Genomic DNA, 55,436 nt, shown 5'->3' on the forward strand with positions numbered 1-55,436 from the left:
CTAGGCGACGCCGGCGAGCCAGCCGCCGAGCTGCGCCCGGGAGCGTAGGCCGAGCTTGGCCCGCACGTGCTCCAGGTGCGACTCGACCGTGCGCACCGAGACGGTCAGCCGCGCGGCCACCTCGCGGTTGGTCAGGCCGTCGGCCACCATCCGGGCGATCTGGAGCTCGCGGGGGGTGAGCGGCGGGTGGCGGCGGGCCAGGAAATCGCGGACGGAGCCGAGCATCCGGAACCGGGACCGCGCCGGCTCCCCCGGCACGGGCAGGACGAACGACTTGTCGACCAGCGCCGCCAGCAGCCGCAGGCTCCCGCCGGCCGTCTCCCGGTCAAAGGCTGTCTCGTGTACGGCGAGACGACCGGCCAGGTGCTGCTCCGCGACGGTGAGCCGGCGGTAGTCGCGCTCGATGACCTGCCGGAGTCCGTCCAGCAGGGCGAACCGGTCGCGGCACACCTCGGCCAGGATCTCGGCCGGCGTCAGCATCCGGGCCCAGCGCGCGGCCAGCTCGATCGCCAGCGGCAGGCCGTCGAGCCGCGCGCCGATCGCCGCGACCTCCGGTCCGGCGACGATCCGGCGGCCGGCCGCGCGGGCCCGGTCGGTGAACAGCTGGACGGCCGCCGCCTCGTCCAGCCCGCTCACCGGGTGGACGACCTCGCCGGGCAGGCCCAGCGGTCCCGGCGCGGTGGCCACCACCCGGGCGCCCGACCGCAGCAGCTCCGCCGCCCCGGCGCCGTCGTCGGCCACCCGGACGCCCGGGGACGAGGCGGCGACCCGCCACGCCAGCGTGGACTTGCCGGCCCCGCCCGGCCCGGTCAGTGTCACCAGCGGCGCCGTGCCGAGGCTCCGCACGACGGCGGCCAGGTCGGCCTCGCGGCCCACGAAACGGCCCGTGAAGCTCATGCGGACCACTCTGCGTGCGCGGGCACCTCGCGAGCATGGGCCATTTGACCTGGGTGCGGGAGGTCACGCGTAAAATTCCTCGGTGACGTTGGTGGGGCGGGACAGCGAGGTGGCGCGGATCTCCGCCATGATCCGTGCCGTCCGCGACCGCGGCGCCGCCCTCGTGGTGCACGGCGACGCCGGGATCGGCAAGTCGGCACTGCTCGCGCAGGCCGCCGACACCGCCCGGGTGGCGGGACTGCGGGTGCTGACCATGGCCGGCACCGAGGCCGAGGCCCATCTTCCCTTCGGCGGCCTGCACCAGATGCTCTATCCGGTCCACGGCGCCTTCGGCCTGCTGCCGCCGGGCCAGCGGGCCGCCCTGCGCGCCGCCCTGGGCCTCAGCGACGAGACCGTGCCGGACGCCTTCCTGGTCGGCTTCGCCGTGCTCAACCTGCTGGCCGAGCTGGCCGACAGCGCGCCCACCCTGATCGTCGCCGAGGACGCGCACTGGCTCGACGCCGCCACCGCCGGTGTGCTGACCTTCCTCGCCCGCCGGCTCGAGTCCGAGCCGATCCTGCTGCTGGCCGCGGTGCGCACCGGCGCGGGCGTCACCCGCTGGACCGGCTCCGGCCTGCCCGAGCTGGCGGTGCGGCCGCTGCCGGAGACCGCCGCGACGGCCCTGCTCGGCCGGTCGGCCGTCGCGCTGACCGGACCCGAGCGGCAGCGGCTGCTCGCCGAGGCGGCCGGCAACCCGCTCGCCCTGATCGAGCTGCCGGACGCGGTCGCCGCCACCCGGGGGAGCAGCACGCTGGCCGCGCCCTGGCTGCCGCTGACCGCCCGGCTCGAGCGTGCCTTCGTCGAGCGCGCCACCGCCCTGCCGCCGGACACGATCATGGCGCTGCAGGTCGCCGCCCTCAACGACGGCGGCGCTCTGGCCGAGATCGAGGACGCCACCGCGGCGCTGACCGGCCGCCGGATCGGCGCCGAACGGCTGCGCCCGGCCGTGGACGCCCGCCTCGTCGAGCTCGGCGAGGACCGGCTGACGTTCCGGCACCCCCTGATCCGATCGGCCATCCATCAGAACGCCGGGCCGGACCGCCGCCGCGACGTGCACCGTGCCCTGGCCTCGGTGCTCGCCGCCGACCCGGACCGGCAGACCTGGCATCTCGCCTCGGCCGCCGACCGGCCGGACGAGACCGTCGCCGCCGCGCTCGAAGCGGTGGCCGCCCGGGCCCAGCGGCGGGGCAGCGCGGCCACGGTGGTCGCGGCGCTCGACCGGGCGGCTCGGCTCAGCCCCGACCCGCACCGCCGTGCCGACCGGCTGCTGCGGGCCGCCGACGCGGGCGTCGACCTGGGCCGCACCGAGGTGGTCGAGCGGCTGCTCGGCGCGGCCGGCTCGCTCGACCTCACCGCCGGGCAGCGGGCGCGGGCCGCGTGGATCGGTGCCGCCTTCGACGACGGCATGCGCGACCGGGACACCGACGCCACCACCCTGGCGGAGCTCGCGGGCGAGACCGCCGCCGCGGGCGACCTCGATCTGGGCGTCCGCATCCTGTGGAGCGCGGCCCTGCGGTGCTTCTGGTCCGAGCCCGGCCCGGACGCCCGCCGGCGCATCGTGGCGGTGGCCGAGGGCCTGCCCCTCGACCCGCACGACGCCCGGCTGCTGGCCGTCCTGGCCTACGCGGCGCCGATCGACCGGGGCGCCGTCGTGATCGAACGGTCCCGGCAGGTGCTCGCCCAGCCGGTGCCCGACCCGCGGGCGGTACGGCTGATCGGCAGCGCCGCGGTGCTGGTCGGCTCGTTCGACGTCGCCGTCGCCCAGTCGGCCGCCTCGCTCACCGGACTGCGCGCGCAGGGCCGCCTTCAGTTGCTTGCCCGCGCACTCGCCGCGCAGGCCTGGAGCGCCGTGCACCTGGTCGATCTCGCGGTCGCCATCCCGGCCGCCCAGGAGGCGAGCGACCTGGCCGAGGAGACCGGTCAGCCCTACCTGCTCGGCCTCATCCGGGCCAGTCAGGCCAAGCTGGCCGCCCTGCGCGGCGACTTCGACGGCGCCCGGCGGCTGGCCACCGAGGCCGAGCAGCGGGGTCTGCCGGTCGGCGCCCGGCCGGTGCTCGCCACCGCCCAGCACGCCCGGGCGCTGGCCGCCCTCGGCGCCGGCGACCATGCCGAGGCGCTGGAACGGCTGCTGCGCCTGCACGATCCGGGCGATCCGTCCTATCAGCTGGCGCTGCGCTGTCACACGATCGGCGACCTGGCCGACGCGGCCGCGCACGCCGGGCGCACCGAGGCGATCGGCGCGATCATCGCCGAGATGGAGGAGGCGGCCACCCGCACCCTGTCGCCGTCGCTGCACGACGGGCTGCGGCTGGCCCGGGCCCTGCTGGCCGACGACGAGGCCCTGTTCCGGGACGCGCTGGCACAGGACCTCAGCCGGCGGCCGTTCGTGCGGGCGCGGACCGCGCTCGCGTACGGCGAATGGCTGCGCCGCCGCCGGCGGGTGGCCGAGTCGCGTCAGCCGCTGCGGGCCGCCCGCGACGCCTTCGACGCGCTGGGCGCGGTGCCGTGGGGCGACCGGGCCCGGCGCGAGCTGCGGGCCGCGGGCGAGCGCAGCGGTCAGCGGGCCGCCGCCGCGACCGACCGGCTCACCGCGCACGAGTTCCAGATCGCCCAGCTGGCCGCGCAGGGCCTGACCAACCGGGACATCGGCAAGCGGCTCTACATCTCGCACCGGACCGTCGGCGCCCACCTGGCCAAGATCTTCCCGAAGATCGGCGTGACCTCGCGCGTGCAGCTGCGGGACGCCCTCGAGGGTTGATCTCCCCCACTTCCGCCGCCGCTCGGTGGTGACATCACCCGATGCCTCGCATCGGGGCCGATCGCATCATGGGCGCATGATCAACAACATCGACCGGCTTCGTGAGCAGGTGTCCGTCCTGCTGCCCGGCGAGCCCGGATACGCCGCCGCGTGCGCCACCTTCAACGTGCTCACCCCGATGACGCCGGCGGTCGTCGTCGACGCCGCGGGGCCCGCCGACGTGCAGGCGGCCGTCCGGTTCGCGGCGGCGAACGGCCTCGCCGTGGCGGTCAAGGGCGGCGGGCACCTCCAGCCGCTGCCCGGCGACGGCGCCGTCCTCATCGTCATGGACCGGATGGCCGGCGTCACCGTCGACCCCGCCGCGGCGACCGCCCGGGTCACCGGCTCGGCGCGCTGGGGCCAGGTCCTCGACGCGGCGGCCGAGCACGGCCTGGCCCCGCTCAACGGCTCCACACCCACGGTCGGCGCCATCGGCTACGTGCTGGGCGGCGGCCAGAGCCCCACCCTCGGCCGCCGGTACGGCTACGCCGGCGACCACGTGACCGAGTTCGAGGTGGTCACCGCCGACGGGCAGCTCCGGGTCGTCGACGAGATCCGGGAGCCCGAGCTGTTCCACGCGCTCAAGGGCACGCGGGGCAACCTCGGTGTGGTCACCCGCATGGACATCGGGCTGCTGCCGATCCCCACGATCTACGCGGGCGGCCTGTTCTTCCCCGGCGAGCAGATGACCACGCTGCTCCCGCTGTGGCGGGACTGGGCGGCCACCCTGCCGGAGAACGCGAGCACCTCGGTCGCCGTCGACCGGCTCCCTCCGGCGCCCGACCTGCCGCCGCACCTGCGCGGCGCGTTCCTGCTGCACGTGCGCTTCGCCTTCATCGGCCCGGCCGAGCAGGGCGCGGCGCTGCTCGCCCCGATCCGGGCCGCCGGCACCGCCGTCGACGACTCGGTGGCCGAGGTGCCGTACCGCGACTCGGCGACGATGCACGCCGACCCGCTGACGCCGCTGCCCTATGTGGACAAGGGCCTCGGCCTGAGCGCCCTCACCGACGAGACGCTGGCGGCGTTCCTCGGCGCGGTCGGCCCCGACTCCGGCTGCCCGCTCACCACGGTCGAGATCCGCGCTCTCGGCGGCGCCCTCGACCGGGCTCCCGCGGTGCCCGACGCGGTGCCGAGCCGGGGCCTGCCGTTCCAGGTCTTCGGCGTCGGCGCGGGCGGCCCGGACGACCTGCCGCGCCTGACCGCCGCGCTCGACCGGCTCGTCGAGGCCCTGCGGCCCTGGCAGTACGACCACCAGATGGCCAACTTCATGACCGTGGGCGGGGACGGGCTTCGCCGGGTGTACGGGCCGGAGCTCTACGACCGCATCCTGGCCGTCAAGCACAAGTACGACCCGGACAACCTGTTCCGCGTCAACTTCACCTTCGTCTAGCGCGACCCGGCGGGAACGAGCCGCGGGTGGACGGGTAGGTGGCCGTACGCCCGTGGTGAACCTGCTGGTCCAGGTGGCCGCCCGCCGGCACGGAGGCGCGGCGGTGCTGCGGGCGTGCACCGGCCGGGGGTGAGTCGCGCCGTCTCAGTGCGTCTTAAACGTTTTAGAAAGCCGTCCGAAAAGGGCCTTCATCGCCTCTTGCTCGGGGGGAGGAGAGCGGGTAGCTTCGCCGGGAAGTAAACGTTTTACATGAGGTGACAGGGGCGCTATGGCGGGCCGGGTGCGGATTCAGGACGTCGCTGCGGCGGCCGGGGTCTCGGTGGCGACCGTGTCTAACGCGCTCAACCGGCCCGAGCGGGTCAACGCCGGCACCGCCGCGCGCATTCAGCGGATCGCGCGGGAGCTCGACTACGTGCCGCATCACGGGGCCGTCGATCTGCGCCACGGCCGGCGCTCGGCGATCGCGCTGGTGATCCCGGACGTCACGAACTCGTTCTACGCGCGCATCACGCGCGGGGCGGCCGACGCCGCGTACGGGCACGGCTTCTCGCTCGTGCTCTGCGACAGCAACGACGACGCCGAGCGGGAGCGCGACTTCTTCACCATGCTCGCCGACCAGCGGGCCGCCGGGGCCGTCGTGGTGCCCCGCGGCGCCGACCGGCAGCGGCTGGACGGGTTGCGGCGCCGCGGCATCCCGCTGGTGCTCACCGACCGGGCGGTGCCGGTGCAGGAGGGGTGCTCGGTGGCCGTCGACGACGTCGCCGGTGGGCGGCTCGCCGTCGAGCACCTGCTCGCCGGTGGGGCCCGGCGCATCCTGGTGGTCAACGGTGACCGGGCGATCCGGCAGTGCGCCGACCGGTGGCAGGGCGCCCGGCAGGCGGTCCGCGAGCACCGGGGCGCGGCCGTGCGGCAGGTGTCCGTACCGCAGATGGATGTCGCTTGCGGCGCCGCGGCGGTCCGGGAGCTCGCCGAGCTGCCCGACGCCGTCTTCTGCACCAATGACTTCCTTGCCGTGGGTGTGGTGCAGGCCCTGCTGGCCCGTGGCGTGCGCGTCCCGGGTGACATCACGGTCGCCGGGTTCGGGGACCTCGACGTCGCCACGGTGTCCGCCGTGCCGCTGACCACGGTCCGGCAGCCGGTCGAGGAGCTCGGCCGCGCCGGCGTCGGCCTGCTGCTCGACGAGGTCGAGGCGGTGGACGACCACACCCACGAAGCCCGCCAGTTCCCCCCGCGACTCGTGGTGCGCGAGTCCGCGCCCCGCCAGGAGGTTCTCGTATGACTGTCGTAGCCGAGCTGCTGCCCGCCGCGGTGCGGCGCAAGACCCGGATCGGTCTCGTGGCCGGCGGTCTGGGCGCCTACTGGCCGCAATTTCCCGGGCTGCTGCCGCAGCTGAAGGAGTCCGCCGCGTACGTCTCGTCGCGGTTCCAGCGGATGGACGCCGAGGTCGTCGACGTCGGGTTCATCTCCGACGCCCGCGAGGGAGCGGTCGCCGCGGAGACCCTGCGCCGCGCCGACTGCGACCTGATCGTGCTGTTCCTGACGACCTACCTGACCTCCGACATGGTGCTGCCGATCGCGCAGCGCGCGCACACGCCGGTCCTCGTGATCGACCTGCAGCCGACCGAGCGCATGGACCACGCGCAGTTCGACACGGGGGCGTGGCTGGCGTACTGCGGCCAGTGCCCGGTCCCCGAGGTCGGCAACGTGTTCCGCCGGGCCGGCATCCCGTTCCGCTCGGTCTCCGGCCATCTGCGCCAGGAGGCGGCCTGGCAGCGGATCGACCGGTGGATCGAGGCGGCGGGGGTGCGGGCCGCGCTGCGGCACGCCCGGCACGGCCTGATGGGCCATCTCTATCCCGGCATGCTCGACGTCTCGACCGATCTGACGCTGCTGCCCGCCACCTTCGGCTCGCACGTCGAGGTGCTCGAGTTCGACGACCTCCGAGTACGCGTGGAGCAGGTCACCGACGCGCAGGTCGCCGAGCGGGTGGCCCTCGCCCGGGAGCTGTTCACGGTCGACGAGTCCGTCGCCGAGGACGATCTGGCGTGGGGCGCCAAGGTGTCGGTGGGGCTCGATCGTCTCGCCGGCGACTTCGCGCTGGACTCGCTCGCCTACTACCACCGCGGGCTCGACGGCGAGCAGCACGAGCGGCTGGGCGCCGGCATGATCCTCGGCGCGTCGCTGCTCACCGCCCGGGGCATTCCGGCGGCCGGTGAGTACGAGCTGCGTACCTCGGTGGCTCAGCTCGTCACCCAGGCGGCGGGTGCCGGCGGTTCGTTCTGCGAGATCCAGGCCCTCAACTTCACCGACAACGTGGTCGAGATGGGCCATGACGGCCCGGCGCACCTCGCCGTCTCGGCCGGCGATCCGCTGCTGCGCGGCCTCGGCGTCTACCACGGCAAGCGCGGCTGGGGCGTCAGCGTCGAGTTCGACGTACGGCACGGCCCGGTCACCCTGCTCGGCCTCGGCCAGGACCAGGACGGCACGCTCGCGTTCGTGGCGTCGGAGGGCACCGTGGTGCCCGGCCCGCTGCTCGAGATCGGCAACACCACGTCCCGGGTGGACTTCGGCCGCGACCCGGGCGAGTGGGTCGACGACTGGAGCGCCACCGGCATCGGTCACCACTGGTCGCTGTCGGTCGGGCACCGCGCCGGCACCTACGCGGCCGCCGCGAGCCTGCTGGGCATCCCGTTCCGCAAGGTGTAGGGGAAGCGGTGCGTCAGCGGGCCAGCCAGCGGTCGAGCTCGGTGAGGACGTTCTCGATCTGTGGCCGGAGCGCGTCGGCCGTCTCGGCCGGGCTTCGCCCTTCGCGGGTGAGGCGGCCGGTCTCGCCGATGACGATGCGGACGACGCCGGCCAGGGCGATGCCCTGCAGGCGGGCCACCTCGGGTGTGACGTCGCTGGTGGCGGCGATGGCCGCGGCCAGGGCGGTGGCCAGGCGATCGGTCACCTCCAGGGCGAGCCGGTTGACCGCCGGGCTGATCGAGGCCAGGTAGCCGAGGTTGCCGCGGGCGTTCTCGGCGGGCATGCCGCGGATCGCCGCCACCGTCTCGAGGAGGAGGCCGCGCACCGCGGCGGCGGGGGTGGTGCCGGCCGGGCGCGAGCGGATCAGCTCGGTCAGCCGCTGCTGCATCTCGTCCTCGCGGTCGGTGACCAGATGCTCCTTGGCCGGGAAGTAGTTGTAGAGCGTCTGCTCGGCCACCTCCGCCGCGCGCGCCACCTCGCTCACCGTCACCTGCTCGTAGCCGCGCTCGGCGAACAACCGCGCCGCGGTGTCGGCGATCAGCCGGCGAGTGCGCGCCTTCTTGAGCTCCCGAAGTCCCCGTTCAGCCACGTCGGAAGTGTATCAAGCCACAAACTTGGGGTGCGCTCTAAAATTCGCGTACGCTCTAATCGGCGATGTACGCGACGAGAGGAAGCACGCCATGACAACAGACAGCCCGCCACGTTCCCTGCGGCAGGCCTGGATCGCGCTGGCCGGCCTGTCGGCGGTGTTCCTGTTCGAGATGCTCGACAACTCGGTGCTGAACGTCGCCCTGCCCACGATCGGCCGTGACCTGCACGCCTCGACGGTGGCCCTGCAGTGGGTCACCGGCTCGTACGCGGTCGTGTTCGGCGGGCTGATGCTGGTCTTCGGCGCCATCGCCGACCGGTTCGGCCGCCGGCGGATCATGCTGCTGGGGCTGGTCCTGCTCGGTGCGGCGAGCCTGGCGACCGCCTTCGTCACCACGGCGGAGCAGCTCATCGCCGTCCGGGCGCTGATGGGCGTCGCGGCCGCCATGACGACGCCCGGCTCGATCGCGCTCGCGTTCCGCCTGTTCACCGCCGACGGGCTGCGCGTGCGGGCGATGACCCTCATCTCCACCGTCGGGCTGGCCGGGCTGGCTATCGGGCCGACCGCGGGCGGCTTCGTCCTGGCGGTCGCCCCGTGGCAGGTCCTGCTGCTGGTCAACGTGCCGATCGCCGCGCTGGCGTACGCGGGCATCCGCTCCGGCATCGCCGCCGACCGGTCCGCCGAGCTCCACCGGGACCCGATCGACGTCCCCGGCGCGGTGCTGGGCACGGCGACCATCGTGCTCGCGCTCGTCGCGCCCACCCTGTTCGTCGACGAGGGCACCGGTTCGTGGGCGCCGTGGGCGGCGACCGCCGCGGCCGTCGTGGCCGTGGTGCTCTTCGTGCGGCGCGAGCGCTCCGCCGCGTACCCGCTGCTCGATCTGAAGCTCGTCGCCCGGCCGCTGGTCGCCGCCGGACTCGCCTACAAGGCCGCGACCGGTCTGGCCGTGGCCGGCATGGGCTACATGGTGACCCTGCAACTGCAACTCGACTGGGGCTGGCCGCCCGCGCTCGCCGCCGCCGGCATGCTGCCGCAGGTGGTCGTCCTGATCGCCGCCGGGCCCTTCGTCAACCGGTTCGTCGATCGGGTGGGCCTGGACCGGGCGGCCGGTCTCAGCTCGTTCGCGGTCGTGGCCGGGCTCGCCGTCTACGCGCTGCTGGGCCACTACGGCTACGTCTGGGTCGCGCTCTCGCTCGCCCTGGTCGCCGCCGCGATCCGCGTGGTCGGCGTCGTCGCCGGCGTCAACGTGCTGCGCGGCCTGCCCGAGAACCGCACCTCGATCGGCGCGGCCCTGGTCGACACGGCCTCCGAGATCACCTCCGGCGCGGGCGTCGCGGTCACCGGCACGATCCTGGCCGCGCTGTTCACCGGCGCGATCGCGGCGTCGCACTGGACCGGCCGGCAGACCGCGCAGTTCGAGCACGCGGTCACCTTCGCGGGCCTGGCTCTCACCGTCGTCGCCGCCGCCCTGGCCGGCTGGGCGCTCCATCGCACCCGCGCACGGGCGCGCGGGTGACGCGCCGGGGACTCTCAGCGGCCGGCGTCGTCGCCGGCGGGCAGGGTGTGCCAGATCTGGAACGCCACGGTCGCGGCGCCCTGCTCGTCGCCGGCCGCGATCATGTCGATCAGCTGGGTGTGCAGCTCGACCGAGGTGTGCCCGTCCGTGCTGAAGCGCAGCCGCTCCGCGCGGCGGACGAGGGGGCCGAACTGGTCCAGCACGGTCGCGAGGGCGTGATTGCCCAGGGCGTCGACCGGGATTCGGTGGATCTCGTCGTCGGCGTCCAGGGCCGCGCCGATGTCGCCCGCGGTCACCGCGTCGGCGAAGCGGCGATTGGCGTTGCGCATGCGCTCGATGTCGTCGTCGCTCAGCCGGCCGGTGGCCTGGCGCACGGCCAGTTGGTGCATGGCGGCGATGACGTCGCGAGCGTCCCGCACCGCGCCGGCCTCGATGGTGCTGACCCTCGTCGACCGGCCCGGCAGCGCCACCACCAGTCCGCTTCCGCCGAGACGCAGCAGTGCCTCGCGCACCGGGGTGCGGCTGACCCCGAGCCACTCGGCGAGCTCGCCGTCCTTGAGCTGCTCGCCGGGCCGGAACGTGCCGTCGACGATGGCGTCCCGAAGGCGCCGGTAGACGTCGTCGCGCAGGAGCGAGCGGTCCACGGCCGGGCTGTCCAGGGGGATCGGCATGCAACATATTGCACACAATGTTCGTCCTCGCACAAATTGACATCGGCCTTGGTGTCGCGCCCGATGTGCAATATATTGCATGTCGGAGATCGGCGACGGAGGGACGAGACCCATGAGCATCAAGAACATCGTGCTGGTGCACGGCGCGTTCGCTGACGGTTCGGGCTGGCGCGGCGTGTACGACGATCTGACGGCGCGCGGTTACCGCGTCACGATCGTGCAGAACCCGCTCACGTCGCTGGCGGACGACGTCGCCGCGACCACGAGAGTGCTCGACCGGCAGGACGGCCCGGCAATCCTGGTCGGCCACTCGTGGGGCGGCACGGTCATCACCGAGGCGGGAGTCCACCCCAGGGTCGCCGGCCTGGTGTACGTGTCGGCGCTGGCTCCCGACGCCGGTGAGACCACCGCCCAGCAGTACGAGGGGTTCGCCCCGACGCCCGACTTCGTCATCGATGTCGCCGAGGACGGCTACGGCTTCCTCAACTCCGAGAAGTTCCAGGCCGGGTTCGCCGCGGACGCCGATGACGCCGACGCGGCCTTCCTGCGCGACTCCCAGGTGCCCGTCAACATGGCGGCCTTCGCGACGCCGGTGCGCAACGCCGCCTGGCGGGACAAGCCCAGCTGGGCCGTCATCGCGACCGCGGACAGGGCGTTCGACCAGGCGATGCTGCAGCACATGGCCAAGCGCATCGGCGCCGAGGTCACCACCGTGCCGGCCAGTCACGCCCTGTTCCTGACACAGCCCGTCGCCGTCGCCGACGTCATCGTGACCGCCGCGCGGAACGCCGCCGCCGCTCGCTGACAGCCGGCTTACCCGTCCGGGCCCCGGCCCGCGATCGTGCGCAGGGTGTCGAGCACGGCGCGGACCGAGGCGCGGTGCAATGTCTCCGGCCTGGTGAGCACGTCGATGTGGCGGCCGGCCGGCAGGTCGGCGAGGGGACGCAGCACCAGCCGCGGATCCGGTGCGGTCGTGTGGCCCGGCAGCAGGGCGAGCGCGTCCCCGGCCGCGACCACCGACGCGGCGACCGTGAACTCGTTGATGCGGTGCCGGATGTCGAGGGGGCGCCCGGCCGCCGCGGCGATCGCGGTCAGCACGCCGGTCAGCGGGAAGCCCTCGTGCACGCTGATCCACGGCCAGGTGCTCACGTCGGCCGCGGTGAGCCGGCCGCGGGCGGTGAGCGGGTGGCGGGCCGACATCGCGACGTACAGCGGCTCGTGGATCAGCGGGATCACCGTGAGCCGGTCGGCGGGCCAGGGCGGGCTGTGCGCCAGCCGGTGCGCGAGCACCAGGTCGTAGTCGCCGACCAGCGCGGGAAACTCGGCCTCCGGCACATCGCGGTCGGCGCACCGCACCGCCGGGAACCGGGCGATCAGCGGCGCGAACCAGGTCACGCCGGCGCTGTGGAACGCGGCCACGGTGACCGGCGTGCCGGGCGCGTCCAGGTAGTCGCCGACCGCGCGGGACGCCCGGTCGAGCGCGGTCATCACCTCGACCGAGGCCGCGGCCAGGGCGCGGCCCGCGTCGGTCAGCACCAGGCGCCGGCCGCGGCGCTCGGTCAGCGGCACCGGCGCCGACCGTTGCAGGACGTTGAGCTGCTGCGACACGGCCGACGGGGTGATGTGCAGGGCGCGGGCCACGGCGGCGACACTGCCTCGCTCGCCCAGCTCGCGCAGCAGCCTCAAGTGGTGCGGATCCATTAGCCCTACTACATCGTCGATTCAGAGGTTGGCGTCTTGTCTACCGTATCGGTGGGCAGCAGGCTTCCCGTGTGACAGGGGATCTTCTGCTGCTCGCCGTGGCCGTGATCTGGGGCAGCAGCTATCTGGCCACCAAGACGCTGGTCGTGGCCGGTGGGGTGCTGGTGGTGCTCGCGCTGCGCTACCTGGTGTCGATGGCCGCCATGCTGCCGCTGATGATCCGCCGGCGTCCGGCGCGGGGCGAGATCGGCGTCGGGCTCCTGCTCGGGTGCACGCAGGCGGCGGTGCTCGCGCTGGAGACGTACGGGGTGTCGCTCACCAGCGCCACCAACGCCGGCGTGCTGATCAGCCTCACGATCCTGCTCACCCCGCTGTTCCAGGGCGGCCTGCCGCCGCGGTTCTTCCTGGCCGCCGGGGTCGCGACCGGCGGGGTGGTGCTCCTGGTGGCAGGACCCGGCCTGCGTACGCCGTCGGCGGGCGACGCCCTGATGCTGGCCGCCGCCGTGGTCCGCGCCGCGCACGTCACGCTCTCCGGGCGGCTCAGCCGGCCGTCCTACGACACCGTCACCCTGACCACCTTGCAGACCGTGGTGGGCGCTGTCGTGTTCACCGTCGCGGCCGGTCCGGCGCTGCTTCCGGCGGCCACCGGCTTCGGCGCCGGCGATTGGCTGGGCGTGCTGTACGTGGCGCTGGGCTGCAGCGTGTTCGCGTTCGTGGTGCAGTTGTGGGCCGTACGCCGCACCTCACCCGCCCGGGCGAGCCTGCTGCTCGGCACCGAGCCGGTGTGGGCCGTCCTGATCGGCCTCGGCCTCGGCGGCGACCACCTCACCGTCCTCGCGGCGGCCGGCATCGCCCTGGTGCTCGCCGGCACGTTCTGGGGCCAGCGGGTGGAGCGTGCCCACCGCACCGGTTCGGTTTCGGCCGCCGTGCCGGTGGGCCGACAGCGGCCGGAGCACGATCAGCGCGAGCACGGCGGCGACGGCATAGGTGGTGGCCTGGACCTCGAGGAGCGGCAGCGTGCCGGCCGTGCCTTGCAGTGCTCCGGCGGCGAGCAGGCCCAATGCTTGCCCGGCGGCCTGGGCGAGGCCGAACGCCGCGAACGCGCTGCCACGCCGGTCGTCGTCCGACGCCTGTTGCAAGAGGCTGGTCAGGCCCGCACCCAGGAGGACGCCCGGCGCGCCGATGACGGCGAACAGGGTTAGGTAGACCGGCATCGCGTGGGTCACGAACGACAGATTCCACGTCACCGCGGTGAGGACGGTGAAGATGACGCTGCCGGCGACAGTGAGCCGCAGGACGCTCAGGCGAGCGCCCAGCACGCCGAGGACGACACCGGCGGCGATGGCCCCGATCGCCTGGACGCCGCGGAGCACCCCGACGTCCGCCTCGGCGCCGCCGAGGATGTCGGTGACGAAGAAGACGAACAGCAGGAGGAACAGGCCCTGGGCAACGGCCGCGACGAAGGCCACCACGATGGGTGCCCGGCTCGCCGGGTCGGCCAGGACGGCGAGCGGGCCACCGTGCGAAGGGCCGGCCGGCCTCGCCGTTCGCGGGACGCGTTCCCGAGGCAGGGTCGCGACGAGTGCGGCGGCGACCAGGTAGGTCGCGATGTCCACCAGCACGACGGCGCTGAGCCCGGCCACGGCGAGCAGTGCGCCGCCGAGCGGGCCGCCCACGATGCGCCCCAGGTCGTTGTTGAGCCCGACCAGGGCGTTCGCGGACATGGCCCGGTCGGGTCCCACGAGCGCCGGCAGCACGGCGTTCTTGGCGGGCTCGAAGAACGCGGCGAAGGTCGCGTGGGCGACGATCACGCCGTAGAGCAGTGGCAGGTCGGCTCTGTCGCGCACCGCGAGCAGCGGCAGCAGCGAGCCTGCCTGGGCGAGCATCGCGACGACCATGACGAGGCGCCTCGGCAGCCGGTCGGCGACGCGGCCCGTGACCGGGGCGAGCAGCACGGGCGGCGCCAACTCGAGCAGGAACGCGACCGAGGTGCCCAGGGCCGAGCCGGTCAGCTCGAGCACGACCAGCGGCAGGGCGATGAACATCAGCCAGTCGCCGGCGTCGGACACCAGTCCGGCGATCCACAGCCGGCGGAAGGCGGGCACCGTCAGCGCTGAAGATCGCCGCGGGCGCGCCACAGTGGTCACTGCGGCCCGAATCCCGGCCGGGGGAAGGCCATAAGCGAGAGGTGTACGTGTTCTGCGTCCTCGGGGGCGCCGGTGCGCGTGGCCGCGATGTAGGGGCGCACCACGGCGTCGATGCGGCGCAGCACTGTGGCGAGCTCGTCCGGTGACAGGGCGAGGCCGAAGCTGGCATGCGAGTCGACCTCGCGCCAGCGCTCGGGCAGATCCTGTTGCCGGCGCAGGAACTCGCGGGCAAGGTGGTGGTCCAGCTCCACGGCGGCGGCCAGCACGCGGCCGGCGCCCGCGTCGGCGTCGGCGGTGTCGGTGCCGACCGTGAAACCGGTGAGCGTGGCGCGCCACGGGCGGGAGCGCCCGTCGCCGGAGTCGTCCGGCTCGACGAGGCCGTGCGCCGCCAGCACCCGCAGGTGGTAGCTGCAGTTGGACGGCGTGTCCCCGACGGCACGCGCACAGGCGGAGGCCGTCGCGGGCCCGGACGACATGAGATAGCCGAGCACGTCGAGCCGCACCGGATGGGCCAGCGCGTCGACGACGGCGGGATCGGTGAGCTGAGGGCGGCGTTCCCGCATGGCGGTGCTCCAATCTGAAAGACTCTTTCAGATCCTAGCGCCCCACCTTCCCGCGGGCTCACGGCACCGGTTCGGACAGCTGCCGCATCGGGTCAGGAACACGCGCGCAGTGGCCGATTCGGCGACCACCAGCGCGTAGGAGAACGAGTTCGGCGCCCCCTGGCTGAACGCCGCCATGCCGGTGACCTTGCTGTCGTCCGCCGCCGGCCGGCCGTCCTCGCGCATGCGGCGGTGAACCAGTTGCACGGGAACGTGACGGTCTGGCCGAGCGCGCTGCACACCAGGAACCAGTCGGACGAGCGTCATCGCCGGCCACTCCCCAGAAATCCGCCGCACACGCCCGGTCAGATCTGGGACAGAGTGGGTCCTTTCTTCTTGTCCGTATAGGCGATATTTTGGCGAGTTTCGCGGCGATATGGTCGGGCGTCTTTTTCAGGATCTTGCGTGAGGTGCCCATGTCCCGCCTGTCTCGGCCCGCGTTGCTGACGGCTTCCGTAGCGATGACCGCTGGTCTCATCGCCGTCCCGAGTGCCGCGTCCGCCGCCGGCACCACGACCTCCCTGTCCGCGGCGCAGATGTCCGCGGCGCTCAAGGCGGTGGCGGCCACGTCGACCGCCGCGACGGCGAAGGGCTGGAAGGCCACGATCAGCCTGACCGGCGCGCTGTCCGCCGCCGGCCTGTACGTCGTCGACCCGGCCGCCGGCGTGGTGTTCGACCGCACCGTCATCGCCGGGCAGCTCACGGCCGACTACGCGGTGGCGGGCAAGGGCCTGTACGGATACCTGGCCGACCCGTCGTCCCGCTCGGCGGTGAAGATGATGGGCCGCCCCTCGGTCCGGTACGTCTTCGCGGCGAACAAGGCGCTCAAGCTCGACACCTACGTCCAGGACAGCGGCGTGTCACCGGCGACGGTCCTGACCGAGGACGTCGACCACGCCGGCACCAGGACCGTGCACGACGACGCGTCCGTCGACTACCAGTACCGCGACGGCGACGGCGCGACCGTGAAGATGCACGTCAGCGAGGCCGGGCTGCTGACGACGGCGCAGGCGAGCGGCGACGGCCTGGGCGTGACCCTCGCCTACGCGTACGCCCCGCAGCGCGTGACGGTGCCGCCGGCGTCGGCGACGATCGGCTCCGCGGCGCTGGCCCAGGGCGTCGCCTACCTGGACATGCCGGCGCTGGTCAAGAAGGTCGCCCGGCAGGGCGCCGCCGACGCGCGCCGGGCGGCGCACGGCCACAAGGTCAAGGTCACGTCCCTGCGCAAGGTGGTACGGCGTGACGTGGCCGCGCTCAACGCCTCCATCCAGGTGCCGATGGTGAAGACCAGGAACGTCGCCAAGGGCGTCCGCGTCTCCGCGACGAACCCGTGGACGCGCAAGACCATCTCGTACACGCTCAAGGCCTCCGGCACGAAGGTCGTCCTGACCAAGAGCTGATCGAGTCAGAGCTGCGTGGGCCGGTTCCCGGCCGGGTCCGGCTCGGCTTCGGGCGGGCGGGGCCCGGGCACGGCACCGGCCGCGCGCCGGTCGACGGTGATCTGGGCCCACCAGCCGCGCACCGTGCGGTCCGCGGCGCCCTCGCGGAGCACTGCCACCCCGAGCACGGCCCCCGCGGTGCCGAGCCCGATGGCCGCGACGCCGAACAGGACGTCGCCGCTGCGCAGAGCCGCCACACCGAACATGGCGAACGAGAATCCGCCGCCGATGGCCGCGGCGCCGAAGAGCACCCCGCCGCGGCGCAGCGCGGCCACGCCGACCACGGCGAATGCGAGTCCACTTCCCACGGCCGCGGCGCCGAGCAGGACGTCGCCGCCGCGCATCACTCCCACGCCGACCACGGCGAACGCGAGTCCGCTGCCGATGGCCGCGGCGCCGAGCAGCACGTCGCCGCCGCGTACCACCGCCACCCCGCCCGCGACGAGCGCGATCCCGAGCCCGGCGATGGCCGTGCCGAGCAGCAGGTCGCCGTTTCGCAGCATCGTCGCCCCGGCCCCGGCCAGCATGACTCCGCTCCCGGCGATGGCGGCGCCGAGCAAGGTGGCGCTGTCGCGCAGGACCGCCGCTCCGGCCACGACGAGCGCGATCCCGAGCCCGGTGACGGCCGCGCCGAGCAGCCCGCCGCCGTTCCCCAGCATCGTCGTCCCCGCCACGGCCAGCGCGACCCCGCATCCGACGCCCGCGGCGCCGCTCAGCAGGCGGCCGGCGGTTTCGAGCGCGGTGGCGAGCAGGACGGTGATCGACAGCAGGGCGGCGGCGGACGCGGTGAGCCATGTCGTCCACGCCGGCACGGCCAGGGTGAGCAGGACGGCAGCGGCGGCGAGGGACCACAGCGTGACGCGGGCGCCGCGTTGCAGGGTGGAGCCGGGGTAGCGGCGCAGCCAGCCGGCGCTCGCGGCGACGGCGCCGAGCCCGGTGACGGCGGCGAGGGCCGGGCCGGCGCGGTCGTCGTCGCTGAGGATGTTGACCAGGATGCCGGCGGCCATCGTGCCGAGCAGGAACCCGGCGATGACACCGGGCCAGCCCAGCCGCGACCCGCCCGGCGCGGGGCCGGGTGCCGAGCCTGGCTCGCGGGCGGATGCCGGGCCCGGCTCGTGGGTGGTCATGCCGTCGAGCATGGCGGGCCGGCGCCGGCCGGGGAAGATGCCGCGCGGCGCCCGGTGCCGGGCACGGGCCGGCGAGGCGGGTTCGGGACGGGCGGCCGATCAATCGTGGCGGAAGACGGTGACCAGGACGCGCAGCACGAGGACCGCCGAGACGATCAGGAGGCCGTAGCCCAGCAGCGGGAACAGGGCGACGCCCGTGCTGACCCGGGGGCCGCCGTCGGTGCCCAGCAGCAGGGTGGCCATCACGCCCGCTGTCGCGCCGATGACCGTGAGCAGGACCTGGTGGAGCAGGCCGGTGACCAGGCGCCGGTCCTGGTCGTCGGCGAACAGCCGGACGTTGAACCGCAGCCGGCCGTGTTCGAGCGCGTCGCCGATGCGGTCGATGCGGCGGGGGAGGCCGCGCAGCATCGGCAGGATGGTGCTGAGCTCCTGTTCGAGGGCGTCGCGCAGGTTGTCCGGGGTGAGGCCGCCGGCGATCCGGCGGCCGGCCGAGGCGCGGGCCTGGCCGACCAGGTCGAAGCCGGGGTGGACGAGCGCGAGCGTGCCCTCGAGCGTGGTGACGGCCCGGAAGACGGCCGCGACCGACGGGGGCACGCCGAGGCCGTGCGCGGTGAAGGTGTCCAGCAGCGCGGTGACCGCCGCGACGCCGACCGTGCTCGCCGGTGACGCGTAGCGCACGATGAGCGCGCCGACCATCCGCTGCAGTTCGCGCTCGTCCACGTCGTCGGGGCGGTCGAGCAGTTGCAGCAGCGCGTCGGTGACCGCCACGGAGTCGCCGCGGCCGGCCGCCAGCAGGAGCCGGCCGATCGCGGTGCGGGTCACCGCGTCGATCCGCCCGACCGAGCCCAGGTCGAGCATGCCGAGCGAGCCGTCGTCGTCGAGCAGCAAGTTGCCGGGGTGCAGGTCGACGTGGAAGAGGCCGTGCACCAGAATCTGGTCGAGCATGCTGTCGAGCAGGCCGGACGCGATCTCCGCACGCCGCTCGTCGTCGAGGCGCGCGAGGAGCGGGGCGGCCGCGCCGAGCGGGGTGCCGGGCAGGCGGTCCATCACCAGGACCCGTTCGGAGCCGAGCCCCGGGTGCGGGGCGGGCACCCGGACGCCGCGCCCGGGCGACGCGGCCAGGGCGGCGGCCATGGCGCGCAGGTTGTCGCGTTCGACGGTGAAGTCGAGCTCCTCGCGCAGGGCGGCGGCGAATCCGGTGGCGAGGCCGCGCACGCCGAAGGCCCGTCCCCAGGCCGTGCGGTCCTCGAGCATGTCGGCGAGCCGGAGCAGGATGTCCAGGTCGCGTTCCACGATCCGGGCGATGCCGGGCCGCTGCACCTTCACCACCACCTCGGTGCCGTCGAGCAGCCGGGCCGCGTGCACCTGGGCCACCGACGCCGCGGCCAGGGGCTCGCGGTCGATGTCGCGGAAGACCTCGCCGGCCGGGTGGCCCAGCTCGGCGGTGAGGACCGCGTCGATCTCGGGCCACGCCACCGGGGTGGCCCGGTCCTGCAGCGCGGTCAGCTCGTCGGCGAACTCGGCGGGCAGCAGGTCACGCCGGGTGGACAGCAGCTGGCCGATCTTGACGAAGGTCACGCCGCCCTCGTCGAGGGCGGCGCGCAGCGATCGGGCCAGCCGCCGCCGCGCCGCCGCCGACGTCGGTCCCGGCAGCGGCCGGCCGCGCAGGAACCGGCCCAGGCCGTGCCGCAGCGCGATCCGGAGGATCGTGGAATAGCGGCGGGTGCGCTCGATGCGGCGCCGGGCTCCCTTCCACGCCTCCACCGGGCCGGGCAGCGACCCGGTCGGCAGCAGGACCTCGAGGACGACCAGCGCGGCCATGGCGAGCAGCGCGGCGACGACGATCGAGGCCGCGCCCAGCAGGAAAGCCTCACCGCCGCCGACCGTCGTGGGGTCGTCCGGCGCGAACGCCGACAGGATCGGCGCCGTCACCAGCAGGGCCAGCACGGCGGCCAGCAGGGCACGGACCAGGCCGACCCGCACGCCGAGCAGCCGCCGGATGACCGCGGCGAAGGCCAGCACCGTCACGATGACGGTGGGGACGAACAGCACTATCGAAAGGGCTCGCTGCACGAGGAGTGACGATATCGTCGCCTGTCACTCCAGGCTGACCGCCGCGGTGGTGCGCCGGACGGCGAGGGTGGGTGACAGCTGCACCTGGACCGGGCGGCGGTCGCGGTCGGCGATGCGGTCGACGAGCAGGCGGGCCGCGTCGGCGCCCATCTGGCGGCCGTCCTGGTCGACGCTGGTCAGCGAGATCGGGCCGAAGGATGCCAGGGCGCTGTTGTCGTAGCCGGCCACCGAGATGTCGCCGGGCACGGACAGGCCCGCCTCGGCGATCGCCTCCAGCGCCCCGAGCGCGACGACGTCGGCGCCCGCGAAGATGGCGGTGGGGCGCGGCGCGCGGCTCAGCAGCTCCTTCGCGCCGCGGTAGCCGCCGTCGTGGGTGTAGCTGGTCGACGCGATGTCGATGAAGCCGGCGAGGCCGCGCCGGCGCATCGCCTCCCGGTAGCCGTCGGCGCGCCGGGCGTTGGGCATCTCGGCCAGGCGCACCCGGTCGGTCTCGTGGTGTTCGATGTGCGCGATGCGGCGGTGGCCGAGGTCGGCGAGGTGGTCGACGACCAGGGCGGCGCCGGCGACGTCGTCGTCGGCGACCGAGTCGTAGGCGGGGGAGGAGCCGTGCCGGCCGACGACCACGGTCGGCACCCGGCGGGCGACCTCGATGAGCCGCGTCTTCGCCGACACCGGGGCGATGAGCACGAGCCCGTCCATGCTGCGGTCGATCATCGCGTCGATCACACGGGCCTCGGCCTTCTCGCCGTTGCAGCCGGGCGCGATCAGCACCTGGTAGTCGGTGCCGGCGAGCTGGGCGGTGATGCCGTCGAGGATGTCGGCGAAGAACAGGTTGCGCAGTTCCGGGATCATCACCCCGATCGTGTACGTCTGCCCGCGCAGCCCGCGCGCGGCGGCGGAGGGCCGGTAGCCGAGCTCGGCGATCGCCTGCTGCACCTTGGCCCGCATGGCCGGGCTGGCCCCGTACGCGTTGCGCAGGACCTTGGACACGGCGGTCGTGGAGACCTGGGCGTGCCGGGCCACGTCGATGATCGTGACGCGCCGGGGCGCGGGCTTGTCCACCACCAGCTCAGCGTACTGATCAGGGGCCGGCCCCTGGCGCCGCGGTCGTGCCGCGCGTGACCAGCGCGGGCGAGAGCCGCACCTGCGAGGTGGGACGGCCCCGGTCGCCGATGCGCTCCAGCAGCAGGCGCGCCGCCTGCCCGCCCATCTGATGCCCGGCCTGGTCGACCGTGGTCAGCGAGATCGGGCCGAACGAGGCGAACGTGGTGTCGTCGTATCCGGCCAGCGACACGTCGGCGGGCGCCGACAGGCCGGCCTCGGCCAGGGCGTCGAACACCCCCATGGCGACGATGTCGGCGCCCGCGAAGATGGCCGTCGGGCGCGGCTCGCGGGACAGCAGCTCCCGGGCGCCGGCGTAGCCGCCCTCCCGCGTGTAGGACGTGGCCGCGATGTCGATCTGGTCGCCGAGGCCGTGGGCGCGCATCGCGTGGCGGTATCCGTCGGCCCGCCGCGCGTTGGGCATCTCGCGCAGCCGTACGGCATCGGTCTCGAGATGCTCGATGTGCGCGATGCGGCGGTGGCCGAGCCCGACCAGGTGGTCGACGACGAGGGCAGCGCCGGAGAAGTCGTCGTCGGTCACGGTGTCGTAGTCGGGGGAGTGCCCGTGGCGGCCCACCACGACCGTCGGCACGGTGCGGGCGACGCTCTGCAGCCGGCGTGGCGAGGCGACCGGCGCGATCAGCACGACGCCGTCCATGCTGCGATCGATCATGGCCTCGGTCAGCCGGGCCTCGCCTTGCTGGTCGTTGCCGGACGAGGCCATCAGCACCTGGTAGTCCGTGCCGCCCAGGCGTTCGGCGATGCCGTCGAGGATGTCGGCGAAGAACGGGTTGCGCAGGTCGGGCAGAAGCACGCCGATCGTGTACGTCTGCCCGCGCAGTCCCCGCGCCGCCGCCGACGGGCGGTAGCCGAGCTCTTGGATGGCCGCGCGCACCTTGGCCTGCATCTCCGGGCTGGCCCCGTACGCGTTGCGCAGCACTTTGGACACCGCCGTGGTCGAGACGCCCGCGTGCCGCGCCACGTCGACGATCGTGATCCGCCGACTGACCATCCGCGCTCCTAGCTGTGCGAACGAGTATGGAAAACGTTGCTCAGCATAGACCCTTGACTCGGCTTGGCATGCGCTCGTAAGGTCGGCGAAACATTGAGAAAACGTTACCCATGCCGCACCCGGCGTGGCGTCCTGATCGGCTCCTGATCCGCTGAAACGATTCAAAACCGAAGTGGGTTGCCGTGTCTCTCGATCTCCAATCCCGCACCACCGAGCGGGTGGTCCGCCCGCCCCGGTCGCGGCGGCCACGGGTGACTCCACCGTGGTGGTTCACGTTGCCGGCTCTGCTGCTCTTCGCGTTCGTCGTGCTGATCCCGAGCGGCCGCGGCGTCTACTACGCCTTCACCGACTGGGACGGCCTCGACCCGGACTTCGCCTTCATCGGCCTGCGCAACTTCACCGACATGCTCGGCGACGAGGACGCGGTGCAGGCCATCTGGCACACGGTGCTCATCGCGGTGGCCATCACGGTGATCCAGAACGGCATCGGCCTGCTGCTCGCCCTCGGCGTCAACAGCATGATCAAGACGCGGAACCTCCTGCGCGTCCTGCTCTTCGCGCCGGCCGTGGTGACGCCGATCGTCACCGCCTACCTGTGGCGCAACCTGCTCGGCCCGGACGGCGCGGTCAACGCGGTCCTCGGCCCCTGGGGCCGGGACTGGCTCGGCGACCCCGGCCTCGCCCTCTGGATGATCGTCGTGGTCGTGGTCTGGCAGTTCGCCGGCTACTCGATGGTCATCTTCCTGGCCGGTCTCCAGTCGATCCCGCGCGAGATCTACGAGGCGGCCGCCATCGACGGCACCGGCGCGCTCCGCCGCTTCTGGTCCATCGTGCGCCCGCTGCTCGCACCGGCCATCACGATCAACCTGATGCTCTCGATCATCGGCGGCATCAAGCTCTTCGACCAGGTGTACGCCCTGACGGGCGGCGGACCGGGGCACGCCACCGACACCATCTCCACGCTCATCTACAAGGACGCCTTCACGCTCGGCGAGTTCGGCTACAGCATCGCGCTCGCCGTCGTCCTGACGATCATCGTGGCCATCGCCTCCGCCGCCCAGTACACGTTCCTGTCCCGCAACGAGAAGGCGGCGTCGTGAACCGCTACACCAAACGCACCTTCGCGCTCGAAACACTGATGATCGCCGTCGGGATCGTCTTCGCCTTCCCGGTCTACGTGCTGGTCAACCTGGCGATCCGGCAGCCGTCGGACACGTCCTCGCCGATCCGGCCCACCATGTCGCCGACCTTCGCCAACTTCACCGGAGCCTGGCGCGAGGCCGGCCTCGGCGGCGCCCTGATCAACAGCGTGCTGGTGACGGTCGTCAGTGTCACCATCGTGCTGGCCGTCTCGGCCCTCGCGGCCTACCCGCTCGCCCGCAGCGCCGCCCGCTGGTCGCGCACCACGTTCCTGGTCATCATGCTCGGCCTCGTCCTGCCGTTCCAGCTGGCCTCGCTGCCGCTCTACCAGACGGTCCGCGACCTGGGCCTGCTCGGCTCGGTGTGGTCGCTGGTGCTGTTCTACTCGGGTCTGCAGGTCCCGTTCACGACCTTCCTGTACGTGGGCTTCCTGCGCGCGCTGCCCCGCGACTTCGAGGAGGCCGCGTCGATCGACGGCGCCACCCCGTTCACCACCTTCCGGTACGTCGTGCTGCCCATGCTGAAACCGATCACCGTGACCGCGCTGGTGCTCAACGCGGTCGCCGTCTGGAACGACTTCTTCACCCCGCTGCTCTACCTCAGCGGCAGCGACCAGCAGACCGTCCCGGTCGCCGTCGCCGGCTTCGTCGGCCAGTTCGTCTCCGACTGGAACCTCATCTTCGCCGCCCTGATCATCAGCATCATCCCGGTCCTGGCGGTCTACCTGGCGCTGCAGCGCTCCATCATCAACGGCTTCGCCGGAGGACTCAAGGGATGACACCGTACGGCCTGACGACCGAACAAATGACAGAGCCGCTCGGCCTCGGGGAACCGCGTCCGCGGCTGTCGTGGAGACTGCGCTCCGGGCGGCACGCAGCGGCGCAGACCGCCTACCGCATCACGGCCACTGTGGACGGAAGCGACCGCCTCGTGCGGGACAGCGTCCGGCGCGAGCTGCTGCTGCGGCCCACCCGGGCGGCACGCTCACCTGGGCCCGCGCCGAGCAGGAAACGGCGCGCGGCCGGGTCGCCTGCGGCTGGTCGCTCGACGGCGACCGGCTCACCGTGACCGTCACCGTGCCGCCGGGATGCACAGCGATCCTCGAAGTTCCCACTCCCGACCCGGGCAGCGTGCGCTGCGTCCCGGTCGCGCCGTCGGCCGGCGGAGCCACCCTCCGCCTGGTCTCCGGCAGCCACACCGTCACCGCCACCTCTTGTTGATCTCCAATGTGGGAGAGCTCATGAAGAAAAGTCTCAGCCTCGCCCTTACCGCCGTCCTGCTCACCGCCGCGTGCAGCAGCGGCACGAATGCCAACTCCGGCAGCGACGCCGAGAACAAGACCCTGACGCTGGCCTCGGTCGACCAAGGGTCCGTCGAGGACGTCATCAAGGCGTTCGAGGCGGCCAACCCGGGCGTGAAGGTCACCTTCACCACCAGCGGCGCCGACCAGTACCAGGCCCAGATCCGCACCCAGCTGTCGTCGGGCACCGCGCCGGACGTGATGACGGTGTGGCCGGGCAACGGCAACCCCGGCGCCACGTACGTGCTCGCCAAGCCGGGCTATCTGATGGACCTCTCCGACCAGCCGTGGGCCGGGCAGTTGCCGGACGCGTTCAAGACCGTCGCCCAGTACGAGGGCAAGACCTACAACGCCGTCTTCGGGCTCAACGGCATCGGCGCCGTCTACAACGACGAGGCCCTGGCCAAGTCCGGCCTGAAGGCCCCGGAGACCTGGACGCAGCTGCTGAAGTTCTGCGGCGATGCGGCCGCCAAGGGCACGCCCGCCTTCGCCCTGGGCATCCAGGACAACTGGGTGACCCAGCTGGTGCTGTACGCGCTCGCGGCCACCACGGTCTTCGGCGCCGACAGGGACTTCGACGCCAAGCTGCAGAGCGGGCAGGCCACTTTCGCCACCTCGCAGTGGACCACGGCCATGGCCAAGTACCAGGAGATGTCCTCGGCCGGGTGTTTCCAGAAGAACCCGCTCGGCACGAGTTACGAGGCCAGCCAGGCGCTCGCCGCGACCGGCAAGACGCTCGGCATCGTGCAGGGCAACTGGATCATCGGGCTGCTCAAGCAGAAGAACCCGAAGGGCAAGTTCACGATGAAGGCGCTGCCGGCCACCGACGACCCGGCCTCGTTCCTCATGCCCGCCGCCGCGGGGGCCGGCTACGGCATCAACGCCAAGGCCAAGAACAAGGAGCTGGCGCTGAGGTTCGTCACCTTCATCATGTCGCCCGAGGGCATGAAGCTGTTCAACGAGAAGCAAGGCAGCCTGCCCACCCTGGCGGGCGCCGGCACCACTGTGGACCCGGGCCTGTCCGAGCTGACCACCTTTGTCAAGGACAACCGCACCGTCCCGTTCATGGATCAGCTGTGGCCCAACGCCAAGGTGCAGCAGACCATGCTCAGCGGCCTCCAGGAGGTCTTCAGCAAGCAGACCACCCCGGACAAGGTTCTGGCCGACATGGACGCCGAATACCAGAAGGGCGCCTAGCCCCAGCGCACACGCCCTTGCCCGCGTCGCCCGCTCCGGACGACTGGACTCCCTGGAGGAAGTCTGATGCCACCGATCAGAAGACCCGCCACCCTCATGACGACGGCCCTCCTGCTCACCCTCGGCGCCGCCGTGCCGGCCTCCGCCCGCTCCGGCTCGACCGGAGATGTGCGGGTCGAGCGGCTCAGCGTCGACGGCCGCTACGACAACCCGCTCGGCCTCGACAGCCAACGGCCCACGCTCGCCTGGCAGATGGACGAGGTCCGCTGCCGCCCCGGTGCGCGCGTCTGCCCGGGTGACCGCCAAACGGCGTACGAGATTCAAGCCGCCGCAACCCCGTCGGACCTGAAGGCGGGACGCCTGATCTGGCGCAGCGGCCGCGTCAGCGGCAGCCGGCAGCAGGCACAGTTCGGCCGCGAGCTGAAGAGCCGCGACACCGTCGCCTGGCGCGTGCGCGTGTGGGACGCGAACCGCAACGCCTCCGCCTGGTCGGCACCCGCGACGTGGTCGATGGGCCTGCTGCACCAGGGCGACTGGGGCGCGGCCCGCTGGATCGACTACCCGGAGCGGGCCGAGAACCAGCCGATGCCCCTCTTCGCCCGCCCGTTCGGGGTGACGAAGAAGGTCGCCGACGCGCGGCTCTACCTCTCCGGTGTGGGACTGCACCACGCAACCCTCAACGGGCGCGAGATCACCGGCGAGGTGCTCGCGCCGGGCAACTCCAACTACCAGCTCTCCAGCGAGTACCGCACGTACGACCTCACCTCCGCCGTGCGCGCGGGCGCCAACACGCTCGGCGTCGAGCTCGGCAACGGGCCGGCGTACGTGCGCCGCAGCGTCACCAACCCCGCAGTGGGGCGCACCTCGCCGTACTCGTGGTGGCAGAGCCAGCTCAAGGGCAGCGGCACGCTGACCGCGGCCGCCCCGGCCGGCGCCACCAGCATCACCGTGAGCGACACCGCCGGATACCACATCGGCGGCACGGTCAATGTGGACACCGGCGGGGGAGGCGACCGGCTCGAGTCCCGGGTCATCACCGCCATCGGCACCGGCACCCTCTCGTTCAGCCCGGCGCTGAGCGGCGCGCACGAGGCCGGCGCCAAGGTGACCGGCTCCGGCAACAACATCGCCGCCAGCGACCCCAGCGCGGGTGCCGCCGTCACGCCGCGCTTCATCGGCCGCCTGGAGATCACGTACCGGGACGGCAGCCGCGACACCATCGTCACCGACCGCTCGTGGCGGGCCGCGCTCGGCCCGCTGGTCACCGACGCCTGGTATTCCGGCTCCGACTACGACGCGCGCCGGGAGCAGCCGGGCTGGAACCTTCCCGGCGCGAACCTGACCGCGACCGCCACCCGCCGCGACGGCACGCCGACCGGCTGGATCAGCGCCGGCATCGCCCCGCCGCCCAACCTGGCCACCAAGCTCGTGGCCCGCACCGCCGAGCCGGTCACCGTCCAGGAGGAGTTCCGGCCGGTGAGCGTCACCAACCCCGTACCGGGGACGTGGGTCTTCGATCTCGGGCAGAACATCGTCGGCTGGCCGCGTCTCGACGTGAGCCGGCTTCCGGCCGGCACGACCGTCAAGATGCAGCCCGCCGAGTCGCTCAACCCGGACGGCACGGTCAACCAGGCGTCGCTGATGGGCGGCGGCGGGTCGCGCGGCGTCGACCTGTTCAACACCTACACCACGTTCGGCGGCCGCACCGAGTCGTGGCACCCGAACTTCAACTACTTCGGCATGCAGTGGGTCCAGGTCACCGGTCTGCCGGCCGGCTTCGCGCCGGGCAAAGACCTGATCACGGGGGTACGCCTGCAGGCGGACACGCCGACCGCCGGCACCTTCACCTCGTCCAACGCCCGCGTGAACCGGATCCACATGATGGCGCGCTACTCGTTCGCGGGCAACATCATGAGCGTCTTCACCGACTGCCCGGGCCGCGAGAAGCTGTCGTACCCGGCGGACTACACGATGCCGATGGGTGCCATCCACCGCAACTTCGAGCTGAACGCCTTCCTGCGGACCACCATGCGGCACCTCGTCGAGGGCCAGTCGCTGGCGGACACCCCGATGTACGGCAACGTCGCCCTCAAGACGCCGGTCTACGACTGGGGCTACTCGGGCCGGTTCGGCGACGAGATCAACTGGGGCAACGCGATCGTGCTCGTCCCGGCGATCCTCGAGCAGCTGTACGGCGATCCGGCGCTCATGAACGCCTACTACGACCGGATGGTGCGCTTCGTCGACTACATCCAGCGGCAGAAGGCCCAGGGCTTCATCGTGGACGCGGCGCTGGGCGACTGGGTCGGCGACGAGCCCACCTCCGGGCGCATCACCGGCACGTGGGGCTACTACCTGACCGCTCAGGCCATGGCCCGCGCCGCCGAGCTGACCGGCCGCTCCGCCGACGCGGCCTCCTACGCCGCGCTGGCCGCGAACATCAAGACCGCGTTCCACGAGGCCTTCTACAACGAATCGCTGAACCGCTACACGGCCACCGGCAACGCCGGCACGGCCGGAGCGTCGCAGACGGCGCAGGCGCTCGCGCTCGACGCGGGCCTGGTGCCCGAGGAAAAGCGCGGCAAGGTGCTGGAGGCGCTCGTCGAGCTCGTCTACGCGTACCACCCCAACGGCACCGGCCCGCACCTCAGCGGCGGCACCATCGGCATGGGCCCGATCGTGCGGGTCCTGATGAACGCCGACCGCGACGACGTGCTGTGGGAGACGCTCCAGCAGAACGACCAGCCCAGCTACGGCTACTTCCTGGCGCCGACGCCGGCCAACCCGTACGGCATGACCACCATGGGGGAGCGCTGGAACCGCGGCGACTCGAAGAACCACATGATCCTGGCCCAGATCGAGGAGTGGTTCCACGCCGGGATCGCCGGCCTTCAGGTCTCCGGTGACCGGCTGGTCTTCAAGCCCAAGCCGGTCGGCGACCTGCGGTCGGCTGCCGCCGGCTATGGGGCGGCCCGCAGCAGCTGGACCAAGAAGGATGGTCGTTTCGCCCTCACGGTGACCGTGCCGGCCAACACGACGGCCGAGGTCTGGGCGCCCGCCGGGAGCAAGGCCTCCGGCCGTGCCACCTTCCAGCGGACCGAGGGCGCGTACGCCGTCTTCACCGTCCCCGCCGGAACGCACCACTTCACCGCCTCCGCGAAGTAGCCACGACGGCGGGAGGGTCGCCCGCGGCCCTCCCGCCCCTCCCTCGAAGAGGTTGCCCATGAGCTCAGGGATGACCCGCAGGACGTTGATCGGTGGTTCCCTGTCCGTGGCCGCCGTGGCGGGTCTGCCCGCGCCGGCCCAGGCGCACGGCACGGTGGCGGCGACCCGCTACGGCCGCGTGCGTGGACGGCGCGAGGACGGCATCGTCAAGTTCCTCGGCGTCCCCTACGCCACGCCGCCGCTGGGCCGGCTCCGCTTCCAGGCCCCGCGGCCGCCCCGGCCCTGGCGCGGCGCGCGCGCCGCGGTGGACTTCGCCGCGCCCGCCTATCAGGTGGCCGGCGCCGAGATGGGCCCCGGCCGCCGGATGCCGGCGCCGTCGGAGGACTGCCTCTACCTCAACATCTGGACGCCCGCCGCCGACCGCAAGCGCCGCCCGGTGATGTTCTACCACCACGGCGGCGGCTACATGATCGGCTCCGGCGCCGCGACCGGCCAGGACGGCACGAACCTCGGGCGCCGAACTCGACCGGATCATCGCCACCTTCCGCCGGTCCCGGCCGGGCGCGACGCCGGCGCAGCTCTACTTCGCCATCACCACGTCGCCGATCTGGCGCGACGCCATCACCATCGCGGAGACGAAGGCGGCGCAGCGCCGCGCGCCCGCGTTCATGTATCAACTCGCCTACCCGGACCCGGCCGTGGTGCCCGGCACCGACTTCCCGCTCGGCTCGCCGCACGCCTCGGACATCCCGATGAAGTTCGCCAACGTCGGCGCGGACGAGCTGCCCGGCAAGCGGGCGACCGCGCGGCACATGAGCGCCCTGTGGGCCGGCTTCGCCCGCCACGGCCACCCCACGGCGCCCGGCGTGCCCCGCCGGCCCGCCTGCACGCGCGCGGAACGCGCCACCATGGGGATCGACGCCCGGTGCCGGATCGTCCACGACCCGGACCGCGCCGAAAGGCTCTATGGGGAGGACCGCACGCCCCGGTCGCGCCGTTGAGCGGCGCGGCGCATCTTGATGTAGTTGCCGCATCCGGACATCGAGCACCAGCGGCGCTTCTGGTTGCGGGAGGCGTCGTAGTAGGCCCACCGGCAGGTGTCGCGGTCGCAGACCTTGAGCCGGGTCCACACCTGGTCCTCGGCGCACTGCCTGATCGCGTCGACGAGCCCGGCGAGGGCCCGGCCGAACCGCTCGTCACCGGCGGAGACCAGGCGAGGCTTCCCACCCGCCAGGCTGAGCCGCACGGGCACGGCCGCGAGGACCTCGTCCAGCCCTCGCACCACGGCCGGGTCCGTGCGATGGCCGGCATGGCCCAGCAGCACCTCGCGCAGGCCCTCCCGGAACGCGATCGCGGTCGCCAGGTCCGGCGAGCGCAGTCGCGTGCCGGGGCGGATCAGGCCCGCGCCGGCGAGCCACGTCCGCAGGGCGTCGGGAGTGCCCAGCGATTCTTCGTCGATCTGAGGCTCGTACGTGTTGACGAAGTCGCGCAGCAGCCGGGCGGCGGGTGGGACCGCCTCGTCGTCGCTCATCGTCATCCTCCTCCAGGCGACCACCGTAGCGCCTTGACAGCCGCGCGGGCCCCCTGATTCGCTTACACCACCAAAACGCTTTTGGTGGTGTAAGCACCGGGTGCGGCGGAGGGACGGATCGTGGCCACCACGCTGAAGGACGTGGCACGGATCGCCCGGGTGTCGGTGAAGACCGTCTCCAACGTCATCCACGACCATCCGCATGTCAGCGACGAGGTGCGCCGCCGCGTCGAGACGGCGATCCGGCAGCTCGGTTACCGGCCCAACCTGGCCGCCCGCGGGCTGCGCCGCGGCCGCAGCGGGTTGCTCACGCTGGTGGCCCCGCACGCCCCGGGAGTGGTGGAGGCGATCGTCAGCGGGGCCACCGCTCTCGGGTTCCGGGTCGTCCTCGCGCCGCCGGACGCCTCGCTCGCCGAGGGGCCGGACGTCGACGCGGTGCTGGTCAGCCGCGAAGCGCCGGCCTCCGGACGGCTCGACGCTCTCGCGCCGGCGGGGACGCCCCTGGTCCTGCTCACCGGCATCCCCGACCCGCGATATGACTGCGTCGGCCCCGACACCGTCCAGTCGGTCCGGGATGCGTTCGGCCACCTCACGCTCGCGGGCCGTCGGCGTGTCGCGGCCGTCGGCTCGAACGGCTTCCGGGAGGCGGTGCGCCGCGCCTGGCCGACCCCGCCGGCCGGGCGCCTGAGTCTCGCGTCCGGCAGCGGGCCCGCCGAGGGATATCGGGCCGTCCGGTGGCTCGTCACCGGCGGGCAGCCTCCGGACGCGATCCTCTGTGGCAGCGACCTGCCGGCGGCCGCGGTGATCCGCGCCGTCGCCGACGAGGGTCTGCGGGTGCCCGAGGACGTCGCCGTGATCGCCATCGGCGACGGGGAGGCCGGCCGCTATCTCCGGCCGGCGGTGACCACGGTGGCCACCGATCCCGCGTTCATCGCCGGGCACGCGCTCGGCCTCGTGGTCCGGCGACTCGGCGACCGGGCCGCGCCCCCGGTCCAGATCGTCGCGCCGCACGTGGTGCTGACCCGGGAGAGCACTCGCCCGCTTCGACTTTCAACCCAGGTTCCTAGGATGCTCTAGACGGTGTCTCAGCGGCGGCACAGGGCAGTGCGCCGACCATGCGAGCATGACGACGCTGACGCAACGGCCCGCCGCGCTGCTCGTCGCGGTGTCGCGGCCCTGGTTCTGGCCGGTGTCCTGGGTGCCGGCCTACCTCGGCACCGTCCTCGCCGGACACTCGTGGCTGCCGGGCCGGGCCGACGCCGGCCGGGCGGTCGTGGCGCTGCTCATCCTCGGCCCGCTCGTCTGGGCCGCGGTCCTGGCGCAGAACGACCTGGAGGACCTGCGCAGCGACCGGGCCAACCCGCGCAAGGCGACCGCACCGCTCGTCACCGGGGCGGTGTCCGCCCGGCGGCTGCGAACCTGGTACCGCGCGGCCGCGCTCGCGTCGGTCGGTGCCGCGTTCCTCGTCGGGCCGCTCTTCGTGCTGGGGGTGGGCGGCGTGCTGCTGCTCGGCTGGGCGTACAGCGTGCCGCCCCTGCGGCTGAAGACCCGGCCGGGCTGGGACGTGGCGGTCAACGCGCTCGTGGTGGGTCTCGTCTCGCCCGTCGCCGGCTGGTCGATCACCCGCGACCCGTGGCACTTCCCGTGGCCGGTCGCGGTGATCGGGGTGCTGTTCGCGGCCGCGCTCTACGTGCCGACCACGGTGACCGACCTGGCCGCGGACACGCAGGCCGGCGACACCACGTTCGCCGTGCGGTTCGGCGCGACGTTCGCCCACCGGCTCGGGATCGGCCTGTGGGGCGCCGCGCTAGCCGTCTCGCTCGCGTGCGCCGCGTTCGGCCTGGTCGTGCCCCGCTCCACGCTGACGGCCCAGCTCGTCATGGCGCCGATATTGCTGGTCGCGTACGCGGCCCTCACCCGCCGCCCGACGATCGCCAAGCTGGCGGTCGTCTCGGTGCTGTTCGGGATCCCGACGGCCGGTTTCGCGCTGGCCTACATCAGCGGCTGAGTCACCGGTCCAGCCACGCGAAAGCCTCCGCCCGCATGGCCACATCGAAGACGTGGCCGCGGCCCGGCCAGAGCTTGGTGGTGAGGCGATCGCCGGCCGCGAGTGTCACGGCGAGCAGGGGCATCCTCGACGTGGCCGGCGAGCGGATGACCGCCTCGCCGAACATCCCGCGCTTCAAGCGGCCAAGGCGTCGAAACGCTGGAACCGGCGCTACCTCGGCTTCACCGAGGGCTTGAGTCGCGGCGGCAGCCGGATCGAGGTCCGGAACGGGACCGTCACGCCTTGACGACGTGCGGGTCAGCCGAGGGCCTGGCGGGCCGCCCGGGCCAGGACGTCGCGCAGGTAGCGGTGGCCGGGGTCGTCGTCGTACATCGGGTGCCACCACATCGCCTCGACCAAGGGGGTGGCGTCGAACGGGGGCCGCAGCGCGCGGAGGCCGCTGTTGAGGGGGAGCAGCTCGACCAGGTGGCGCTGGAGCAGGGCGATGCGGTCGGTGCCGGCGACCAGGCCCGGGACGGTCAGGAACGTCTCGGTGACGACCTGCACCCGGGGTTCGATGCCGAGCATGCGCAGCTGGCGGCCGGCCGGGGTGGACGCCGTGGGGCCGTGGAAGGTGACCGCCCACGGCAGGTCGCGCAGGTGGTCGAGGGTCAGCTCGCCGGCTACCGCGGTGTTGTCGGCGGAGACCACGCAGACCCACTCGTCGCGGTAGAGGTCCTGGTGGGACAGGTCGGTGACGAAGCCGTGCGGGATGACCAGCAGGTCGGTGGTGGTCAGGACCTGGTCGGCCCGGTCGACGCGTTCGGGCGTGTTCGCGGCGTAGCGCAGGCGGCTGTGCGGGGCCTCCGCGCCCACCAGCTGCGCGACCGTGTCGCCGAGCACGGCCACCATGTAGTCGCTGACCAGCAGCGAGAACTCGCGGGACGAGGACGCCGGGTCGAACTCGGGCTGGGCCGTGAACACGCGCTCGACGCCGGCCAGCGCGATGCGGGCGCGTTCCTTGAGCTGCGCGGCCAGCGGCGTGAGCCGGTATTCGTTGCCGACCCGGGTCAGCAGCTCGTCGCCGAAGTGGCGGCGCAGCCGGGCCAGGGAGGCCGACAGGGCCGGCTGGCTGAGGCCGAGCTGCGCCGCCGCGCGGGTGACGCCGCGCTGCTGGAGGAGGGCGTCCAGCGCCACGAGCAGGTTCAGGTCCAGGCCGGCCAGGTTCACCGCGCCAGGGTATCCACGGCATTGATGACTCACATCAGAAATCTGCTCTTCCCTGATTCGTCATGGATGGCCGACGGTGTGAGGCATGCAACTGGACCGCACCGACCCGGCGGGTGCCATCGCCGAGGCCGCCAAGCGCTGCTCGAACTGGGGGCGCTGGGGCTCCGACGACGTGCTCGGCACCCTCAACTTCCTCGACGAGGGCAAGCGGCGCGAGGGTGCGGCCCTGGTGCGCCACGGCAGGGCGTTCTCGCTGGCGCAGACCTTCGACACGGACGGGCCGCAGCGGGGCTGGCGGCGGCGCACCAACCCGGTGCACACGATGCTCGACACCGGCCTGGACGCCGAGCGGGGCCAGGGCTTCCCGCACGGGCTCGGCGGCGCCGACGACGTCGTGTTCATGCCGTTGCAGGCCTCCACCCAGTGGGACGGCCTCGGGCACATCTTCGACCACGGGATGGCGTACAACGGGCGCCGTGCCGGCGACGTGGTGACCAGCGAGGGTGACCGGGTCACCGGCATCGAGACGGCGGCCGCGCACCTCGCCGGGCGCGGCGTGCTGCTCGACGTGGGCCGCGCGCTCGGCGACGGCGGGGAGCTGCCGGACGGGTTCGCCATCACCGTCGAGCACCTCGAGCGGACCATCGCCGCGCAGGGCGACTCCGCGCGGGTGGGCCGCGGTGACCTGGTGTGCGTGCGCACCGGCCGGCTGGCCCGGGCCCGCCGGGAGGGCTGGGGCGACTACGCCGGGGGACCCGCGCCGGGCCTGTCGTTCACCACGGCCGGGTGGCTGCACGGCACCGAGATCGCCGGGCTGGCCACCGACACGTGGGGATTCGAGGTGCGCCCCAACGAGTTCGACGACGCGTTCCAGCCGCTGCACCAGGTGGCGATCCCGCACATCGGCCTGTTCCTCGGCGAGATGTGGGACCTCGACGCGCTGGCCGCCGACTGCGCCGCGGACGGCCGCTACGACTTCTGGCTCACCGCCGCCCCGCTGCCGGTCACCGGCGCGGTCGGCGCCCCGGTCAACCCCATCGCCGTCAAGTGACGAAGGACTGCTGACATGCCCGCCGTGAACAATGTCCTCGTGGTCGGCAGCGGCCTCGCCGGGACCGCCGCCGCCATCCGCCTCGCCGCCGGCGGTGTCGCCGTCGACCTGGTCGAGATCAAGCCCGACGCCGCCGCCCTCGGCTCCGGGATCACCCTGCAGGGCAACGCCTTGCGCGAGCTGCGCGAGCTCGGCGTCTGGGACCGGGTCCGTGAGCAGGGGTACGCCTTCGACGTGACCGGCATCCGCGCGCCGGACCCGCACGGCACCGTGGTCGCCGAGATCCCCGACGCCCGCACCGGTGGCCCGGAGCTGCCCGCCGCGCTCGGCATGCCCCGCCCCGGCCTCGCGCGCATCCTGCTCGACCGGGCCGCCGAGACCGGCGTGAAGGTGCGCTTCGGCACCACCTGCACCGCGCTGGAGCAGGACGGCAACGGCGTCGGCGTCACGTTCGCCGACGGCTCGGCCGGCCGCTACGACCTGGTGGTGGGCGCCGACGGCATCCGCTCGTGGACGCGGCGCACGCTCGGCGTCCAGCTGGAGACCCGGGCGACCGGCATGGGCATCTGGCGGGCGTTCGGGCCGCGGCCGGCGAGCGTCACCCGCACCGACCTCTACTACGGCGGGCCCAGCTTCATCGCCGGTTACTGCCCCACCGGCGAGGACAGCCTTTACGCGTACGTGGTGGAAGCCGCCCAGGACCGCTCGACGCTCACCGCTGAGCAGCGGCTCGCCACGATGAAGGAGCTCGCCGCCGCGTACCACGGGCCGTGGGACGAGATCCGCGAGAGCCTCGACGATCCGCAGAGGGTGAACTACACCTGGTTCGAGACGCACGTCCTGCCCGCGCCGTGGAACCGCGGCCGGGTCGTGCTCATCGGCGACGCCGCGCACTGCTGCCCGCCCACCCTCGCCCAGGGCGGCGCCCAGGCCCTCGAGGACGCCGCGGTGCTCACCGAGCTGCTGGTCGCCCGCGACACCCTCGATGAGGACCTGTGGGACACGTTCCACGCCCGCCGCGTCGACCGCGCCACCACCGTGGTCGCCGCCTCGAACCAACTCGGCCAATGGCTGCTCGACCACGAGCGGGGCGACGTGCCCAAGCTCATGCGCGACATCGCCACCCTCGTCAGCCGGCCCTCCTGAAGGAGCCTCCATGCGATTGATCACGCACCTGCGGCACGTCGACCTCGCCGTGCCCGACTACGCCAAGCAGCTCGACTTCTACACCCACACCTGGGGGCTCAGGCCCGAGCACACCGACTCGGGCCTGACCTTCCTGGCCGCCGAGGGCAGCCCCGAGCAATACGTCGTACGCCTGCGTGAGGCCGCCGACAAGCGCATCGACCTGATCGCGTTCGGCGCGGCCACACCGGCCGATGTGGACACTCTCGCGCAACGGATCGCGGCCGCCGGCGTGCGGCTGGTGTCCGAGCCCGGCACCCTCCAGACGCCGGGCGGCGGGTACGGCTTCCGGTTCTTCGACAACGAGGGCCGCACGGTCGAGATCTCCGCCGACGTGGCGGTGCGCCGGCACCGCGCCATCGAGGAGGGCGAGTCGATCCCGGTCCGCCTCTCCCACGTGGTCATCAACTCGGCCGACCCGGAGGGCACGCTCGCCTTCTACTCCCAGCACCTGTCGTTCGCGCTCTCGGACACCCTGATGCACCCCCGGATGGGCGAGATGATGTGGTTCCTGCGGGTCAACGCCTGGCACCACAGCATGGCCATCGCCCGCGGCCCGCACCCGTCGCTGCACCACGCGTCGTTCGAGCTGCGCGGCCTCGACGAGTACATGCGCGGCACCGGCCGGGTGCTGCGCGCCGGCGTGGAGAAGATCTGGGGTCCCGGCCGCCACCTGGCCGGCAACAACACGTTCAGCTACTTCCTCGACCCCAGCGGCAACACCATGGAGTACACCACGGAGCTGGAGCAGATCGACGAGGACACCTGGCACCCGCACCTCTACGACTTCTCCAACCCCGAGGTCAGCGACCAGTGGGGCACGGCGAACGCGATGAACGAGTTCGTCGCCCGACGGTCGTTCAACGACCCCGACAAGGGCCTGTTCCAGGCCCCGCCCGTCTGATGCGGTTCGCCACCTACGAGACGGCCGGCGCGGCGCGCGCGGCCGTCGCCTCCGACGCCGGGCTGCACCCACTGCCGGACGGCACGACCGTGCTCGACCTCATCCGGGCCGGGTTGCCCGCCGCGCTCGACGCCGGTGCCGCCGCCCTCACCGGCCCTGCCGTGCCGGTGGAGTCGGTGCGGCTGCTCCCGCCGCTCGAAGCGCCAACTGTCCGCGACTTCGTCGCCTTCGAGGAACACGTCGAAGGCGTTGTCGCCTCGGTCGGTGACGGCGGCGGCGTTGTCCCCGAGTGGTACGAGGCGCCGACGTTCTACTTCACCAACCCGTACGCGCTGGTCGGCGCCCACGACGACGTGCCGGTGCCGCCCGGCAGCCGCCTGCTCGACTTCGAGCTCGAGGTGGCGGTCGTGGTCGGCCGCGACGGCGCGTCGCTGAGCCCCGCGCAGGCCCGCGAGCACGTCTTCGGCTACACGATCCTCAACGACTGGTCCGCCCGCGACCTGCAACGCCGCGAGATGAAGGTGAACCTGGGCCCGGCCAAGGGCAAGGACTCCGCCACCACGCTCGGCCCGTGGCTGGTCACCGCCGACGAGCTGGAGCCGTTCCGCGACGCCGACGGCTTCCTCCCTCTCGACATGCGGGTGTCGGTCAACGGGGTGGAGGTCGGCCAGGACCTGCTGTCCAACATGGGCTGGCCGTTCGAGGAGCTCATCGCGTACGCCTCCCGCGGCACCCAGGTCCGCGCCGGCGACGTCCTCGGATCGGGCACCTGCGGCAACGGCGGCTGCCTGGCCGAGCTGTGGGGCCGCCGCGGCGCGACCGACCCGCCGCCGCTGCGCCCCGGCGACGTCGTCGAGATGACCGTCGAGGGCATCGGCACCATCCGCAACCGGGTCGTCCCCGGTCTCGACCTGCCACCGGTCCGCCCCGCCCGGCCGCGGCCGCGGCCGCGCCTGCGCAAACGCTGAGAGGAACACCATGTTCGAGTACTTCCCGACCGGCCCGTACACCTGGAACCTCAGCGTGGTCGCCACGCTGAACTCCGGTGGGCTGATCGACGAGGTGGACCGGGCCTGCCGCCCCATCAAGGAGGCGGCGAACGCGGGCGAGGACGCCGGCACACCCGACTTCCTGCGCGCGTGGACGGCGCTGACCGACCAGCTGGCCGGCCAGGCCGAGGCCGCGGAGAAGGCCGGGCACACCCGCACGGCCGGGCAGTTGTACTTCCGAGCGGTCAACTACCTGGCCCAGGCCGAGCGGATGCTGTCGCACGCCGACCCCCACCGGATCCCCTCGTACGAGCGGCTGCTGACCCTGGCCCAGAAGGCGTTCAGCCTGCACAGCCCCCAGGTCAGCCGCGTCGAGATCCCGTACGAGGGCACGACCCTGCCCGCCTACTTCAGCGCGGTCCCCGGCCCCGCCCCCGTGATGGTCCTGGTCAACGGCCTGGACTCGACCAAGGAGCACATGTACTCCTCGAACCACTGGCGGGAGCTGGCGGCCCGCGGCATCTCCTGCCTCATGCTCGACCAGCCCGGCACCGGCGAGTCCCTGCGGCTGCGCGGCCTCACCGCCCGCATCGACACCGAGACCTGGGCCGGCGCGGCCGTCGACTGGCTGGAGACCCGCGCCGACGTCGACAAGACCCGGATCGGCATCGTGGGTTGGTCGCTGGGCGGCTACTACGCCCCGCGCGCCGCGGCCTTCGAGAAGCGGTTCGCGCTCTGCGTGGCCTGGGGCGCCAACCACAACTGGGGTGCGGTGCAGCGCCGCCGCCTGGAGCGCGAGGGAGAGCGTCCCGTCCCGCACTACTGGGAGCACGTGCTGTGGGTCTGGGGCCACACCGACCTGAACGAGTTCATCGAGTTCGCCGACGACGTCCACCTCGACGGCGTCGTCGAGAAGATCACCGTCCCGTTCCTGATCGCCCACGGCGCCAACGACCGGCAGATCCCCCTGGAGTACGCGCACCGCTCGTACGACCAGGCGGTCAACTCCCCGAAGCGCGAGCTGCGCGTGTTCACCCCCGAGGAGGGCGCCACCGAGCACATCGGCCTCGACCACCTGCCCCACGTCAGCGTCTTCATCGCCGACTGGGTGGCGGACACCTTCGCCTCACTCGGCGCGGCGCGGACCGGCCGGCCCGAGCCGAGCTGATCCGCCGATCACCGGCCCGCTCGTCTCCGGCGGCCGGCCGGGGAACAAGCTCCCGCCCGGCGACGCTGGACCTGTGGTGATCGACTCCGAGGTGCGCCTCTCCCTGCTGGATCGGTCCCGGACCCGCGCCGGGGAGGCCGAGACGGCGGCTCTGCGCGGCACGGTCGCGCGCGCCGCCCAGGCGGAACGGCTCGGGTACGGGCGGTTCTGGGTTGCCGAGCATCACGGGGTTCCGGGCATCGCGGGCGCGGCCCCGGCGGTGCTGCTGGCCGCGGTCGCCGGTGCGACGGCGACGATCAGGCTGGGCTCGGCCGGGGTGATGCTGCCGCATCATCAGCCGCTCGTGGTCGCCGAGCAGTTCGCCACGCTGTCCGCGTTCGCGCCGGGCCGGGTCGACCTGGGGCTGGGCCGGTCGCCGGGCTTCACCGCGCCGGTCAGGCGGGCGCTGCGGCAGACCGAGCACGACTTCGCGGCCGACCTGGCCGAGCTGCGCGGGTTCCTCACCGGGACGGCGGAGATCGGCCTGCACCCGCGGCCGGAGGGCGAGGTGCCGCTGTACGTGCTCGCCACGGGAAGCGGCCTCCAGATCGCGGCCGCCCTCGGGCTTCCGGTGATCGTCGGCGGGCCGCTGCTGGGCGTGGGCGGCGACCCTGCGCCCGGGCTGGCGGCGCTGGCCCGCTATCGGCGCGAGTTCCGGCCGTCCGAGCAGCAGCCGCGGCCCCGGGTGGCGGTCAGCCTCGACGTGCTGATCGCCGACACCGCCGAGGAGGCGGCCGAGCTGCTGCTGCCGGAGGCGTGGGCGATGGCGCAGAGCCGCACCGCCGGGGTGTTCCCGCCCCTGCGACCGGTGGCGGAGGTCCGCGCCGCAACCCGCAGCGCGCGCCAGCAGCAATACATGGACCAGACCGCGGCGGCGGCGATCACCGGCACGCCGGCGCAGGTGGCGAGCCGGCTCGGCGCATTGCTCGACCGCACCGGCGCCGCCGAGCTCGTCGCGGCCGGCAGCACCTACGACCGGGCCGCCCTGGCCGCCTCGGACGCCGCGCTGGCGGGGGTGTTCGGCGCTTGATCGCGTTGGGCATGCTCGACCGCATGCCGCAAGCCCTCACGCGAGTCCTTACGCGAGCCCCCACGCGAGCCCTCACGCGAGAACGAACGTTCTATCTACTTCAAGGGCGCTCCGCCGTCGCGCTCGTTCCGCTCGTTCCGGCGCGGGTCCTCGCGCGAGAACGAACGTTCTATCTACCTAACGGGCGCTACGCCGCCGCGGCTGTGTCGCTCGTTCTCGCGGGGGCGCTTCGGCGAGAACGAACGTTCTATCTACCTCGGGGTCGTGGCGCCGTCGCCGCACTTCCTCTCGTCCTCACCGCCGCGCTCCTGGGCGGCTGCGGCGCGGCGGAGCCCGAAACCCCGCCGGCGCCGCCGAGCGCCGTCTCCTCGCCCGGGCTGAGCGCCGTCTCCTCGTCCGGGCTGAGCGCCGTCTCCTCGTCCGGGCCGAGTGCCGTCTCCCCGTCCGGGCCGAGTGCCGCCGCCGGGTCCGCCGCCGCGACCCGCCGGTTTGCCGAGCTGGAACGCCGCTTCGGCGCGCGCCTCGGCGTGTACGCGATCGACACGGGAACCGGCCGCACCGTCACCCACCGTGCGGACGAGCGTTTCGCGCACGCGTCCACCTTCAAGGCCCTGCTCGCCGGGATGCTGCTGCGCGACCTGCCCGACGCGGATCTGCGGCGCGTCATCACGTACAGCACATCGGATCTGCTCGAATGGGCCCCCGTCACGTCGCGGCACGTCGCCTCCGGCATGACGGTCGACGCCCTCATCGCCGCCGCCGTGCAGCACAGCGACAACACGGCCGCCAACCTGCTGCTCGACGAGATCGGCGGCCCGAAGGGCCTGGAGCGCGAGCTGCGCCGGATCGGGGACCGCACGACCAACGTCAACCGCACCGAGCCGACCCTCAACCAGGCGACACCGGGCGACGACCGAGACACGAGTACGCCGCGCGCGCTCGGCACCGACCTGCGCCTGCTCGCTCTCGGCGACGTCCTGCCCGAGCCCCGCCGCCGGAAGCTGAACGACCTGCTGCTCGGCAACACGACCGGCGACACCTCCATCCGCGCCGGCGTGCCCGCCGGTTGGCAGGTCGGCGACAAGACCGGCAGCGGCGGTTACGGCACCCGCAACGACATCGCCGTCGTCCGCCCGCCCACCGGCGGCCCACTGATCATCGCCATCCAGTCCGACCGCGGCGTGCCGGACGCGCCCTCGGCCGACTCGCTGATCGCCGACGCGACCCGGGCCACCATCGCGGCGCTGCGCTGACCGGGGGCCGCCGCGGCCGATCGTCGCGGGCGGCCCCGGCCTCAGGCGGCCGGGAGCGCGGAGTACGGGTGGACCGCGATCCGCATCGGCGGCTCGGCCAGCAGGCCGATGATCTCGTCGCGCAGCTCGTCGGCGAGGGGGCTGTTCTCGTACGCGTCCTTGGCCTCGCCGGACTTGAAGACCTCCATGTTCCAGAGCACGTCCGGGTCGTCGTCCTCGCGGGCGATGATGAACCGGTCGGAGGAGCCCGACTTCTCCATGCCGGCGGTCGCCAGCTCGAACAACTTGTCACCGAGGCCGGGCTTGGCGCGCATCTTGATGATGTACGCGGGCTGGTCCTGAAGTGCCATGTCCCTCTCCCTTCGCTTCTCCGAACACCGTTCGGGGTACGTTTGCTAACGTACACCCGGACCACCCCTTCCAGGGCCAGGAGTGAGATTGCCGACGGACCACGAGAAAGGCTCACGGGGCCTCATCTGGGCTCGCCCGGAACGGGCCGCGAAGGGGCCCGCCCCGTCGCGCAGCCGCGGGCAGATCGCCGAGGCCGCCGTCGCCCTGGCGGACGCGGAAGGGCTCGACGCCGTCTCGATGCGCAAGGTCGCCGCCGCGCTCGGGATCGGGACGGCGTCGCTGTACGGCTACGTCGCCGGCAAGGACGAGCTCTACGACCTCATGGTCGACCGGGTCGAGGGCGAGGACGGCCCGCCGCCACCGCCCAGCGGGGACTGGCGCGCCGACCTGTCCGGGATGGCCCACAAGATCCGCGGTTCGATCCTGCGCCACCCCTGGATGGCGAGCGTCGCCGCGGAGCGGCCCAGCTTCGGGCCGAACTCCTTGGCGTGGAACGAATACGGCCTGGCCGCGCTGGATGATCTCGGGCTCACGATCGACGAGATGCTCATCGCGAGCGAGATCGTGCAGGCCTTCGTGCGCGGCTTCGCCACGCGGGAGCTCGCCGAGCAGCAGGCCCTTCAGCGGGCCGGCCTCGACGCCGAGGAGTGGGGACGGGTGCTCGCCCCGTACGTGGAATCGGTGGAGCGCAGCGGCGACTATCCGCGCTTCTCTCGCGTCGTGCGCGATGCGCATGTCCCGCATGCCCCGGACCGGCAGGACCTGATCTTCGCCACCGGCCTCGGCCACATCCTCGACGGTCTGCTCAAGCGGTGACGTGGCCGGCTTGGAAGCCGGCGACGAGCGCGTCGACCATGTAGCGGTAGCTCTCGCCGACGTCGCGGCTGAGCCCGAACCCGCCGGCGGCCTCCAGGGTGGCGAAGCCGTGCAGGGCGGCGCGCAGCGCGCGGGCGGCGTCGACGGAGCGCGACTCGGGCAGGCCGAAGCCGGCCAGGACGTCGAACAGGATCTGGACGGACTCGTCGGACACGCGCTGGTCCTCCTCGTCGCCGGCCTCGGGGGCGCGCAGGCTCGCGGCGTAGCGGCCGGGATGATCGAGGACCCATCGGCGGAACGCGGCGGCGAAGGCGTGCACCGCGCCGGGGCCCGACTGACCGACGGCCGCCCGGGCCAGCGCGACGGCGAACTCCTGTTTGGCGCGGATGCCGATGCCGCGGCGAAGGGCGTCGAGCGACTCGACGTGCTTGTAGAGCGACGGCGTGCGCACGCCCAGCCGCTCCGCCAGCAGGCCCATGGTCAAGTTGTCCAGGCCGACCTCGTCGGCGAGCTCGGCGCCGGCCTCGATGACCGCGGCCGGAGCGAGTCCTGCCCTGGGCATGGCACACCGCCTCAACTAGTTGCGTTAGCTACTGGCTAACCATATTAGCCTAGCGTCGCAGGACGGCGGAGAAGATCTCGGCGCGCCGCGTCAGCGGCAGCGATGCCGGCTCGATGACACCGTGCACGCCGGCCACGTTGGTGACGGCGGCGACGAGGAAGGCGATCGTCCACGGGTCGCCGGTGATGCCGAGCCGGGCGGCGTTGTCGCGGATGATCTCGGTCACCGAGGTCAGCAGCCGGTGCCGATTGGCGCGGTAGACCGCGGCGGCCTCCTCGTCGGTGGTGGCCAGGACGGCGAACTCGGCGAGCAGCACGTGCCAGCGCTCCTCGTCGAGCGAGAGGCGGGCCATCCGCCGGGCGACGTCGTCGAGGGTGAGGTCGGCGGCCATGATGCCCTGGACGCTGTCGACGATCAGGGCGGTGATGCGCTGGTCGAGCAGCTCGGCGAAGAGCTCCTGCTTCGAGCCGAAGTTGGAGTAGACCGCGCCCTTGGTGTAGCCGGCGCGGGTGGCGATCGCCTCGAGCCGGGTCGCCGCGTACCCCCTGGTCTGGAACTCCTCGGCGGCCGCGGCGAGCAGATCGCTGCGGACGTCCTCGCGGCGTGGTCGCCGGCGCTCCGGAGCGGAACGGCGCTGATCGGAACGGCTCTGTGGCATTTCAGACAATCCTGGCCCCTTGCTGTTTCGATACCGCGGGTATTCACTCGATACCGACGGTACTGAAACGACCTTACCCAGGTCAGGCACGAGGAGCCACCATGCTCGCTGGACGTCTCAACGTTTACGCCGGAAGCTTCGCGCTCGAGGAGATCGCCGAACCGCACGCCGGGCCCGGCCAGGTGCGCATCGCGGTCAAGGCGGCCGGCGTCTGCCTCTCCGACGTGCACCTCATCCAGGGCATCATCAAGCCGTTCCTGCTGCGCGGCGACACGGTGACCCTCGGGCACGAGACGGCCGGCGTCATCGACGAGATCGGCGACGGGGTCACCGGCCTCAGCGTCGGGCAGCGGGTGCTGCTCCAGGCCGGCGAGGAGCGTGACGGCACCGTCTTCACCCGCGGCGTCGACTACGACGGCGGCTGGGCCGAGCACGCGGTCGCCACCGCCGACACGGTCGTGCCGCTGCCCGACAGCCTCCCGTTCGAGCAGGCGTGCTTCATCCCGGACGCCGTCTCGACCCCGTGGGCGGCGATCACCGCGACCGCCGCCGTGGCGCCGGCCCGCCCCGTGGGCGTGTGGGGCGTCGGCGGCCTCGGCGCGCACGCGGTCCAGCTGCTGCGCACGGTCGGCGCGGCCCCGATCATCGCGATCGACCCGCTGCCCGCCGCCCGCGAGCGCGCCCTCGACTTCGGGGCCGACCTGGCCCTCGACCCGGCCGACCCGATCTTCGGCACCCGCATCGCCGACGCGACCCGCGGCCGCGGCCTCGCGTACGCGTTCGATTTCGCCGGCGTCGCCCCGGTGCGCGAGCAGGCCGCCAAGAGCCTGGCCCGCGAGGGGCAGCTGATCCTCGCCGGCCTCACCGACCAGCCGCTCACGATCACCGACGGCACCCACTTCAGCTACCTCAAGCAGCAGATCCGCGGCCACTACGGCTCGTCCCCCGAGCACGTCGTCGAACTGCTCGACCTGGTCGCCGCCGGCCGCGTGGAGTTCTCCCGCTCGGTCAGCGCCACGCTGCCCCTCGCCGAGGCCGCCGAGGCGGTCCGCCGCCTGGACGCCAAGGAGGGCAACCCGATCCGCCTGGTCCTCGTCCCCTGACAGTGCCTGGCCCTGGCACTCCCAGGAAGGAAGGTGCGATGGTTGCGCCGCGCCGGGTGACGAACCATTCGAGGCATGACACAACAGCGAGTTCTCGTCACCGGCGGCTCGGGGTTCATCGCCGGTCACTGCATCCTTCAGCTGCTCGAACAGGGCTACCTCGTGCGGACCACCGTCCGGTCGCCGAGCCGTGAGGCGGCCGTCCGGTCCGCGCTCCGCGGTGCGGGCATGGTGAACGGCGACGCGCTGAGCTTCGCCGCCGCCGATCTCACCGAGGACGCCGGGTGGGCGGGCGCCGTGGCCGGCGTGGACTTCGTGCTGCACGTCGCGTCGCCCGTACGGCCGGGGCATGTCGACAACCCGGACGACCTGATCGTCCCGGCGCGTGAGGGCACCCTGCGGGTGTTGCGCGCCGCCCGGGACGCCGGCGTGAAGCGGGTCGTCCTCACCTCGGCGTTCCACGCGGCCGGCTGGGGTCACCCGCGCGGCGACCACGTCTTCACCGAGGACGACTGGACCGTCGTCGACGGGCCGGGCGTCGACGCGTACGGCGCGAGCAAGACCCTCGCCGAACGCGCGGCCTGGGACTTCGTCCGCGCCGAGGGCGGCGCGACGGAGCTCGCCACGACGCTTCCGGTCGCCGTGATGGGGCCGGTCATCGGCGGCGAGGTCTCCGGCGCCAACAACATCGTCAAGAGGCTGCTCGACGGCGACATCCCCGGCTACCCCGACCTCTACTTCCCGATCGTCGACGTGCGCGACGTCGCCGCGGCGCACATCCTGGCGATGACGGCCGACGGCGCCGCCGGCGAGCGCTTCCTGCTCTCCAACGGCCCCGCGGTCCCGATGCGCGAGATCGGCGCCCTCATCAAGGCGCGCCTCGGCGCGGCCGCCGCCAAGGTCCCGACCCGCAAGATCCCGGACCTGGCCGTACGGGCGGGCGCCCGCTTCTCGCCGCAGATGCGCGAGATCGCGCCCGACCTGGGCTACGCGAGGCGGACGTCCAACGAGAAGGCCCGCCGGGTGCTGGGCTGGCAGCCGCGCGACCCCCGGGAGGCGATCGTCGCCGCCGCCGAGAGCCTCAGCTCTCGAACAGCCGGCGCGCGCTGAGCCAGATCGCCCACGGGTTGACGCGGTCGGGGTAGCGCCTCTTCAGCCCGTGGAAGAAGCTCGTGGCGTCCGCCGACCGGTCGAGCACTTCAGCCGCCGCGTCGAGGTAGCGGCGAGTCTCGCCGATGTCGGACGGCAGGTCCGGACGCCGGACGTCCTTGTGCGAGGCCACCACGAAGCCCGGCCGGAGGGCCTCGACCGCGTCGAGGGCCCGGTGCCAGGCGTCCAGGCCGCCGTCGCGGACCTCGCCGACGAACTGGTGCACGTTATTGTAGACGACGTCACCGGCAACGACCAGATCCAGCGCCGGTACGTGGAGCACGCTGGTGTCGTCGGTGTCGGAGTGGCCCACCTCGTGGGCGTACAGCTCGTGCCCGTCGAGCATCAGGCCGCCGGCCGGGAAGACCGAGCCGTGCACCGTCACGGGCGGTTCGGGCAACGCGTCGCCGAGAAGTTCCGATAGCGGTCGGAGACGGCGCCGCCGGGAGTCTCCCGGGCGATGCGTGCGAGGACCGCCTCGGTCGCGACCACCGTCGCGTCCGGGAACCGGCGCAGCAGGTGATTGGTGGTCGGGAAGTGATCGGCGTGCGCGTGCGTGAGGTAGATGTAGCGCAACGCGACCGCACGCCCGACCTGCTCGACGCGCCCGCACTCGCCTCCGCCTCCGCCCGCCTCGTCCTCGACCCCGGCGGCGGTGTCCGGCTCGACGACGGCTCCGGTGACATCGCCGCGCACGCGGGCCGCATCCTGCTCGCGGTCCACGACGCCCAGCTGACCGGCGCGTGGCAGCGCATGAAGCTGTGCCGCAACCCCGAGTGCGAGGTCGCCTTCTGGGACAGCTCCCGCAACACCAGCGGCGTCTGGCACGACGTGCGCACGTGCGGCAACGTCGCCAACCTCCGCAAGTCCCGCGCCCGGCGCGCCGCCAGGGCCGCGGAGTGAACGCGCTGCTCAGCCCTGCGTGATCAGGCCGGTCACCAGGATGCCCATCGCGGCGACGAAGGCGTCCCGGGTGTTCGCCTCGCGCATCGCGCCGGCCGTGGCGGCCAGGGCGGGCAGCTTGCCGGGGTCGATGCGGCTCACCGCGATCGAGCGCTGCGTCGGCTGGCGTGGGGCCAGGCGCGGGTGCGCGTCGAGGATCTCGCCGATCATCAGGTGCCAGCAGGAGCGGAAGGCGCGGGCGGCCTGGTGCGGGCCGAGGCCGGCGTCGAGCAGGTCGGCCAGGCAGGCGTCGCTGAACGGGAAGGCGTTCTCGGCGACGAGCTCGCCCTGGATGAGCACCTGAAGCACCCAGGAGCTGCCGGCCATGTAGTCGTGCGCGGCGGCGAAGCGGGTGAGCAGCCGCTCCTTCGGGGTCGCGCCCGGCACGTCGACGGGCAGGCCGGCGGCGATGCTCTCGAGGATGGCCAGCAGCAGCGCGTCGCGGTCGGCGATGTGCCGGTAGAGCGAGGTCGCCGCCGTGTCCAGCTCGGCCGCGACGGCCCGCATGGTGAGGGCGTCGAGGCCGTCGCGCTCGATCAGCCGGCGTCCCGCCTCGACGATCAGCTCCGGGGTCAGCCCGGGCCGGGGACGTGCGCGCGGCGGCATGGAGAGATCTTCGCACAGGGTAGAAGTTAGGTAAGCCTTACGCGTACATTGTTCGCGTCGGATGCGAACACTGTACGCGTAGGGAGAGCCATGTCTCGAACACCGCACCCCGCCCTCGTGCTGGCCGCCGCCTGCGTCTGTCAAGCGCTGGTCGTCCTGGACGTCACCCTGGTCAACGTGGCGCTGCCGTCGGTCGCCGCCGACCTCGGCTTCACGCCCGCCGGCCTGTCCTGGGTGGTCAACGCCTACACGCTCGCGCTCGGCGGGCTGCTGCTGCTCGGCGGCCGGTTCGCCGACCTGGTCGGGCATCGCGCCGCGATGTTCTCCGGGCTCGGCCTGTTCGGCGCCGCCTCGGTCCTCGGCGGGCTGGCCCAGTCGCCCGGGGAGCTGATCGCCGCCCGGGCCGCGCAGGGCGTCGCCGGTGCGGTGCTCGCGCCGCTGAGCCTCACCGTCATCATGGTGACCTTCCCGGAAGGCACGGCCCGGTCCCGGGCGATCGGCGTCTGGTCGATGGTCGCCGCCGGCGGCAGCGCGCTCGGGGTTCTGCTCGGCGGTGCCCTCACCCAGGGCCTGTCGTGGCGGTGGGTGCTGCTGATCAACGTGCCGATCGCCCTGGCCGCGCTGCTGCTCGCCGCCTTCTCGGTGCGCGGCACGCGCACCTCACCCGCCGGCCGCCTCGACGTCGCCGGCGCGGTGCTGGTCACCGCGGCGGTGACGGCCCTGGTGCACGGCACCATCCAGGCCGCCGAGCGCGGCTGGGGCTCGGCCGCCGCGCTGTCGTCGTTCGCGGTCGCCCTGCTCGCCGGCGCCGCCTTCGCCGGGTGGGAGCTGCGCGTGGCGCCGGCGCCCCTGGTGCGCTTCGGGGTGCTGCGCAGCCGCCCGGTGTGGGTGGCCAACGTGATCGTCCTGTTTCTCGGGGGCACGACCGTCGCCGGCTTCTACTTCGCCTCGCTCTACCTGCAGGACGTGCTGCACTACACGCCGCTGCGGGCCGGGGCCGCCTTCCTGCCGTTCTGCCTCGGCACGGTGGTGGGCGCGATGTCCTCCGGCCCGCTCACCGGGCGGCTCGGCGCCCGTGCCGTCATGACCGGTGGCCTGGTCCTCGGCGCGGCCGGCATGGTCCTGTTCAGCCGCGCGGACGCGGACTCCACCTTCCTGGACGGGTTCCTGCTGCCGTCCGTGCTCGCGTCGATCGGCATCGGCTGGTGCATGGTGGCGAACACGACGCTGGCCACCACCGGCGCCGCGCCCGGCGAGGCGGGTCTGGTCAGCGGCCTGCTCAACGCCGGACGGCAGATCGGCGGCAGCCTGTCGCTGGCCGTCCTGACCACCGTGGCCCTCGCCGCGGCCGAGCACTCCGGCGCCACCAGCCTCGCGGGCGCCCGCGCCGCCGGCTACAGCCGGGCCTTTTTGGTAACCGCGGGCTTCGTGCTGGTCGCCGCGCTGGTCGCGGCCGCGGCGACACCCTCCGTGACGTCCTCGGTGCGGAAGGCGAAGCAGGTGGCGCTGCGTCAGTAGCCGGTGCCGGTCTTGACCCGGCTGCGGTCGTGCGGGTGCAGGGTCCCCTTCTCGGCCAGAACCTGGCAGGCGGCCGCGATGTCGTCGGCGAGCGTCTCGACCATGCTGTGCCCGAGGGTGAGCTTCACCAGCGCTCGCATGATCTTGATGTGGTCGGCCTTGGGCGGGAGCGTGTAGGCGGGGACCATCCAGCCTCGCTCGGCGGCCAGCTGGGACGCCACGTCGAACTCGTCGTAGTTGTGGTCGCCGGCGAGCTGGAAGGCCACCAGCGGCAGCTGCTCCTCCTTCTCGGAGCCGATGATCCGGAAGTCGCCGATGGCGGCGATCCGCTCGGCGAGGTGGCGCGCGTTGGCCTGCATGGTCTCCATGATGTAGCGGTAGCCTTCGTGGCCGAAGCGGACGAAGTTGTAGTACTGGGCCAGGACCATCGAGGAGCCGGTGGAGAAGTTCAGCGTGAAGGTGGCGTCCCGCTTGCCCAGGTAGTTCTCGTAGAAGACGAGGTCGTCCGGAAGGTCGCCGCGCTCCCGGAAGATCAGCCAGCCGATCCCCGGGTAGACGAGCCCGAACTTGTGGCCGGAGACGTTGATCGAGCGCACCCGGGAGAGCCGGAAGTCCCACTCGCTGTCCGGGTAGAGGAACGGCCAGACGAAGCCGCCGCTGGCCGCGTCGACGTGGATGGGCACGTCGAGGCCGCGTTCCTCGTTCAGGCGTACGAGCAGGTCGTTGATCCCGGCGATGTCGTCGGCGTGCCCGGTGAACGTGGTGCCCAGGACCGCGGCGACGCCGATGGTGTTCTCGTCCACGTGCGGCTCCACGTCCGCCGGGCCGATCACGTACTTGTCGGGCTGGAGCGCGATGATGCGCGGTTCGACCTCGAAGTAGCGGCAGAACTTCTCCCACACCACGTGCACGTCGCCGCCGAACACCAGGTTGGGGCGCGTCGTGTCCTTGCCGGCCGCCTCCCGCCGGGCGCGCCACTTCCACTTCAGCGAGAGGGCACCCAGCATGATCGCCTCCGAGGAGCCCTGGGTGCGGGTGCCGGTCGTCTCCCCGGGCGCGTGGAAGAGGTCGGCGAGCATCCGGATGCACCGCTGCTCGATCTCCGCCGTCCGCGGGTACTCGGCGTGGTCGATGTAGTTGCGGTGCAGGTTCTCCGCGACGACCCGCTGCGCCTCGGGCTCCATCCACGTGGTCACGAACGTGGCCAGGTTGCGCATCGGAAGGCCGTCGAGCAGCAGTTCCTCGCCGAGCAGGCGCATCGCGTCCACCGCGCGCATCCCGTGCCGGGGCAGCCGGTGGTCGGGTGCGGGCTCGAGGAGGAACCGGTTGCCGTACTCCCGGGCGAGGGCATCGAGATCGCTCATCACCGGGCTGGGGTACTCGCCAGAGGTCATGCGCTCCAACGTCGCCTCGGCACCGGCCCCGCACATCATCTGCCCAGGGTGAAACTTCCCCGATCTCGAAGGTCCCTAGGCTGGGGGCATGAAGGTTCTGTCCATCCAGTCGGCGGTCGCCTGGGGCCACGTCGGCAACTCCGCGGCCGTGTTCCCGCTCCAGCGCATCGGTGTCGAGGTCGTCCCGGTCTACACCGTCAACTTCTCCAACCACACGGGCTACGGCGCCTGGCGGGGGCCGCTCATCTCGCCCTCGGACGTCGCCGAGGTGCTGCTCGGCGTGGAGGATCGGGGCGTCTTCCCGCAGATCGACGCCGTGCTCTCCGGCTATCAGGGCGGCGTGGGCATCGGCGACGTCATCGTCGACGCGGTGCGCCGGGTGAAGGCGGCCAACCCCGCGGCGGTGTACGCGTGCGACCCGGTCATGGGCAACGCCAAGTCCGGCTGCTTCGTCGCGCCCGAGATCCCCGTGCTGCTGCGCGACCGGGTCGTGCCGGTGGCCGACATCATCACGCCGAACCAGTTCGAGCTGGGCTTCCTCACCGGCACCGAGCCGGCGACCGTCGAGTCGACGCTCGCCTCGGCCGACCTGGCCCGCGAGATGGGCCCCTCGACCGTGCTGGTCACGAGCGTGGAGCGTCCCGACCGCGAGGAGGGCACGATCGAGATGCTGGTGGTCGACGCCGCCGGCGCGTGGATCGTGACCACCCCGCACCTGCCCTTCAAGGCGAACGGATCCGGCGACGTCACGGCGGCGCTGTTCACGGCCCACTACGTCGCCACCAACGACGCCGCGGTGGCGCTGGAGCGTACGGCCTCGAGCGTCTTCGACCTGATCGAGACCACCTATCGGTCCGGGCAGCGGGAGCTCCAGCTGGTGGAGGCGCAGGAGTTCTACGCCTCGCCGCGCATGCAGTTCCGGGCGAAGCAGGTGCGCTGAGCCGGCCGGCCGAGTCAGCGTCGTCCCAGAAGCTCCTCGCGTTCCCGGTCCGGGATCGTCATCGACTCGGCCAGCAAGGCGGCGAGCGCGTCCACGTGGGCCCTGTCGACGTCGGCCGGGAAGAGCCACCGGATGTTCTCGTCGCGCGTGATCAGGTCGATCGCCTCTCGATTCGGCGCGGTCCGGACATACCGGATCAGGTCGATCGGAACGTCCTGGCGGATCTCACCCTGTTCGAGGAACGCGGTGGCCTTGGCCGTGAGGACGCGGCGATCGGTGACGGCGACCAGATCCTTGCCCGCCATCTTGTCCTTGGCGCCCAGCAGCCCTTTCGCGCCGCCGACGAGCGATTTCCCGCCGCCGGGCTGATCGGGGAAGCCGAGGACTCGTACCGTCTCGCCGTCCTCGAGGAACCAGCGCAGGATGCGGAGGCTCGGTCCGGGCTCCAGCGAAGCGGGTGCGCAGAAGACCTCCGGAGCCTCCAGCGCAGGGATCGGCGGATGGAGGGCGTCGGCGAGCGGCTCGAGCGCCTCCAGCAGGCGGGCGGAGGTCTGCCGCGCCGCGTTCGCGTCCTTCCGCATCCCCGGCAGCGCCAGGGTGTCGCGCCCCGGCAGCTCGGCGATGATGCGCAGCTCCCGGGCCAGCGCGTCGACGAGCCGCGTCGCCTCGGCGAGGGCCGACTTGAGCTCCTCGCCGGTGTCCCGCGCGATGGCGTCGACGAGCCGGGCCTCGGCAGGGTCGCCGGCGCCGGCGGCCCGCGCCCGCGCGGCGTGCAGCGCCTGGTAGCCGGTCCACGCCTTGACCGAGGACAGCAGGGCGTGGGCGTCGAAGAGAATCGCCTCGGCGTTCGTCTCCAGGTATTCCCGGCGGGCACGGCGATCGAGCCGGTGGACCTGCCGGATGTGGTTGTCGACGTTCAGCCGGTACAGGTCACGCTGCTTGCGCAGAGCCGCCTCGCTGCCCGCGACGCTGTCCCACAGGGACGCCGGAACCGATTCGATCTCGCGCGCCTTGTCGACGGCGCGATCGATGGTGGTGACGAGCGCCGTCAGCTCGGCCCACTGCTCGTGGCGGACGGTCGTGAGCACCTGGCTGGTCAGCGCGATGTTGGTGCGGGTCAGGCCGGTGATCTCGCTGAGCTGCATCTGCATCGCGACCATGGCGAGCGCCGGCCCGATGGCGGCCACCGTCTGCGCCACCCCCACCGCGGACACCGGGATGAAGCGAGCCTGCGCGACGATGCGGCCGTTCGCGAAGATCGCTCCGAGGTTCGCGCCGTCCTTGACGGCGAGCGTGCCGCCGGCCTTCAGCAGGGCCATCGTCGCGTCGGTGACCCGGTAGAGCCCCTGCGCGCCGGCGACGGCGTTGCCGAGGTTGCCGGCGACCGTCGCGGTGGTGCCGATCGAGGCGAGGGCCGCGGAGATCCGGTCGCGATCACCGGCCGGCACGAGACCGAAGTCGATGAGGTCGACCCTCAGCTCCGGCGGAACTTCGCCGAAGACGACAGCGATTCCCGGCAGCACCTCCGCCAGGACGGTCGATGCCTCCGCCGAGTCGCCGTCCGGCTCGGGTGTGGTGTCCTGCATTCGATCTCCTCGCTCGGCATTGCTCGCCGATCAAACCTAGGGTGCGACCGCCGTGGCCGGTGCCGGTCATTCGTCGCTGATGTCGCAGCCGTACGGCGGAGCGTCGCGCTTACCGCCGGCCGCCCCGCGAAAATATGGCGGGAGCGCTCCCAAGCGGAGCCGGGCCGTGCCATTATCGATTGACACGTGTCAATGGAATCGCGGAGAGGCCCGGCATGAAGCTCAGCCGCATCCTGCTCGTCCTGGTCCTGGCGCTCGCCGGGGGTGGTCTGGCCGGCGCGCCGTCGGTGGCGGCGCCCGGGCACCGGGTCAGCTACGACAAGCACTCGCTGATGGTGGACGGCCGGCGCGTGCTGGTGCAGGCCGCCGAGTTCCACTACTTCCGGCTGCCCAGCCCGGACCTGTGGCGCGACATCCTCGAGAAGGAGAAGGCGGCCGGCTTCAACGCCGTCTCGGTCTACTTCGACTGGGCGTACCACTCGCCCGCGCCGGGGGTCTACGACTTCACCGGGGTGCGCGACGTGGACCGGTTGCTGCGCACGGCCGAGCAGGCCGGGCTGTACGTGATCGCGCGGCCCGGCCCGTACATCAACGCCGAGACCACCGGCGGCGGCTTCCCGGGCTGGCTCAAGCTCGTGCCCGGCCGCGCCCGGAGCAGCGCGCCGGGCTACACCGCCGCCTACCGTGACTGGCTCGGGCACATCAACCCGATCATCGCGCGGCATCAGGTGACCCGCGGCGGGCCGGTGCTGCTCTACAACGTCGAGAACGAGTACGCGGTGAACACCGACCCCGCGTACATGCAGGATCTGCAGGACACCGCCCGCGCGCACGGCATCGACGTGCCGATCACCACGAACCTCTGCTGTGACGCGGCGTCGTGGACCTCCACCTGGGCGTCCGGCCCCGGCGCCGTGCAGATCCCGGGCGTGGACGACTATCCGCAATCGTTCGACTGCGGCAACGCCGCCACGGTCTGGGGCCCGTGGGGTGCCGGCATCACGGAGCGGGTGCGCGACGACGCGCCGGTCTTCGCGGCCGAGTACCAGGCCGGCGCGATCGACGTGAACAACGCCGGGTACGAGGCGTGCCGGGAGCTCACCGGGGTGGCGTACACCCGCTACTTCCAGAAGAGCAACCTGATCGCCGGCGGGGCCACGGCGTTCAGCTACTACATGGGTTTCGGCGGCACGAACTGGGGCTGGCTGGCCCAGCCCAACGACACCTACACGTCGTACGACTACGGCGCCGCCATCACCGAGGGCCGGCAGCTCACCGCGAAGTACGACGAGTACAAGCGGCAGGGCTACTTCCTGCACGCCGTCGCCGGCTCGCTCACCCGCACCGACCCGGCGCCCGCGCCCACGGCGGCCGGGCTCGAGACCCTCGCGCGGGCCAACCCCGACGACGGCACCCAGTTCGTCCTGGTGCGCAACCCGGGGACGGCGGCCGTGTCCAGCACCCTCCAGTGGGGACGGTATGCCCTCCCGGTGACGCTTCTCGGGCGCGACGCCAAGGTGCTCACCGGCGGCTACCGGCAGTTCGCCGCGTCCACCTCCGAGATTCTGACGCACGAGACGATCGGCGGGCGCGACATCGCGGTGCTCTACGGCAACGAGGGCACGCCGGGCGCGACAGTGCTGCGCTACCCGTCCCGGCCGCGGGTGACCGTGCTCGACGGCCGGGTCACCTCGGCCTTCGACGCCACCCACGGCGACCTGCGGCTCGACTACACGCACACCGGGCCGGCCCGGGTGCTGATCGAGGGCGGGGGACACCGGCCGTTGCTGCTGATGCTCGGCACCGCCGAGGCCGCGGCGTCGTTCTGGCGGGCGGACACCAGCGCGGGCCCGGTCCTGGTGCGCGGCACGGCACTGCTGCGCTCGGCCACCGCGACGCCGGGCTCCGTGGCGCTGCGCGCCGACACCGCCGCCGCCGGACCGGTCGAGGTCTTCACGGCCGGGCGCGCGGTGACCGTCAACGGCGAACGGGTCGCCAGCCGGCCCACCCCGAGCGGATCCCTGCTCGGCCACCTGCCCGGGCCACGCCCGGTCGCCCTGCCGGCGCTCACCGGCTGGCGCGGGCACGCCGAGGCGCCCGAGGCCGCGCCCGGCTTCGACGACTCCCGATGGACCGTCGCCGCGAAGACCACCAGCCTCAGCCCGTTCGCCCCGATCACCCTGCCGGTGCTGTTCAGCGACGAGTACGGCTTCCACACCGGCAGCGTCTGGTACCGGGGACGGTTCACCGCCACCGGTGCCGAGACGTCCGTGTCGCTCAACGCGATCACCGGCCGGCGGGGCAACTACCTGGTCTGGCTGAACGGCCGCTACCTCGGCTCGGCGGCCGGCGGCGTGCAGGCCGACTCGGACGCGCCCGCCAACCCGGCGCCCGGGCCGGGCACGTTCGGCGTACCGCCCGGCCTGCTCGAACCCGGCAAGCCGGCCGTGCTGTCCGTGCTGGTGCAGAACATGGGCCACAACGACGACTGGACCGCCGACGACAACCGGTTCCGGCAGCCCCGCGGCCTGGTCGGCGCCCGCATCGACGGCTCGGCGGCCCCGGTCACCTGGCGCCTCCAGGGCACCGCGGCGATCGACCCGGCGCGCGGCGCCCTCAACAACGGCGGCCTCTACGGCGAGCGGGCCGGCTGGAGCCTGCCCGGATACGCCGACCGCGGCTGGCCGCCCGCCGGCTCCACCGTGCCCGCCGGCGTCACCTGGCTGCGCACCGCCTTCCGGCTCGACCTGCCGCACGGGCAGGACACGTCGGTGGCGCTGCGCTTCCCCGGCACGC

Annotated in this window: 51 protein-coding genes and 3 pseudogenes (1 of these 54 running past the window's edge); 32 read left to right on the top strand and 22 right to left on the bottom strand. The window is 73.0% G+C overall.

Translation table 11 applies throughout. The features are described 5' to 3' along the window. Entirely contained in the window at positions 1 to 897 is an 897-nt protein-coding gene (locus Ade02nite_RS06360; protein WP_203760581.1) for a helix-turn-helix domain-containing protein, read from the bottom strand. 82 nt (positions 898 to 979) lie between these two features. Between Ade02nite_RS06360 and Ade02nite_RS06365 the strand changes: the two genes are divergently transcribed. From Ade02nite_RS06365 to Ade02nite_RS06380, 4 genes are all read left to right on the top strand, one after another. Continuing rightward, a complete protein-coding gene (locus Ade02nite_RS06365) occupies positions 980 to 3,694 on the top strand; it encodes a helix-turn-helix transcriptional regulator (RefSeq protein ID WP_239168578.1) in 2,715 nt (904 codons plus the stop codon). Between the two features lie 76 nt (positions 3,695 to 3,770). Then, positions 3,771 to 5,123, top strand: a complete 1,353-nt coding sequence (locus tag Ade02nite_RS06370; RefSeq protein WP_203760582.1) for an FAD-binding oxidoreductase — start codon at positions 3,771 to 3,773, stop codon at positions 5,121 to 5,123. Positions 5,124 to 5,403: 280 nt separating this feature from the next. Then, positions 5,404 to 6,402: a LacI family DNA-binding transcriptional regulator gene (locus Ade02nite_RS06375; RefSeq protein WP_203760583.1), complete on the top strand. Its 999-nt coding sequence runs from the start codon at positions 5,404 to 5,406 to the stop codon at positions 6,400 to 6,402. Continuing rightward, positions 6,399 to 7,829 carry an L-fucose/L-arabinose isomerase family protein gene (locus tag Ade02nite_RS06380; RefSeq protein WP_203760584.1) on the top strand — a complete coding sequence of 477 codons (1,431 nt, stop codon included), beginning with the start codon at positions 6,399 to 6,401 and terminating at the stop codon, positions 7,827 to 7,829. The genes Ade02nite_RS06375 and Ade02nite_RS06380 overlap by 4 nt, the downstream gene beginning before the upstream one ends. A gap of 13 nt (positions 7,830 to 7,842) precedes the next feature. On the opposite strand, the gene Ade02nite_RS06385 is transcribed toward Ade02nite_RS06380, so the two are convergent. Further along, entirely contained in the window at positions 7,843 to 8,457 is a 615-nt protein-coding gene (locus Ade02nite_RS06385) for a TetR/AcrR family transcriptional regulator (RefSeq protein WP_203760585.1), read from the bottom strand. A gap of 91 nt (positions 8,458 to 8,548) precedes the next feature. Here Ade02nite_RS06385 and Ade02nite_RS06390 point away from each other — a divergent pair, with 91 nt between their 5' ends. After that, positions 8,549 to 9,973, top strand: a complete 1,425-nt coding sequence (locus Ade02nite_RS06390; protein ID WP_203760586.1) for an MFS transporter — start codon at positions 8,549 to 8,551, stop codon at positions 9,971 to 9,973. 14 nt (positions 9,974 to 9,987) lie between these two features. Here the strand turns inward: Ade02nite_RS06390 and Ade02nite_RS06395 are convergent, their stop codons facing one another. Continuing rightward, positions 9,988 to 10,644 carry a GntR family transcriptional regulator gene (locus tag Ade02nite_RS06395; protein WP_203760587.1) on the bottom strand — a complete coding sequence of 219 codons (657 nt, stop codon included), beginning with the start codon at positions 10,642 to 10,644 and terminating at the stop codon, positions 9,988 to 9,990. A 112-nt stretch (positions 10,645 to 10,756) separates the two neighbouring features. Here Ade02nite_RS06395 and Ade02nite_RS06400 point away from each other — a divergent pair, with 112 nt between their 5' ends. Further along, positions 10,757 to 11,449: an alpha/beta fold hydrolase gene (locus Ade02nite_RS06400; RefSeq protein ID WP_203760588.1), complete on the top strand. Its 693-nt coding sequence runs from the start codon at positions 10,757 to 10,759 to the stop codon at positions 11,447 to 11,449. A gap of 8 nt (positions 11,450 to 11,457) precedes the next feature. Here the strand turns inward: Ade02nite_RS06400 and Ade02nite_RS06405 are convergent, their stop codons facing one another. Next, the gene (locus Ade02nite_RS06405) at positions 11,458 to 12,345 is read right to left on the bottom strand and encodes a LysR family transcriptional regulator (RefSeq protein ID WP_203760589.1); all 888 of its coding nucleotides are present in this window, start codon (positions 12,343 to 12,345) and stop codon (positions 11,458 to 11,460) included. A 71-nt stretch (positions 12,346 to 12,416) separates the two neighbouring features. On the opposite strand from Ade02nite_RS06405, the pseudogene Ade02nite_RS49095 reads away from it, so the two are divergent. Then, positions 12,417 to 13,160 (top strand): annotated as a pseudogene (locus tag Ade02nite_RS49095) (DMT family transporter); the annotation flags it as partial. Here the strand turns inward: Ade02nite_RS49095 and Ade02nite_RS49100 are convergent. The 3 genes from Ade02nite_RS49100 to Ade02nite_RS06420 are packed head-to-tail and all read right to left on the bottom strand — an operon-like array spanning position 13,089 to position 15,361. Further along, positions 13,089 to 14,492, bottom strand: coding sequence for an MFS transporter (locus Ade02nite_RS49100; protein ID WP_307871204.1), 1,404 nt, complete (start codon positions 14,490 to 14,492; stop codon positions 13,089 to 13,091). The pseudogene Ade02nite_RS49095 and the gene Ade02nite_RS49100 sit on opposite strands and share 72 nt — an antisense overlap. Beyond that, positions 14,489 to 15,055, bottom strand: a complete 567-nt coding sequence (locus Ade02nite_RS06415) for a helix-turn-helix domain-containing protein (RefSeq protein WP_203760591.1) — start codon at positions 15,053 to 15,055, stop codon at positions 14,489 to 14,491. Before Ade02nite_RS06415 ends, Ade02nite_RS49100 begins: the two co-directional genes overlap by 4 nt. Before the next feature lie 27 nt (positions 15,056 to 15,082). Further along, the gene (locus tag Ade02nite_RS06420) at positions 15,083 to 15,361 is read right to left on the bottom strand and encodes a hypothetical protein (RefSeq protein WP_203760592.1); all 279 of its coding nucleotides are present in this window, start codon (positions 15,359 to 15,361) and stop codon (positions 15,083 to 15,085) included. A 194-nt stretch (positions 15,362 to 15,555) separates the two neighbouring features. Here Ade02nite_RS06420 and Ade02nite_RS06425 point away from each other — a divergent pair, with 194 nt between their 5' ends. Then, positions 15,556 to 16,494, top strand: coding sequence for a hypothetical protein (locus tag Ade02nite_RS06425; protein WP_203760593.1), 939 nt, complete (start codon positions 15,556 to 15,558; stop codon positions 16,492 to 16,494). Positions 16,495 to 16,499: 5 nt separating this feature from the next. Here the strand turns inward: Ade02nite_RS06425 and Ade02nite_RS06430 are convergent, their stop codons facing one another. The 4 genes from Ade02nite_RS06430 to Ade02nite_RS06445 all read right to left on the bottom strand — a co-directional run bounded on the left by Ade02nite_RS06430 (position 16,500) and on the right by Ade02nite_RS06445 (position 21,846). Then, on the bottom strand, positions 16,500 to 17,660 hold the full coding sequence (locus Ade02nite_RS06430; RefSeq protein WP_203760594.1) for a hypothetical protein: 1,161 nt from the start codon (positions 17,658 to 17,660) through the stop codon (positions 16,500 to 16,502). Between the two features lie 99 nt (positions 17,661 to 17,759). Then, positions 17,760 to 19,733, bottom strand: a complete 1,974-nt coding sequence (locus Ade02nite_RS06435) for an ABC1 kinase family protein (RefSeq protein WP_239168579.1) — start codon at positions 19,731 to 19,733, stop codon at positions 17,760 to 17,762. 24 nt (positions 19,734 to 19,757) lie between these two features. Continuing rightward, positions 19,758 to 20,798, bottom strand: a complete 1,041-nt coding sequence (locus Ade02nite_RS06440; protein WP_239168580.1) for a LacI family DNA-binding transcriptional regulator — start codon at positions 20,796 to 20,798, stop codon at positions 19,758 to 19,760. A gap of 16 nt (positions 20,799 to 20,814) precedes the next feature. Beyond that, positions 20,815 to 21,846 carry a LacI family DNA-binding transcriptional regulator gene (locus Ade02nite_RS06445; RefSeq protein WP_203760595.1) on the bottom strand — a complete coding sequence of 344 codons (1,032 nt, stop codon included), beginning with the start codon at positions 21,844 to 21,846 and terminating at the stop codon, positions 20,815 to 20,817. A 182-nt stretch (positions 21,847 to 22,028) separates the two neighbouring features. On the opposite strand from Ade02nite_RS06445, the gene Ade02nite_RS06450 reads away from it, so the two are divergent. The 8 genes and pseudogenes from Ade02nite_RS06450 to Ade02nite_RS06480 all read left to right on the top strand — a co-directional run bounded on the left by Ade02nite_RS06450 (position 22,029) and on the right by Ade02nite_RS06480 (position 29,649). Then, the gene (locus tag Ade02nite_RS06450) at positions 22,029 to 22,946 is read left to right on the top strand and encodes a carbohydrate ABC transporter permease (RefSeq protein ID WP_239168581.1); all 918 of its coding nucleotides are present in this window, start codon (positions 22,029 to 22,031) and stop codon (positions 22,944 to 22,946) included. Beyond that, positions 22,943 to 23,764, top strand: coding sequence for a carbohydrate ABC transporter permease (locus tag Ade02nite_RS06455; protein ID WP_203760596.1), 822 nt, complete (start codon positions 22,943 to 22,945; stop codon positions 23,762 to 23,764). Before Ade02nite_RS06450 ends, Ade02nite_RS06455 begins: the two co-directional genes overlap by 4 nt. After that, on the top strand, positions 23,761 to 24,054 hold the full coding sequence (locus Ade02nite_RS51070) for a glycoside hydrolase family 78 protein (RefSeq protein WP_455430515.1): 294 nt from the start codon (positions 23,761 to 23,763) through the stop codon (positions 24,052 to 24,054). Before Ade02nite_RS06455 ends, Ade02nite_RS51070 begins: the two co-directional genes overlap by 4 nt. Beyond that, positions 24,012 to 24,206 (top strand): annotated as a pseudogene (locus Ade02nite_RS51075) (hypothetical protein); the annotation flags it as partial. The gene Ade02nite_RS51070 and the pseudogene Ade02nite_RS51075, both read left to right, overlap by 43 nt. Before the next feature lie 20 nt (positions 24,207 to 24,226). After that, on the top strand, positions 24,227 to 25,483 hold the full coding sequence (locus tag Ade02nite_RS06465; protein WP_203760598.1) for an ABC transporter substrate-binding protein: 1,257 nt from the start codon (positions 24,227 to 24,229) through the stop codon (positions 25,481 to 25,483). A 66-nt stretch (positions 25,484 to 25,549) separates the two neighbouring features. Then, on the top strand, positions 25,550 to 28,648 hold the full coding sequence (locus tag Ade02nite_RS06470) for an alpha-L-rhamnosidase (protein ID WP_203760599.1): 3,099 nt from the start codon (positions 25,550 to 25,552) through the stop codon (positions 28,646 to 28,648). 70 nt (positions 28,649 to 28,718) lie between these two features. Beyond that, positions 28,719 to 29,099: pseudogene (locus Ade02nite_RS50695) on the top strand (carboxylesterase family protein); the annotation flags it as partial. A 217-nt stretch (positions 29,100 to 29,316) separates the two neighbouring features. Then, positions 29,317 to 29,649, top strand: a complete 333-nt coding sequence (locus Ade02nite_RS06480) for a hypothetical protein (RefSeq protein WP_307871205.1) — start codon at positions 29,317 to 29,319, stop codon at positions 29,647 to 29,649. On the opposite strand, the gene Ade02nite_RS06485 is transcribed toward Ade02nite_RS06480, so the two are convergent. Continuing rightward, positions 29,613 to 30,179, bottom strand: coding sequence for a CGNR zinc finger domain-containing protein (locus tag Ade02nite_RS06485; protein WP_203760600.1), 567 nt, complete (start codon positions 30,177 to 30,179; stop codon positions 29,613 to 29,615). The two genes, Ade02nite_RS06480 and Ade02nite_RS06485, sit on opposite strands and share 37 nt — an antisense overlap. Positions 30,180 to 30,299: 120 nt before the next feature. On the opposite strand from Ade02nite_RS06485, the gene Ade02nite_RS06490 reads away from it, so the two are divergent. Together Ade02nite_RS06490 and Ade02nite_RS06495 are read left to right on the top strand one after the other, a co-directional pair. Further along, entirely contained in the window at positions 30,300 to 31,256 is a 957-nt protein-coding gene (locus tag Ade02nite_RS06490) for a LacI family DNA-binding transcriptional regulator (protein WP_203760601.1), read from the top strand. Between the two features lie 46 nt (positions 31,257 to 31,302). After that, positions 31,303 to 32,187: a UbiA prenyltransferase family protein gene (locus Ade02nite_RS06495; RefSeq protein WP_203760602.1), complete on the top strand. Its 885-nt coding sequence runs from the start codon at positions 31,303 to 31,305 to the stop codon at positions 32,185 to 32,187. Between the two features lies 1 nt (position 32,188). On the opposite strand, the gene Ade02nite_RS06500 is transcribed toward Ade02nite_RS06495, so the two are convergent. Together Ade02nite_RS06500 and Ade02nite_RS06505 are read right to left on the bottom strand one after the other, a co-directional pair. Next, positions 32,189 to 32,353 carry a hypothetical protein gene (locus Ade02nite_RS06500; protein ID WP_203760603.1) on the bottom strand — a complete coding sequence of 55 codons (165 nt, stop codon included), beginning with the start codon at positions 32,351 to 32,353 and terminating at the stop codon, positions 32,189 to 32,191. 131 nt (positions 32,354 to 32,484) lie between these two features. Beyond that, positions 32,485 to 33,396 carry a LysR family transcriptional regulator gene (locus Ade02nite_RS06505; protein WP_239168582.1) on the bottom strand — a complete coding sequence of 304 codons (912 nt, stop codon included), beginning with the start codon at positions 33,394 to 33,396 and terminating at the stop codon, positions 32,485 to 32,487. 85 nt (positions 33,397 to 33,481) lie between these two features. Here Ade02nite_RS06505 and Ade02nite_RS06510 point away from each other — a divergent pair, with 85 nt between their 5' ends. The 7 genes from Ade02nite_RS06510 to bla all read left to right on the top strand — a co-directional run bounded on the left by Ade02nite_RS06510 (position 33,482) and on the right by bla (position 41,015). Next, positions 33,482 to 34,447, top strand: coding sequence for a cyclase family protein (locus tag Ade02nite_RS06510; protein ID WP_203760605.1), 966 nt, complete (start codon positions 33,482 to 33,484; stop codon positions 34,445 to 34,447). Between the two features lie 15 nt (positions 34,448 to 34,462). Then, a complete protein-coding gene (locus tag Ade02nite_RS06515) occupies positions 34,463 to 35,593 on the top strand; it encodes an FAD-dependent oxidoreductase (RefSeq protein WP_203760606.1) in 1,131 nt (376 codons plus the stop codon). Between the two features lie 10 nt (positions 35,594 to 35,603). Next, the gene (locus Ade02nite_RS06520) at positions 35,604 to 36,536 is read left to right on the top strand and encodes a VOC family protein (RefSeq protein WP_203760607.1); all 933 of its coding nucleotides are present in this window, start codon (positions 35,604 to 35,606) and stop codon (positions 36,534 to 36,536) included. After that, positions 36,536 to 37,504, top strand: a complete 969-nt coding sequence (locus Ade02nite_RS06525; RefSeq protein WP_203760608.1) for a fumarylacetoacetate hydrolase family protein — start codon at positions 36,536 to 36,538, stop codon at positions 37,502 to 37,504. Before Ade02nite_RS06520 ends, Ade02nite_RS06525 begins: the two co-directional genes overlap by 1 nt. 10 nt (positions 37,505 to 37,514) lie before the next feature. Then, positions 37,515 to 38,693 carry an alpha/beta hydrolase family protein gene (locus tag Ade02nite_RS06530; RefSeq protein ID WP_203760609.1) on the top strand — a complete coding sequence of 393 codons (1,179 nt, stop codon included), beginning with the start codon at positions 37,515 to 37,517 and terminating at the stop codon, positions 38,691 to 38,693. A gap of 73 nt (positions 38,694 to 38,766) precedes the next feature. Then, positions 38,767 to 39,762, top strand: coding sequence for an MsnO8 family LLM class oxidoreductase (locus Ade02nite_RS06535; protein WP_239168583.1), 996 nt, complete (start codon positions 38,767 to 38,769; stop codon positions 39,760 to 39,762). A gap of 377 nt (positions 39,763 to 40,139) precedes the next feature. After that, positions 40,140 to 41,015 (top strand): class A beta-lactamase, encoded by an 876-nt coding sequence (gene bla, locus Ade02nite_RS06540; protein ID WP_379036171.1) that lies wholly within the window; start codon positions 40,140 to 40,142, stop codon positions 41,013 to 41,015. Between the two features lie 41 nt (positions 41,016 to 41,056). On the opposite strand, the gene Ade02nite_RS06545 is transcribed toward bla, so the two are convergent. Continuing rightward, positions 41,057 to 41,365, bottom strand: a complete 309-nt coding sequence (locus Ade02nite_RS06545; RefSeq protein WP_203760611.1) for a putative quinol monooxygenase — start codon at positions 41,363 to 41,365, stop codon at positions 41,057 to 41,059. An 88-nt stretch (positions 41,366 to 41,453) separates the two neighbouring features. Between Ade02nite_RS06545 and Ade02nite_RS06550 the strand changes: the two genes are divergently transcribed. After that, entirely contained in the window at positions 41,454 to 42,182 is a 729-nt protein-coding gene (locus Ade02nite_RS06550; protein ID WP_203760612.1) for a TetR/AcrR family transcriptional regulator, read from the top strand. Here Ade02nite_RS06550 and Ade02nite_RS06555 read toward each other — a convergent pair. Further along, a complete protein-coding gene (locus Ade02nite_RS06555) occupies positions 42,172 to 42,744 on the bottom strand; it encodes a TetR/AcrR family transcriptional regulator (protein ID WP_203760613.1) in 573 nt (190 codons plus the stop codon). The two genes, Ade02nite_RS06550 and Ade02nite_RS06555, sit on opposite strands and share 11 nt — an antisense overlap. A 49-nt stretch (positions 42,745 to 42,793) precedes the next feature. After that, positions 42,794 to 43,402 (bottom strand): TetR/AcrR family transcriptional regulator, encoded by a 609-nt coding sequence (locus Ade02nite_RS06560; protein ID WP_203760614.1) that lies wholly within the window; start codon positions 43,400 to 43,402, stop codon positions 42,794 to 42,796. A 101-nt stretch (positions 43,403 to 43,503) separates the two neighbouring features. On the opposite strand from Ade02nite_RS06560, the gene Ade02nite_RS06565 reads away from it, so the two are divergent. After that, the gene (locus Ade02nite_RS06565; protein WP_203760615.1) at positions 43,504 to 44,505 is read left to right on the top strand and encodes an alcohol dehydrogenase catalytic domain-containing protein; all 1,002 of its coding nucleotides are present in this window, start codon (positions 43,504 to 43,506) and stop codon (positions 44,503 to 44,505) included. A gap of 75 nt (positions 44,506 to 44,580) precedes the next feature. Further along, positions 44,581 to 45,615 carry an SDR family oxidoreductase gene (locus Ade02nite_RS06570; RefSeq protein ID WP_203760616.1) on the top strand — a complete coding sequence of 345 codons (1,035 nt, stop codon included), beginning with the start codon at positions 44,581 to 44,583 and terminating at the stop codon, positions 45,613 to 45,615. On the opposite strand, the gene Ade02nite_RS06575 is transcribed toward Ade02nite_RS06570, so the two are convergent. After that, positions 45,587 to 46,039, bottom strand: coding sequence for an MBL fold metallo-hydrolase (locus Ade02nite_RS06575; protein ID WP_203760617.1), 453 nt, complete (start codon positions 46,037 to 46,039; stop codon positions 45,587 to 45,589). The genes Ade02nite_RS06570 and Ade02nite_RS06575 overlap by 29 nt on opposite strands. Continuing rightward, positions 46,036 to 46,230, bottom strand: coding sequence for an MBL fold metallo-hydrolase (locus Ade02nite_RS06580; protein ID WP_203760618.1), 195 nt, complete (start codon positions 46,228 to 46,230; stop codon positions 46,036 to 46,038). The genes Ade02nite_RS06575 and Ade02nite_RS06580 overlap by 4 nt, the downstream gene beginning before the upstream one ends. On the opposite strand from Ade02nite_RS06580, the gene Ade02nite_RS49110 reads away from it, so the two are divergent. Further along, the gene (locus Ade02nite_RS49110) at positions 46,207 to 46,557 is read left to right on the top strand and encodes a CGNR zinc finger domain-containing protein (protein WP_239168585.1); all 351 of its coding nucleotides are present in this window, start codon (positions 46,207 to 46,209) and stop codon (positions 46,555 to 46,557) included. The two genes, Ade02nite_RS06580 and Ade02nite_RS49110, sit on opposite strands and share 24 nt — an antisense overlap. Positions 46,558 to 46,566: 9 nt before the next feature. On the opposite strand, the gene Ade02nite_RS06590 is transcribed toward Ade02nite_RS49110, so the two are convergent. After that, the gene (locus tag Ade02nite_RS06590; protein ID WP_203760619.1) at positions 46,567 to 47,202 is read right to left on the bottom strand and encodes a TetR/AcrR family transcriptional regulator; all 636 of its coding nucleotides are present in this window, start codon (positions 47,200 to 47,202) and stop codon (positions 46,567 to 46,569) included. 90 nt (positions 47,203 to 47,292) lie between these two features. Here Ade02nite_RS06590 and Ade02nite_RS06595 point away from each other — a divergent pair, with 90 nt between their 5' ends. Continuing rightward, entirely contained in the window at positions 47,293 to 48,720 is a 1,428-nt protein-coding gene (locus Ade02nite_RS06595) for an MFS transporter (RefSeq protein ID WP_203760620.1), read from the top strand. On the opposite strand, the gene gad is transcribed toward Ade02nite_RS06595, so the two are convergent. Continuing rightward, the gene (gene gad, locus Ade02nite_RS06600; RefSeq protein WP_239168586.1) at positions 48,714 to 50,114 is read right to left on the bottom strand and encodes a glutamate decarboxylase; all 1,401 of its coding nucleotides are present in this window, start codon (positions 50,112 to 50,114) and stop codon (positions 48,714 to 48,716) included. The two genes, Ade02nite_RS06595 and gad, sit on opposite strands and share 7 nt — an antisense overlap. Before the next feature lie 88 nt (positions 50,115 to 50,202). Between gad and pdxY the strand changes: the two genes are divergently transcribed. After that, complete coding sequence (gene pdxY / locus Ade02nite_RS06605; RefSeq protein WP_203760621.1) at positions 50,203 to 51,054, top strand: pyridoxal kinase PdxY; 852 nt, start codon at positions 50,203 to 50,205, stop codon at positions 51,052 to 51,054. Positions 51,055 to 51,068: 14 nt separating this feature from the next. On the opposite strand, the gene Ade02nite_RS06610 is transcribed toward pdxY, so the two are convergent. Beyond that, positions 51,069 to 52,640 carry a hypothetical protein gene (locus Ade02nite_RS06610; protein ID WP_203760622.1) on the bottom strand — a complete coding sequence of 524 codons (1,572 nt, stop codon included), beginning with the start codon at positions 52,638 to 52,640 and terminating at the stop codon, positions 51,069 to 51,071. A 215-nt stretch (positions 52,641 to 52,855) separates the two neighbouring features. On the opposite strand from Ade02nite_RS06610, the gene Ade02nite_RS06615 reads away from it, so the two are divergent. Then, positions 52,856 to 55,436 carry the 5' portion of a beta-galactosidase gene (locus Ade02nite_RS06615; protein ID WP_203760623.1) on the top strand. The gene runs 266 nt beyond the window's last position, so 2,581 of the gene's 2,847 nt are visible here — the first part of the coding sequence; it begins with the start codon at positions 52,856 to 52,858; the stop codon falls past the right edge of the window.

Source organism: Paractinoplanes deccanensis, from assembly GCF_016862115.1.
In the GTDB taxonomy this organism is placed as follows: Bacteria; Actinomycetota; Actinomycetes; order Mycobacteriales; family Micromonosporaceae; genus Actinoplanes; species Actinoplanes deccanensis.

What these genes read in the sequence shown, in the direction of transcription:
- Ade02nite_RS06555 (WP_203760613.1), bottom strand. Translation starts at nt 42,744, where the DNA reads ATGCCCAGGGCAGGACTCGCTCCGGCCGCGGTCATCGAGGCCGGCGCC.
- Ade02nite_RS06425 (WP_203760593.1), top strand. Translation starts at nt 15,556, where the DNA reads ATGACCGCTGGTCTCATCGCCGTCCCGAGTGCCGCGTCCGCCGCCGGC.
- Ade02nite_RS51070 (WP_455430515.1), top strand. Translation starts at nt 23,761, where the DNA reads ATGACACCGTACGGCCTGACGACCGAACAAATGACAGAGCCGCTCGGC.
- Ade02nite_RS06515 (WP_203760606.1), top strand. Translation starts at nt 34,463, where the DNA reads ATGCCCGCCGTGAACAATGTCCTCGTGGTCGGCAGCGGCCTCGCCGGG.
- Ade02nite_RS06560 (WP_203760614.1), bottom strand. Translation starts at nt 43,402, where the DNA reads ATGCCACAGAGCCGTTCCGATCAGCGCCGTTCCGCTCCGGAGCGCCGG.
- Ade02nite_RS06380 (WP_203760584.1), top strand. Translation starts at nt 6,399, where the DNA reads ATGACTGTCGTAGCCGAGCTGCTGCCCGCCGCGGTGCGGCGCAAGACC.
- Ade02nite_RS06570 (WP_203760616.1), top strand. Translation starts at nt 44,581, where the DNA reads ATGACACAACAGCGAGTTCTCGTCACCGGCGGCTCGGGGTTCATCGCC.
- Ade02nite_RS06545 (WP_203760611.1), bottom strand. Translation starts at nt 41,365, where the DNA reads ATGGCACTTCAGGACCAGCCCGCGTACATCATCAAGATGCGCGCCAAG.
- Ade02nite_RS06430 (WP_203760594.1), bottom strand. Translation starts at nt 17,660, where the DNA reads ATGACCACCCACGAGCCGGGCCCGGCATCCGCCCGCGAGCCAGGCTCG.
- Ade02nite_RS06465 (WP_203760598.1), top strand. Translation starts at nt 24,227, where the DNA reads ATGAAGAAAAGTCTCAGCCTCGCCCTTACCGCCGTCCTGCTCACCGCC.
- Ade02nite_RS06500 (WP_203760603.1), bottom strand. Translation starts at nt 32,353, where the DNA reads ATGTTCGGCGAGGCGGTCATCCGCTCGCCGGCCACGTCGAGGATGCCC.
- Ade02nite_RS06370 (WP_203760582.1), top strand. Translation starts at nt 3,771, where the DNA reads ATGATCAACAACATCGACCGGCTTCGTGAGCAGGTGTCCGTCCTGCTG.
- Ade02nite_RS06530 (WP_203760609.1), top strand. Translation starts at nt 37,515, where the DNA reads ATGTTCGAGTACTTCCCGACCGGCCCGTACACCTGGAACCTCAGCGTG.
- Ade02nite_RS06520 (WP_203760607.1), top strand. Translation starts at nt 35,604, where the DNA reads ATGCGATTGATCACGCACCTGCGGCACGTCGACCTCGCCGTGCCCGAC.
- pdxY (WP_203760621.1), top strand. Translation starts at nt 50,203, where the DNA reads ATGAAGGTTCTGTCCATCCAGTCGGCGGTCGCCTGGGGCCACGTCGGC.
- Ade02nite_RS06470 (WP_203760599.1), top strand. Translation starts at nt 25,550, where the DNA reads ATGCCACCGATCAGAAGACCCGCCACCCTCATGACGACGGCCCTCCTG.
- Ade02nite_RS06390 (WP_203760586.1), top strand. Translation starts at nt 8,549, where the DNA reads ATGACAACAGACAGCCCGCCACGTTCCCTGCGGCAGGCCTGGATCGCG.
- Ade02nite_RS06360 (WP_203760581.1), bottom strand. Translation starts at nt 897, where the DNA reads ATGAGCTTCACGGGCCGTTTCGTGGGCCGCGAGGCCGACCTGGCCGCC.
- Ade02nite_RS06525 (WP_203760608.1), top strand. Translation starts at nt 36,536, where the DNA reads ATGCGGTTCGCCACCTACGAGACGGCCGGCGCGGCGCGCGCGGCCGTC.
- Ade02nite_RS06445 (WP_203760595.1), bottom strand. Translation starts at nt 21,846, where the DNA reads ATGGTCAGTCGGCGGATCACGATCGTCGACGTGGCGCGGCACGCGGGC.
- Ade02nite_RS06420 (WP_203760592.1), bottom strand. Translation starts at nt 15,361, where the DNA reads ATGACGCTCGTCCGACTGGTTCCTGGTGTGCAGCGCGCTCGGCCAGAC.
- Ade02nite_RS06610 (WP_203760622.1), bottom strand. Translation starts at nt 52,640, where the DNA reads ATGCAGGACACCACACCCGAGCCGGACGGCGACTCGGCGGAGGCATCG.
- Ade02nite_RS06400 (WP_203760588.1), top strand. Translation starts at nt 10,757, where the DNA reads ATGAGCATCAAGAACATCGTGCTGGTGCACGGCGCGTTCGCTGACGGT.
- Ade02nite_RS06480 (WP_307871205.1), top strand. Translation starts at nt 29,317, where the DNA reads ATGTATCAACTCGCCTACCCGGACCCGGCCGTGGTGCCCGGCACCGAC.
- Ade02nite_RS06565 (WP_203760615.1), top strand. Translation starts at nt 43,504, where the DNA reads ATGCTCGCTGGACGTCTCAACGTTTACGCCGGAAGCTTCGCGCTCGAG.
- Ade02nite_RS06415 (WP_203760591.1), bottom strand. Translation starts at nt 15,055, where the DNA reads ATGCGGGAACGCCGCCCTCAGCTCACCGATCCCGCCGTCGTCGACGCG.
- Ade02nite_RS06405 (WP_203760589.1), bottom strand. Translation starts at nt 12,345, where the DNA reads ATGGATCCGCACCACTTGAGGCTGCTGCGCGAGCTGGGCGAGCGAGGC.
- Ade02nite_RS06595 (WP_203760620.1), top strand. Translation starts at nt 47,293, where the DNA reads ATGTCTCGAACACCGCACCCCGCCCTCGTGCTGGCCGCCGCCTGCGTC.
- gad (WP_239168586.1), bottom strand. Translation starts at nt 50,114, where the DNA reads ATGACCTCTGGCGAGTACCCCAGCCCGGTGATGAGCGATCTCGATGCC.
- Ade02nite_RS06495 (WP_203760602.1), top strand. Translation starts at nt 31,303, where the DNA reads ATGACGACGCTGACGCAACGGCCCGCCGCGCTGCTCGTCGCGGTGTCG.
- Ade02nite_RS06590 (WP_203760619.1), bottom strand. Translation starts at nt 47,202, where the DNA reads ATGCCGCCGCGCGCACGTCCCCGGCCCGGGCTGACCCCGGAGCTGATC.
- Ade02nite_RS06395 (WP_203760587.1), bottom strand. Translation starts at nt 10,644, where the DNA reads ATGCCGATCCCCCTGGACAGCCCGGCCGTGGACCGCTCGCTCCTGCGC.
- Ade02nite_RS06485 (WP_203760600.1), bottom strand. Translation starts at nt 30,179, where the DNA reads ATGAGCGACGACGAGGCGGTCCCACCCGCCGCCCGGCTGCTGCGCGAC.
- Ade02nite_RS06510 (WP_203760605.1), top strand. Translation starts at nt 33,482, where the DNA reads ATGCAACTGGACCGCACCGACCCGGCGGGTGCCATCGCCGAGGCCGCC.